At 58.2% G+C, this 46,260-nt stretch carries 36 protein-coding genes; 18 read left to right on the top strand and 18 right to left on the bottom strand.

Going from position 1 to position 46,260, the window contains the following annotated elements; genetic code table 11:
- Positions 1-127 precede the first annotated feature (127 nt).
- From xerD to L3J03_04260, 3 genes are all read right to left on the bottom strand, one after another.
- Positions 128-1,093, bottom strand: coding sequence for a site-specific tyrosine recombinase XerD (gene xerD, locus L3J03_04270; GenBank protein MCF6290195.1), 966 nt, complete (start codon positions 1,091-1,093; stop codon positions 128-130).
- 134 nt (positions 1,094-1,227) lie between these two features.
- The gene (gene rpsU, locus L3J03_04265; GenBank protein ID MCF6290194.1) at positions 1,228-1,419 is read right to left on the bottom strand and encodes a 30S ribosomal protein S21; all 192 of its coding nucleotides are present in this window, start codon (positions 1,417-1,419) and stop codon (positions 1,228-1,230) included.
- 587 nt (positions 1,420-2,006) lie between these two features.
- Positions 2,007-3,395: an FAD-binding protein gene (locus L3J03_04260; GenBank protein MCF6290193.1), complete on the bottom strand. Its 1,389-nt coding sequence runs from the start codon at positions 3,393-3,395 to the stop codon at positions 2,007-2,009.
- 205 nt (positions 3,396-3,600) lie between these two features.
- Here L3J03_04260 and L3J03_04255 point away from each other — a divergent pair, with 205 nt between their 5' ends.
- On the top strand, positions 3,601-4,545 hold the full coding sequence (locus L3J03_04255) for a D-alanine--D-alanine ligase (GenBank protein MCF6290192.1): 945 nt from the start codon (positions 3,601-3,603) through the stop codon (positions 4,543-4,545).
- A gap of 253 nt (positions 4,546-4,798) precedes the next feature.
- A complete protein-coding gene (locus L3J03_04250; protein MCF6290191.1) occupies positions 4,799-6,667 on the top strand; it encodes a tetratricopeptide repeat protein in 1,869 nt (622 codons plus the stop codon).
- 56 nt (positions 6,668-6,723) lie between these two features.
- Here the strand turns inward: L3J03_04250 and serS are convergent, their stop codons facing one another.
- The gene (gene serS / locus L3J03_04245; protein ID MCF6290190.1) at positions 6,724-7,989 is read right to left on the bottom strand and encodes a serine--tRNA ligase; all 1,266 of its coding nucleotides are present in this window, start codon (positions 7,987-7,989) and stop codon (positions 6,724-6,726) included.
- 337 nt (positions 7,990-8,326) lie between these two features.
- On the opposite strand from serS, the gene L3J03_04240 reads away from it, so the two are divergent.
- Positions 8,327-9,019: a twin-arginine translocase subunit TatC gene (locus L3J03_04240; GenBank protein ID MCF6290189.1), complete on the top strand. Its 693-nt coding sequence runs from the start codon at positions 8,327-8,329 to the stop codon at positions 9,017-9,019.
- Between the two features lie 153 nt (positions 9,020-9,172).
- Here the strand turns inward: L3J03_04240 and L3J03_04235 are convergent, their stop codons facing one another.
- Positions 9,173-9,592 carry a DUF523 domain-containing protein gene (locus L3J03_04235; GenBank protein ID MCF6290188.1) on the bottom strand — a complete coding sequence of 140 codons (420 nt, stop codon included), beginning with the start codon at positions 9,590-9,592 and terminating at the stop codon, positions 9,173-9,175.
- 405 nt (positions 9,593-9,997) lie between these two features.
- Between L3J03_04235 and L3J03_04230 the strand changes: the two genes are divergently transcribed.
- The 7 genes from L3J03_04230 to L3J03_04200 all read left to right on the top strand — a co-directional run bounded on the left by L3J03_04230 (position 9,998) and on the right by L3J03_04200 (position 16,521).
- Positions 9,998-10,300, top strand: a complete 303-nt coding sequence (locus tag L3J03_04230) for a septum formation initiator family protein (GenBank protein ID MCF6290187.1) — start codon at positions 9,998-10,000, stop codon at positions 10,298-10,300.
- Between the two features lie 164 nt (positions 10,301-10,464).
- Positions 10,465-11,247 (top strand): uracil-DNA glycosylase, encoded by a 783-nt coding sequence (locus L3J03_04225; protein ID MCF6290186.1) that lies wholly within the window; start codon positions 10,465-10,467, stop codon positions 11,245-11,247.
- Positions 11,248-11,372: 125 nt separating this feature from the next.
- On the top strand, positions 11,373-13,091 hold the full coding sequence (locus L3J03_04220) for an FG-GAP-like repeat-containing protein (protein MCF6290185.1): 1,719 nt from the start codon (positions 11,373-11,375) through the stop codon (positions 13,089-13,091).
- Between the two features lie 230 nt (positions 13,092-13,321).
- A complete protein-coding gene (locus L3J03_04215; protein MCF6290184.1) occupies positions 13,322-14,593 on the top strand; it encodes a hypothetical protein in 1,272 nt (423 codons plus the stop codon).
- A gap of 90 nt (positions 14,594-14,683) precedes the next feature.
- A complete protein-coding gene (locus L3J03_04210) occupies positions 14,684-15,592 on the top strand; it encodes a lysophospholipid acyltransferase family protein (GenBank protein MCF6290183.1) in 909 nt (302 codons plus the stop codon).
- 230 nt (positions 15,593-15,822) lie between these two features.
- Positions 15,823-16,122: an AbrB/MazE/SpoVT family DNA-binding domain-containing protein gene (locus L3J03_04205; GenBank protein MCF6290182.1), complete on the top strand. Its 300-nt coding sequence runs from the start codon at positions 15,823-15,825 to the stop codon at positions 16,120-16,122.
- A 3-nt stretch (positions 16,123-16,125) separates the two neighbouring features.
- On the top strand, positions 16,126-16,521 hold the full coding sequence (locus tag L3J03_04200) for a PIN domain-containing protein (protein MCF6290181.1): 396 nt from the start codon (positions 16,126-16,128) through the stop codon (positions 16,519-16,521).
- A 344-nt stretch (positions 16,522-16,865) separates the two neighbouring features.
- Here L3J03_04200 and L3J03_04195 read toward each other — a convergent pair whose 3' ends face one another.
- The 7 genes from L3J03_04195 to L3J03_04165 form a co-directional block, all read right to left on the bottom strand.
- Entirely contained in the window at positions 16,866-17,282 is a 417-nt protein-coding gene (locus tag L3J03_04195; protein ID MCF6290180.1) for a polymer-forming cytoskeletal protein, read from the bottom strand.
- Positions 17,283-17,349: 67 nt separating this feature from the next.
- Positions 17,350-18,255: a M23 family metallopeptidase gene (locus tag L3J03_04190; protein ID MCF6290179.1), complete on the bottom strand. Its 906-nt coding sequence runs from the start codon at positions 18,253-18,255 to the stop codon at positions 17,350-17,352.
- Between the two features lie 215 nt (positions 18,256-18,470).
- Positions 18,471-18,794 carry a ribosome assembly RNA-binding protein YhbY gene (gene yhbY / locus L3J03_04185; GenBank protein MCF6290178.1) on the bottom strand — a complete coding sequence of 108 codons (324 nt, stop codon included), beginning with the start codon at positions 18,792-18,794 and terminating at the stop codon, positions 18,471-18,473.
- A 215-nt stretch (positions 18,795-19,009) separates the two neighbouring features.
- On the bottom strand, positions 19,010-22,330 hold the full coding sequence (locus L3J03_04180; GenBank protein MCF6290177.1) for an efflux RND transporter permease subunit: 3,321 nt from the start codon (positions 22,328-22,330) through the stop codon (positions 19,010-19,012).
- A complete protein-coding gene (locus L3J03_04175; GenBank protein ID MCF6290176.1) occupies positions 22,327-23,460 on the bottom strand; it encodes an efflux RND transporter periplasmic adaptor subunit in 1,134 nt (377 codons plus the stop codon). The genes L3J03_04180 and L3J03_04175 overlap by 4 nt, the downstream gene beginning before the upstream one ends.
- Positions 23,461-23,988: 528 nt before the next feature.
- Positions 23,989-25,140, bottom strand: coding sequence for a TraB/GumN family protein (locus L3J03_04170; GenBank protein MCF6290175.1), 1,152 nt, complete (start codon positions 25,138-25,140; stop codon positions 23,989-23,991).
- Between the two features lie 315 nt (positions 25,141-25,455).
- Positions 25,456-27,165, bottom strand: a complete 1,710-nt coding sequence (locus L3J03_04165; GenBank protein MCF6290174.1) for a LysM peptidoglycan-binding domain-containing protein — start codon at positions 27,163-27,165, stop codon at positions 25,456-25,458.
- A 439-nt stretch (positions 27,166-27,604) separates the two neighbouring features.
- Between L3J03_04165 and L3J03_04160 the strand changes: the two genes are divergently transcribed.
- Together L3J03_04160 and L3J03_04155 are read left to right on the top strand one after the other, a co-directional pair.
- Complete coding sequence (locus L3J03_04160; GenBank protein ID MCF6290173.1) at positions 27,605-31,030, top strand: transglycosylase domain-containing protein; 3,426 nt, start codon at positions 27,605-27,607, stop codon at positions 31,028-31,030.
- The gene (locus tag L3J03_04155; GenBank protein ID MCF6290172.1) at positions 31,027-32,913 is read left to right on the top strand and encodes a hypothetical protein; all 1,887 of its coding nucleotides are present in this window, start codon (positions 31,027-31,029) and stop codon (positions 32,911-32,913) included. The genes L3J03_04160 and L3J03_04155 overlap by 4 nt, the downstream gene beginning before the upstream one ends.
- Positions 32,914-32,984: 71 nt before the next feature.
- On the opposite strand, the gene L3J03_04150 is transcribed toward L3J03_04155, so the two are convergent.
- Positions 32,985-33,542: a methylated-DNA--[protein]-cysteine S-methyltransferase gene (locus L3J03_04150; GenBank protein ID MCF6290171.1), complete on the bottom strand. Its 558-nt coding sequence runs from the start codon at positions 33,540-33,542 to the stop codon at positions 32,985-32,987.
- Positions 33,543-33,547: 5 nt separating this feature from the next.
- On the opposite strand from L3J03_04150, the gene tilS reads away from it, so the two are divergent.
- Positions 33,548-34,597, top strand: coding sequence for a tRNA lysidine(34) synthetase TilS (gene tilS / locus L3J03_04145; protein MCF6290170.1), 1,050 nt, complete (start codon positions 33,548-33,550; stop codon positions 34,595-34,597).
- An 8-nt stretch (positions 34,598-34,605) separates the two neighbouring features.
- Here tilS and fabL read toward each other — a convergent pair whose 3' ends face one another.
- Both fabL and L3J03_04135 read right to left on the bottom strand, forming a co-directional pair.
- The gene (gene fabL / locus L3J03_04140) at positions 34,606-35,358 is read right to left on the bottom strand and encodes an enoyl-[acyl-carrier-protein] reductase FabL (GenBank protein ID MCF6290169.1); all 753 of its coding nucleotides are present in this window, start codon (positions 35,356-35,358) and stop codon (positions 34,606-34,608) included.
- 344 nt (positions 35,359-35,702) lie between these two features.
- The gene (locus tag L3J03_04135; GenBank protein ID MCF6290168.1) at positions 35,703-36,644 is read right to left on the bottom strand and encodes a DUF362 domain-containing protein; all 942 of its coding nucleotides are present in this window, start codon (positions 36,642-36,644) and stop codon (positions 35,703-35,705) included.
- Between the two features lie 350 nt (positions 36,645-36,994).
- Between L3J03_04135 and L3J03_04130 the strand changes: the two genes are divergently transcribed.
- Positions 36,995-38,935, top strand: coding sequence for an aconitate hydratase (locus L3J03_04130; protein MCF6290167.1), 1,941 nt, complete (start codon positions 36,995-36,997; stop codon positions 38,933-38,935).
- A 211-nt stretch (positions 38,936-39,146) separates the two neighbouring features.
- On the top strand, positions 39,147-39,575 hold the full coding sequence (locus L3J03_04125) for a hypothetical protein (protein ID MCF6290166.1): 429 nt from the start codon (positions 39,147-39,149) through the stop codon (positions 39,573-39,575).
- 112 nt (positions 39,576-39,687) lie between these two features.
- Here L3J03_04125 and L3J03_04120 read toward each other — a convergent pair whose 3' ends face one another.
- The 3 genes from L3J03_04120 to L3J03_04110 form a co-directional block, all read right to left on the bottom strand.
- On the bottom strand, positions 39,688-40,284 hold the full coding sequence (locus tag L3J03_04120; GenBank protein ID MCF6290165.1) for a SagB/ThcOx family dehydrogenase: 597 nt from the start codon (positions 40,282-40,284) through the stop codon (positions 39,688-39,690).
- Between the two features lie 314 nt (positions 40,285-40,598).
- Complete coding sequence (locus tag L3J03_04115; protein ID MCF6290164.1) at positions 40,599-41,969, bottom strand: ATP-binding protein; 1,371 nt, start codon at positions 41,967-41,969, stop codon at positions 40,599-40,601.
- A gap of 61 nt (positions 41,970-42,030) precedes the next feature.
- Positions 42,031-42,873: a carbohydrate ABC transporter permease gene (locus tag L3J03_04110; protein MCF6290163.1), complete on the bottom strand. Its 843-nt coding sequence runs from the start codon at positions 42,871-42,873 to the stop codon at positions 42,031-42,033.
- A 336-nt stretch (positions 42,874-43,209) separates the two neighbouring features.
- On the opposite strand from L3J03_04110, the gene L3J03_04105 reads away from it, so the two are divergent.
- The 3 genes from L3J03_04105 to L3J03_04095 all read left to right on the top strand — a co-directional run.
- The gene (locus L3J03_04105; GenBank protein ID MCF6290162.1) at positions 43,210-43,779 is read left to right on the top strand and encodes a paraquat-inducible protein A; all 570 of its coding nucleotides are present in this window, start codon (positions 43,210-43,212) and stop codon (positions 43,777-43,779) included.
- Between the two features lie 43 nt (positions 43,780-43,822).
- Positions 43,823-45,031 carry a CRISPR-associated ring nuclease Csm6 gene (gene csm6, locus L3J03_04100; GenBank protein ID MCF6290161.1) on the top strand — a complete coding sequence of 403 codons (1,209 nt, stop codon included), beginning with the start codon at positions 43,823-43,825 and terminating at the stop codon, positions 45,029-45,031.
- Between the two features lie 328 nt (positions 45,032-45,359).
- Positions 45,360-46,260: ABC-ATPase domain-containing protein (locus L3J03_04095; GenBank protein ID MCF6290160.1), on the top strand; the 901-nt coding region annotated here is incomplete at its 3' end.

Here is a 46,260-nt window from a genome sequence, read left to right as displayed (position 1 = left end):
TCAGGGGTCAGGGGTCAGGGGTCAGGGGTCAGGGGTCAGAAAATATTATATTCCAGACAACGATCACCGCTCCATATCTTTTCTGCTTGCCCGCCGTAGCCATCAGGCGAAGGAGGGTCTTCCGGCTTCAGCCCCGGGGATGAAAACGCTGGTGAATACTCTTTAAACGGGTGGCGTGGACATGGGTATAGATCTGGGTGGTGGCGATGTCGGCATGGCCGAGCATCAACTGGACTGCCCGGAGATCGGCCCCATGTTCAAGCAGATGGGTGGCAAAGGAGTGACGGAGTACATGGGGACTGACCTTTTTGTTGATCCCGGCATGTTGCACGGCCGCATGGATTATCTGCCAGAATCGAAGCCGGGTCATGGCCGTACCCCGGCCGGTGACAAAGAGGAAATCGCTGGTCCGGGCCTTGAGAATGAGCGGCCGGGTCTGATCCAGGTAGTTCACCAGCCGCTCGTGGGCCTCCTCGCCAAAAGGCACCAGCCGCTCCTTGCTCCCCTTGCCCATTACCCTGAGATGTCCGGCATTGAGGTCCACCCCGGCCAGCGGCAATTTCACCAGTTCCGAGACCCGTAATCCGGTGGCGTAGAGCAGGTGGAGCATGGCATTGTTGCGGATTGACAGCGGTCCGCTGCCGTCGGCGGCCAGGAGCTGATTCACCTCGTCGACCGTCAGTACCGTGGGTAGAGCCCGGCCGATTTTCGGCAGATCGATCACCCCGGTGGGCAGTTCGCTGATAAGCCGTTCCGCGGCCAGGAAGCGAAAAAAGGCCCGGAGCATGGAGACTGACCGGGCGCTGCTCCGGGAGGAAATGCCCTGGCTTTTCCGCCAGGCGAGATAGTCACGGATTACCGCGGCGGTGATGTCCGGCAGGGAATTAATATTCCGGCCGGCAAGATAGCTGAAAAAAGATTTGAAATCGTATTGATAGGAGGTGATGGTATTGCGGGCCAGACGCCGCTCGGCGGCAAGATAATGGAGAAACAGGTCCTGATAAAATAATAACGGCCGGTCCGGACCGGCCGGTCCGTTTTTTATGCTCTTCTTTTTTTCCTCGCGGTTCGCTGCGGCCTGATCAATGCTCATCAGATATCCCGTTTGCCTGATCAAAAACGAGATGCTGAAACGGTGCCCTGGAAAACCAGGGTGGGACTCCGCGCCACGGACCAGACCGGAAGACACCGGCCAAGACTCAGCTCCTTAGGGTTCGCTCAACCCCCTTAGCGGGACTGACGAAATTTAAGCTTGCGGAGCTTCCGCTTGGCCTCGGCCTGCTTGCGCCGCCGTTTCTCGCTGGGCTTCTCGTAAAATTCCCGCCGTTTCAACTCCCGCTTGATCCCATCCATCTGCAGCTTTTTCTTCAACTGACGGATGGCGTATTCGATATCTCCCCTAACTTCAACTTCAATCATGATAACTCCGTTTTCTGGTCACTGAATTAATGATGGACGCGTAACAACCCGGATATTTTCGTTTTCCCCCCATCCGCGATCACCCGTGTAAAAAAAACCGCTGCCCATGGAATCGGACTCACCGGAAAAAAGATGAATATATAAAGGCAGGCGGGTTAGGTGTCAATGTTTTTTTGTGATGGTACCCGGTCCCGCGGCTGGATATTCTCACAAAAAAAACAAAACAGCTTTTACCGCGGAGGACGCAGAGGTACGCGGGGTAAAGTTATTTTTAAAAAGCCGTCCTCTGCGCTCCTCCGCGTTCTCTGCGGTTCGATATTTTCAGTAAAACCCAGAACAGCTGTTACCGCGGAGGACGCAGAGGTGCGCGGGGTAAAGTTATTTTTAAAAAGCCATCCTCTGCGCTCCTCCGCGTCCTCTGCGGTTGATCGTTTTTTTTCCATTCACTTCGAAATTCGCAGTATTTTTTTACCGCAGAGGGCGCAGAGGTGCGCAGAGTAAAGTTATTTTTAAAAAGCCATCTTCTGCGCTCCTCCGCGTCCTCTGCGGTTCGATCGTTTTTTTTCCATTCGTTTACTTTGAAATTCTCAGTCAATAAGAGAAGGGAATATTTTGCCCGGATTGAGGATATTGTGCGGATCAAATACCTGTTTGATCCGGCGCATCACCGCCAGGCTCACCGGATCAAGCTCCATGTCCACATAATCCGCCTTGGTCACCCCGACGCCGTGCTCGCCGGAAAGGGTGCCGCCAAGTTCCAGCACCCGGACGAACAACCTCTTTTTTGCGGTCCTGGCATGGCTGAGTTCATCGGAATTTTCGCGATCAAGCATGATGTTGACATGGATATTGCCGTCACCGGCATGGCCGAAGGTGAGGATGACCAGATCCAGTTCCGCGGCCAGGGTCTCGACAAAATCGACCAGATCGGCAATCCGGTTCCTGGGGACCACCACATCCTCGCTGATCTTATGGGGTTTGAGTTGGAACAGGGAAGGCGAAATGGCCCGCCGGGCCGCCCATAATGCATCGACCTCTCCGGCGGTCGCGGCCCGGCGGACAGCAAGCAGGTCCGGCCGGCTGTCCAGAAATTCCATCAGCCGCCGGCCTTGTCCGGCCACATCCTCTTTGTCGCCGTCCACCTCCACCAGGAGCAGGGCCCCGGTCCCGGCCGGCAGGGGTTCGGCCAGCATCGGCGCCACCGTCCTGATGGCGGTCCGGTCCATATATTCCAGGGTGCAGGGCAGGAAACCCTTTTGCAGAATAGTCGTCACCAGGGTGGTTGCCCGGAACAGGGTGGGGGCCAGAACCAGAAAGGTCTCCTTGGCGGCCGGCAGGCTAAGGAGCCGGACCATGATCCTGGTAACCACCCCCAGGGTGCCTTCGGAACCGACCAGCAACCGGGTAAGATCGTAGCCGACCACCCCCTTGGCGGTCCGCACCCCGGTCTCAAGAACCGTACCGTTGGGCAGGACCGCCTCCAGGCCGAGTACGTAATCCCGGGTCACCCCGTATTTCACCGCACTGGGCCCGCCGGCGCATTCGGCCACATTGCCGCCCATGGAACAGAAGTTGAGGCTGGCCGGATCAGGCGGGTAATAGAGCCCTTGCTTTTTTACCGCGTTCTGAAACTCGCCGGTGATCACCCCGGGCTCCACCGTTGCCACCCGGTTTTCAGGATCGATCTCCAGTATCCGGTTAAAACGGCTCATGGCCAGAACCAGACCGCCGGCCACTGCCAGGGAGCCGCCGCTCATCCCGGTGCCGGCGCCGCGCGGCACCACCGGAAAGCGCGCCTCGGAGGCCAACCGCATGATGGCGGCCACCTCAGCGGTTGTGCCGGGAAAGGCCACGGCAGCAGGCGGATACTCCAGGCCGGTGGAATCATAGGCATAGCAGACAATGTCCTCTGGTGCGAAGGTCAGATGCCGCTGGCCGACGATCGTTGCGAGTTTTTTCCTGATTCCCGATTCCATGGTCCACCCCGGTGCGGATCTCCGCATCCGGCCCCTTTTTTCCCTGGGCTCCAGCCCGGCAAATCACTTTACATTCTACAAGGAAAAACAGTATATACAGCTCAGTCTGTCGACACAAGCCCCTTGCGGTTTCACTACTCGGGTTTGAACGGTTTGAACGGTTTGAGCCGTTTGAACGTTGAACTATTATTTACAGGAAGCAAACGTGTCTTCGAAAAAGCTGCGCATCGCCCTGCTGGCCGGCGGCAAATCCGCTGAACGCGAGGTCTCCCTCAAGGGCGCGGCCGAGGTTGCCCGGGCCCTTGATCCGGACAAATACGAGGTCAGCCGCTACGATCCGGCCATGGACCTACAAAAACTGGCAGCCGAGGCCCCGGGCCTGGATGCGGCATTTATTCTCCTGCACGGCCTCTTTGGCGAGGACGGCACCATGCAGGGGTTCCTGGAGATGCTGGGGCTTCCCTTTCAGGGTTCCGGGGTGCTGGGCAGCGCTGTTGCCATGGACAAGAACCTGGCCAAGACCCTCTATCGCGGACACGGGCTGACCGTGCCGGACTGGGTCATGGTCTCCCGGCACACGCCCGTGGACCTGGGCCGGATCATCAAGCAACTCGGCCTGCCGCTGATCATCAAGCCCTCCCGCCAGGGCTCAAGCGTGGGCATGAGCATCGCCGGTTCGGACCGGGACCTGGCCGCGGGTATCGAGCAGGCCCTGGAGTTCGACTGCCGGGTAATGGTGGAACAATATATCCGCGGCCGGGAGATCACCGGCGCAATCCTGGGGAATAATGAACTGACCGCGCTGCCGATCGTGGAGATCATTCCGGATAAGAAATATGCCTTTTTCGATTACGAGGCCAAGTACCGGCCCGGCGCCACCCGGGAGATCTGCCCGGCCGAGCTGGACCCGGAAATGACCGGCCGGGCCCAGGAGTGCGCGCTGGTTGCCCACCGGGCCCTGCAGCTCGGGGGCTACAGCCGGACCGACATGATCATCAGCGATGACCAGGAAATTTTCATCCTGGAGACCAACACCATCCCCGGGATGACTCCCACCAGCCTGCTGCCCCAGGCCGCGGCCGCGGCCGGCCTTTCCTTCCCGGCCCTGCTGGACCGGTTGCTGGAGTTGGCGTTGGCAAATGACAAATAATGGTTAACTGTAAAAAGTGAAATGTGAAATGTAAAAAGTGAAAAAAAGCGTGGCACAGGGCTCAAGGCTCAAGGGATAATTTTGAGTTTTGAATTGCTTGCTCATTGCTCAGCACTCGTTGCTCATTGCTCAACACTCCCTTTTCACTTTTCCCTTTTCCCTTTTCACTTTTCACTGTTCACTGTTCACTTTTCACTTTTCACTGTTCACATTTCACTGTTCACATTTCACTGTTCACAACGGTATTTCAACAATGGGTCTTAGAAAACTGAAAAGAAAAAAGCTGGCAGCCAGACAGAAATCGCGGCCACGGTCCGCGCCCGCCGACAGACCGGTCACCGGTGCCGCGCTGTATCAGGAACTGGCCATGGCGGATCAGTATCTGCGGGCGGGCCAGGCCGAAAAAGCAGAGAAATTGTATAAGCTCGTCTTGAGCCGGGTTCCGGACAACGACCACGCTCTGCTCATGCTGGGGATGATCGCCCATGAGAAGGGGAATAACGACCGAGCCCGGGAGTTGATCGAGAGGGCGATAGAGATCAACCCGGATCAGCCGGTATACCACAGCAACCTGGGGATTGTCCTGCGGGACCTTGACAGGGACGAAGACGCGGTCGCCTGTTTTGACCGGGCCCTGGCGCTTGAGCCCGAATTCTACGAGGTGCTCAACAACAAGGCAAACGGTCTGCAGAAACTGGGGCGACTGGAAGAGGCGTTCGCCTGCCATCAAAAGGCCCTGGGCCTGCGGCCCGGCAGCCCGGAAACATATCTCAACCTCGGCACCCTGCTTATGGAACAGGGGAAAAACGCCGCGGCAATCGAACATTTCCACAAGGCGGTGCAACTCAAGCCGGACTACGCCTTTGCTCATAGGAATATGGGCCTGGCCTGTGAGGAAATCGGCAAGGCCGACCAGGCCATTGCCTGCTATCAAAAGGCATTGCAACTCATGCCGGACGATGCGTCGGTGTATATCTACCTGGGCAAACTCTATGCCCAGATCGGAAAACAGGAACAGGCTTTCAGCCATTATTCAAAGGCCCTGGAAGTACAACCGGATAACGGCGCCGCGATTTACAGTCTCGCCATGTCCAGAAGGTATGACTCCCCTGATCATGAAGATGCGGTCAGGGCGAGAAAGCTCCTCAAACGGAGTAATCTGCCGGAAAACGAAGCAGGGTCACTCCATTTTGCCCTGGGAAAAATCTACGATGACTGCGGTCTCTACCAGGAGGCCTTTGGACATTTCCGTCAGGGCAATCAGATTAAGCACTCCATATCTCCCTGGGACAAGGAGGAGTTCTACGACTCGATCGAGAAGACCATTTCCATCTTTACACCGGAACTGATTGAGCGGCTCAAGCCCCTTGGCTGTGATTCGGAGCTGCCGGTATTCATTATCGGCATGCCCCGTTCCGGCACCACCCTGGTGGAGCAGATCATAGCCAGCCATCCCCGGGCCCAAGGGGCCGGGGAATTAAGCAAGATCCAGCAAATAGCCGATAGCTGGTCAACCGGTCAGGAGGGAGACCTCGGATACCCTGAAAACATCGTCACCCTGGACCGTGAAGAGACCCAGGACGCAGCCCGGGGCTACCTTGAGTTCATCAGGGAAAAGGCCGGGGACACCCCGTTACGGATCACTGACAAGATGCCTTACAACTTCCTCCACCTGGGGCTGATAAACATCCTCTTCCCCAGGTCCCGGATAATCCATTGCCAGCGCCATCCCTTGGACTGCTGTTTGTCGATGTATTTCCAGAGTTTCCAGACGGGCAACCAGCACACCTACGACCTGACCAGCCTGGGCGAGTATTATTGCCAGTATGTCCGATTGATGGCGCACTGGCAGCGGGTGCTGTCGCTGGATATTTTTGAAATCCGGTATGAGGAGTTGATCAGGGCTCAGGAAGAAAAGACCCGGGAGATGCTCCAATTCCTTGGACTTGAATGGGACGAGCGCTGCCTGTCGTTTCACCGGACCCGCCGTTCCGTCGAGTCGGCCAGCATCTGGCAGGTGCGCGAGCCCCTCTACTCCCGCTCGGTAAACCGGTGGCGCAACTATGACGAGTTCCTTGCCCCGTTGAGAGAGGCCCTGGGGGAACTCGCGCCGGATTCATAAGTCGTAGCAGTTCAACGGGGTGCAACCAATCCGGTTAATCCTCCGCACCCGTATCCTTAAAACCGCTTCTCAAAATAGGGGGCCAGCACCTCGGGCAGGGTTATTGTGCCGTCGGCCTGCTGAAAGTTCTCGAGAATAGCGGCCAGGGTGCGGCCCACGGCCAGGCCGCTACCGTTCAGGGTGTGTACCAGGCGGCTCTTCTTTTTCCCTGCGGGCCGGTAGCGGATCCCGCCGCGGCGGGCCTGAAAATCGGTGAAACTGCTGCAGGAGGAGATCTCGCGATACTTGTTCTGGGCCGGCATCCAGACCTCGATATCATAGGTCCTGGTCGCGGAAAAACCGAGATCGCCGCTGCACAGGACCACCACCCGGTAGGGCAGCTTGAGTAGTTGCAGCACCTCCTCGGCATCGGCCAGCAGCCCTTCCAGTTCAGCGTCCGAGGTCTCGGGGGTGGTGAACTTGACCAACTCCACCTTGTCGAACTGGTGCTGCCGGATAAGGCCCCGGGTGTCCTTGCCGTAGGAGCCGGCCTCGGAGCGGAAACAGGGGGTATAGGCCACATATTTGCGGGGCAGGTCCGCTTCGGCCATGGTCTCGTCCCGGTGGATATTGGTCACCGGCACCTCGGCGGTGGGAATCAGGTAGAGGTCCCAGTCCCGGACCTTGAACAGATCCTCCTCGAACTTGGGCAACTGGCCGGTGGCGGTCATGGAGGCGGAGTTCACCAGAAAAGGGGGCAGCACCTCCTGGTAGCCGTGCTTCTGGGTGTGGAGATCGACCATGAAGTTGATCAGCGCCCGCTCCAGCCGGGCGGCAAGCCCCTTGAGCAGGGCGAACCGGGCCCCGGACAGCTTGGCGGCCCGCTCGAAATCAAGGATATCCAGGTCCACGCCGAGTTGCCAATGGGGTTTGGGGGTGAAGGTAAACCCGGGCACTTCTCCCCACTGCTTGATCTCCCGGTTGTCGGTATCATCCGCGCCAGGGGGCACGCTGTCGTGACAGAGGTTGGGAATCCCCATCACGATCTCCTGGAGCTGCTCCTCTATAACGGCCAACTCTTTTTCCAACTCCTTGATCCGACCGCCGACCTCCCGCATCTCCTTGATCGGTCCCAGGGCGTCTTGGCCCGCCTTTTTCATTTGGGCGATCTCCGCGGATACCGTGTTGCGCCGGTTCCGGAGCCCTTCCACCTCGGCAAGCAACCCCAGCCGCTTTTGATCAATTTCCTCGAATTGCTCGATGCGGGAACTGGTCATGCCCCGCAAGCCGATCTTTTCCTTTACCAGGGAAAGATTTTCCCGAATAAACCGCAACTCAAGCATGATGGACAATCCTTATCAAAAAATTACCAATAACGGACTCGCAGATAAGCGCAGAGAGCGCAGAGAACACAGAGCTTATTGTTTTTAAATAATATGTTTTCTTTGCGTCCTCTGCGTACTCTGCGGTAAACATAATAGTTTTTACGGATGCATCGCCAATGACTTTTGAACAAACCGCTCAGTGACAGAGAACTCCGCCGACGGATTCCGATGAGATGTACCCTTCCTTGCCGTTTTCGTCAACGGCGGAAAAGCGATTGACAACCGGATCACCCCATGGTTCTGTATCTTTTTTTGACATTTCGCCTTTCACCTTTCACATTTTACAGTAAAAACCGTGACCGTTGCCAGCCAACTCATCTCCACCCTGAGCGAACTCAGGAAGGCCATTCGTCTCCTGGGCCTGCTGATCATCCTCGGGACCATTGGCGTCTATTTCCTGTCACCGGCCCTGCTGGCGCTGATCCAGCAGCGGCTGGACCAGAAACTGGCCTTTTTTACCGTGGCCGAGCCCTTTCTCGCCCATGTCAAGCTCTCCCTGCTTACCACCCTGTTCGTGCTGATGCCGGCCATCCTCTACAGCATCTGGAAGGCGGCGGGCAAATCCTTTGCCCTGTCGACCAGCGCCCGCAACTGGTTCGTTCTATCCACCTGCCTGTTGTTCTATGCCGGGGCCGGGTTCTGTTATTTCATCACCCTGCCGCTGGGGATCAAATTTCTTCTGGGGTTCCAGACCGTGCAGCTGCAACCGCTGATCTCGGTCAGCAAGTTCGTCACCTTTGTCGCCATGTTCATTCTCGCCTTTGGTACCATCTTTGAGCTGCCCATCATTATGGTATTCAGCGCCAAGGTCGGGATCTGCCAACGCCGGACCTTTGAAAAATATCGCCGCTATGCAGTGCTGGTGATCAGCGTTGTCTCGGCCCTGCTCACCCCGACCCCGGATGTGATAAACATGTTGTTGATGGGCGGCCCGCTTTATCTGCTCTACGAACTGGGCATCCTGATCCTGCGGTTCACTAAAATATGATGAACTCGCAGGTAAGCGAATGAAATGAGACTCCGAAAAGCCTGAATTCACCGCAGAGAGCGCAGAGGACGCAGGGCTAATTATTTAAAACAATACAACTTTCTCTGCGGCCTCTGCGTACTCAGCGGTAAAAATTCAGTTGTTACGAAGCCATCAAAACTCCCGCACTTCAAAACCATGGGCCAGGAGCAGGGCCGCGGTTACCCCTGGCAGCGGAGAAACGCCGCAGGACGGGCTCCTGCTTTTAAGAAATACCGCGGCCACCGGCTGGGCCCGGGCAATGGCCAGGACCTGCTCGGCGCCAGCTATAAAAAAACCGGTTACATCCGTGCCCTGCCGGGTCACCACCCGGGCCCGGCCGGCCAGGACCTCCTCGCCGGTCCCGCCGATAATATCCGCAGCCGGCCGGGGAGTCGGCAGCCCGCCGAGTTGTTCAGGACAAACCGGGATCCAGATGTTGCTTCCAATCGCGCGTCGACACGCCGGGCTCGGCCTGGTCTGTCCATCATACCTGGTACGCAGGCCAACCATGCAGGCGCTGACCAGATAGATGAACGGGAACTCGTCAGCCATTTGCAGTTCATCCTTATTTTATGGTAGTTTTCATCCGAGCAAGAGACGGATCATAGTTGCTGATGCATCCGTAAAAACTATTATGTTTACCGCAGAGTACGCAGAGACCGCAGAGGAACTTTTATTATTTTAAATAATTGTCGGTCTCGCAACAACCTGCTCGACGGACGTGATTCGTCTTGTAACTTGTTGATTTAACTCAGTGGCAATTGAAGCGTTTGGGTTTTTTACAAGTTTATCATATTTAACTCTGTGACCTCTGCGCTCTCTGCGGTAAAATCAGACTTTTCGGAGTCTCACATGGTTCTCTTACCTACGAGACCATCACGGTTCAACGATTCAACGATTCAACGGTTCAACGATTCAACGGTTCAACGGTTCAACGGTTCAACGGAAAAAATACTCGTGTTTCCCTATTCGCCGACACAAAAAAAAATTCTGCTCATCTGCTCCATTCTGCTGGCCCTGCTGCTGGCCGGCTGGATTCTCTTTGCGCCGTCGCACAGCACCTTAACATATTATCATGCCCGGAAAAACCTGGCGGCGATCCAAAACGACAACGCCCGGCTTGAACGGGAAAACAAGGCGCTTGCGGAAGAAATCAACCGCATTGAAAACGACCCCGCCTATCTCGAAGAGGTGGGCCGTAAGCAGTTCGGCCTGCTTAAGAAGGACGAAGTTGTCTACGACTTCGGCAAGGATAAGTGATTTCCTAGGAGCCTTTGAGTAATAATAATCGAATAACGATCAAGGAATGACGAGTGACGAAGGGAAACAAAAATTCGTAATTCGGGACTCGACTGTTCGATATTCGATTGTTAAAAGGAGATGAATGTACAAGATGCCCCAATCGCCGAACCGTGTACTCGTCCATGCCCAGTAACCCCACAGACCTTCTCCGGGAAGTACGGCAACTGCTCGAGTATCATCGCTTTCTGGGAATCACCAGCTATCCCCGGACCGACAAGCTGGTTAATTTTCTGACCCCGAAAGATCCCGATCGGCCGGGCCGCGCAGCCCCCGCCGGACCCGCCCCGCCGACCCACGGTTCCCACGGTTCTCCGTCCCGGGCAAGGGCCAATGCCGCAACATCGCTTGCCGGGATCCGGGCGGAACTCAAGGACTGCCGGCGGTGTCGACTCCAGGAACATCGGAGCAATATCGTGTTCGGCGCGGGACAGCCCGGAGCCCTCCTTTTTCTGGTGGCTGATTCGCCGAGCCCGGAAGAGGACCGGACCGGCCTCCTGTTCAGCGGCGAACCCGGCGAACTGCTCGACAGGATGCTCAATGCCATTCAATTGACCCGGGACCAGGTATACCTCGCCTGCCTGGTCAAATGCGCATCGCCCGCCGCCGCCGGCGGTCCCGGGGCAGAGGAGATCAATACCTGCCGGCCCTTTCTCTGGCAGCAGATCGAGGCCGTTGCCCCTAGGATCGTCTGCCCTATGGGCCCGCTGGCGGCCCGGGCCCTGACCGGGTCGGACCAGCCGCTGATCAGGCAGCGGGGCCGCTTCCACCAGCTTCGTCTCCACCCGGACGCTGATCCGCTCCCGGTTATGCCGACCTTTCATCCCGGGTTTCTGCTCGTAAATCCCGAAATGAAAAGGGCAAGCTGGGAGGACCTGCAGATGATCAGGAGGAAACTGAAGGGATAAAAAAACCTTGCCCCTCCTTGACCGATCAGGGTAGAAGAGTGTGCATATGGGGTAAAGGCAATAATCGGATGTTCGTCATTCGATTATTGCAGTTCAATGCTGAATACGCATCTACAGGTACGTTAATGACAAACTTATCAACTTTCGGCAAACGTATTTTTTCCTGTTTTTTCATTCTGTTGCTCGTCGGGCTCATCGACGGACAGGACCGGTCAGCCGTTGCGGCCGAGCCAGGTGCCGCTTCGCCCGTAAAAATTTCCATCGCCCTGTTCCCCTTCAAGGTAAACGCGGCCAGGGACATGGGTTATCTGCAGAACGGTATCCGGGACATGCTCGCCACCCGGCTCTCCGCCAATGTCGGCGCCAGAATCGTCAGCAACGATCTGGTGACCGCGGCCCTGGGCCGCGGCAACATCTCCGACCCCGGAGCCGCATCAGTCGCGTCTCTCAAGGAACTGGGCCGCGGTCTGGGGGCCGATTACCTGGTGGCCGGCAGTCTCACCGCCCTGGGCAGCAGCATGAGTCTGGACGCCAGGATCATCCCAATGGCCGGCGATTCGGCCTTGCAGACCTTTTACGCCACCGCGCCCACTGAAAACGATGTGCTGCCGGCCATCAACCATATGGCCTGGGATATCAGTGAAAAGGTGTTCGGCAAGACCCGGCCCGGGGCCGTAGCCGGGGCCGCGGCCCCCTCTGAGCTTTCCTCGTTCCAAACCGCCCATCCGGACCGGGCCTTCATGTACCCATCTGCCGGCAACATGGGTTCCAACATCATCCGGCCCACGGGGATCACCGGCCGGGCCGGGTTCAGTAAAAGCCAGAACATCTCCATGAGAATCCAGGACATGGATGTGGGGGATGTGGACGGCGATTCGGTTGCGGATATCGTCATGGCCGACCAGGAACGGGTATACATCTATCACCGGATCAACAATAAGCTGAAGGAGATCGGCCGGGTCGCGATAAAGAGTAAAGAATATTCCATCCACGGGGTGAGCGTGGCTGACCTGAACAACAACGGCCGGGCCGAGATCTATGTCAGCGCTGCCGATGAAAAAAAACCGCGTTCATTCGGCCTGGAGTGGAACGGGCAAAAATTCGACTATATTTTTACCAAGGCGCCCTGGTATCTCCGCACCCTGCTCCTGGATAACGGCCGGACGATCCTGATCGGCCAGCGGGCCGGCCAGGGTTCCGCGCTCGAGCCGGGCATCTACGAGCTGCAGACCGGCGCAAAGCTGCAGATCGTCCGGAAACTCCGGCTCCCGGGCACAATCAACCTGTTTGACTTTGCCCTGGCCGACCTTAATGAAGACGGCCGGGCCGAAATCATCACCATTGATCAGAAGGACCGGCTGCGGGTGCTGGAACCGAACGGCAGGACGCTGTGGAAGAGCGACGAGTATTTCGGCGGCACCACCCGCTATATCGGTCAGGACCTGGAGGACAACGACACCCGGCCGGGTGGTTCCAACGAGCGCGTCTACCTTCCCAGCCGGATCATTGTCAGGGACATGAACCAGGACGGCCGGGTTGATGTTATTGTCAACCGAAATTCTGAAACCGCCACCCGGGCCTTCAGAAACCTGAAAAACTATCCCAGCGGCGAGATCTACTGCCTGACCTGGAACGGCATGGGGTTGAGCGAGTTATGGCGTACCAGGAAAATCAGCGGCTATATTGCCGATTATCAGCTCCTGGTTGACCCGGACAGTCCGGACAGATACGAGTTGTTTGTCGGCGCCGGCATCGGCAGCGGCTGGCTGGATTACCTGGCCAGCGGCAGGAGCACCATTCTGTTCTATCAACTGGATGTTGCGCCTGACGATAAAAAACCTTGACCTTTTTGCAAAACAGCGGTATTCAAACCACAATTTTCTTAATTCTATTTAAAGGACCCGGAACGCTTGGGGGAACAACGTTGCGGGGCCACCACCTGAGATAAAGGGGGTGATGGAATTAGGCAACCCCTCTGCATGTCGGCTGTTTCGATGCAGGGGAAAACGGCAGCGTGTTTGATGTGAAAAAAAACACGCAAAATTGAATCTTAGAAGTTCAAGGAGATGAAGAGATGAAAAAAGTATTAGCGACCGTAGCGGCCCTGGGCCTGATCGCGGGCGTGGCATCCACTGCCTCGGCCCTGGACCTGTCCGTAAAAGGTTATTACAAACTTGAGGGCAAGATGCTCAGCGATGCCTCCACCACCGCTGGCGGCGTGGCGTTTGTTACCAACAACAGCGAAGGCACCAACTCCTGGTGGCAGCATGACTTCCGGATCTATCCGACCCTGACCGTCAACGATCACATCAAGGTGATGGCCGATGTCCGGTTGGTCTCCACCTCCAATGGCGTTGCCAACACGGCGGGTATGTGGGGCAACAGCATGACCACCAACAACATCACCGCCAACAAGATCTACATGGAGTACATGTCGCCGATCGGCAAGATCCGCATGGGTACCACCCCGGCGGGCGCCTGGGGCAGCCCCTACCTGAACAACGCTGGCGCTGGTCACCGGCTGATGTGGTGGCCCAACTTCCTGGGCGATTCTCCGGTAAGCCTGCTGTTCTTCACCCAGAAGATGGTAGAGGCGGACGGCGGCGTGGCCGGTACCGGTGCAACGGTTGACCAGGATACGGACGCCTACTACGCCGGCATCGGCTACAAGGCTGATATGGGTAAATTCGACATGGCCTACTTTCACGTGCGTAACGGCGCAACCGGGCTCGACGGCCAGAATCTGTGGTTCAACGCCTCGGCAACCGTTGGCGCGGTAAATCTCCTTGGTGAACTGGCGCATTCCTTTGGCGATGCCACTGCCACCACCAGCATGGACACCTGGGCCGGCATGGCCCTGGTTTCCGGCCAGGTTGCCGACAACGTCACCGCCGGCGCGGTCTACTTCTTTGCCACTGGCGAGGATAGTGGCACCGATACCACCGCGGCCCTGGGCGGCAACGGCACCGGCTTTAACTGGCAGCCGCTGTACATCATCACCGGCCCTGACATGGGTGTGTTCAACGGCGACAGCGTCCGCACCCCCGCAGTATTGCAGGCAGCAGGTCTTCAGGCCTTTGGCGCTTTTGTCGACGTGGCTGTTACCCCGCAGTTGACCCTGCATGGCGCCATCGGTACTGGTAATGCTGATAACATGGACACCATGGCGGCCGGCCAGTCTGACGATTACGGCTGGGAATACAACGTGGGCGCTTCCTACAAGCTGCTCGACAACCTGACCTATGACCTGCACCTGGGCTACTGGGCCGTTGGCGACTTTGTCAAGGGCATGGGTACTCCCAATGATATCACCCTGGTCACCAACAGCCTGACCATGAAGTTCTAGACTGTGTACAACCTGCTGTAAGTACCAGCAAGGTAGTTTGGCAATCCCCTGCAGGGCAACCTGCGGGGGATTGTTTTTTGTCCATATCAAATGCCGATCTCAATTAAAAAAATTTCCCACCTGACCGAATACGCCCTGCTCAAGGGGTTCGGTGTTGTCCTCGGCCTGCTTCCCCATGGCCTGGTCTGTTTTCTCTTCAGGATTTTCACCCGCTTTGTCTATCACGTCCCGCGGATCCGGCGAAAGGTGGCAATGGCCAACCTGGCCCAGGCCTTCGGCACTGAGCTGGGGCCGCGGCAACTGGCAAGGATCTGCCGTGACTCCTACTTCCATATCGGCATGAACCTTGTCGAGCTGTTGCTCCTGCCCAGACTGAAATCACGGATCCGGGCAATGACCGAGTTTTCAGACATTGAGCAGGCCAAGAGGTATACCGAGCAGGGTCAAGGGCTGGTGGTGGTATCCGGCCACCTCGGCAGCTGGGAACTGGCGGCCGCGGCCCTGGCCTCCCACGGGGTCCCGGCCACGGTGGTCACGGCCCGGTTGTCCAATCCCTATGTGGACGCAATGGTGAACAGGAACCGCGCGGGCCTGGGGATTACGATAGTGAACAGCAGCGAGGACTCGCTTAAGCCGGTGGTCTATGCCATTAAAAGGGGGCATATCGTCGGCCTGGTCTCGGACCAGAATAGTGGTGAGCAAGGGGTATTCGTCGACTTTTTCGGCCGGGCCGCCTCAACCCCGCCGGGCGCGGCCCTGCTGGCCCTCAGGTTCAAGGCCCCGCTCTTTGTGGCGGCCCTGGTCCGCACCGGCCCGGGCCGTTTCCGCAGCATTATCCGGGAGGTGCCGGTGTATGATGAGGACACGGCCCAGTCGCTCACCCAGCGCTATACCACGATGCTGGAAAAGATCATCCGCGCCTATCCGGAACAGTATTTCTGGATGCATAAGCGCTGGAAGACCAGGCCGCCGGGGGAAAAAACAGTTCAAACCGTTTGAACAGTTTGAACCGTTTAAACGAGGGTGCAGAGTGCAGGGTGCAAAGGATAGTTTTGAGTTTTAAATGTTGAGTTTTGAATTGTCTGCTCATTGCTATCTCAGCACTCGTTGCGCATCGCAACACTCCCTATCCACTGTCATCACCAACCTTGACTTTCATGCATATCGGACTATTATGAAAGAATGACATTCTTACTTTCTGATATTTGGCAATGGCAAGAGGTGTAACAATGACAGATCAGGCAACGTGCAGCATCGGGAAACGGGGAACGGTTGTGATTCCGGCCCGAATCCGGAAACGACTGGGCCTTGAGGAAGGGGCGCTGGTTATTGCGGAAGAACGTGAGGGTGGCGTCCTCCTTCGTCCGGCGATGGCGGTGCCGCTGGAGATCTATTCTCCTGAGCGCAAGGCTGAATTCCTTCTTTCAAATGCCACGGATGAGACCGATTATGCGCAGGTAGTGGAAGAAGTGCGCAAGATGGGACTGAATCCCGAGAAAATACCGCATATCAAGCCGCCGGGGGCATGATCCGTGGACCGGCTTTTCCTGGACGCCAACATCCTCTTTTCCGCGGCCTACCGAGAAGGTGCCGGAGTTACCCGTCTATGGCAGTTAAATGATACCGAGCTTGTAACCTCGGCTTATGCCTTGGAAGAAGCACGCCGTAACCTGCCAGGCCGCGGGCAACGGAAACGGCTGTCAAGCCTGATCACCGAGGTTACGATCATCACCGTCCAGCCCCTGAATCACGACCTGCCGCCTGATATCTCCTTACCCGAAAAGGACAGACCGATTCTGCTGGCCGCAATCCATGCCCGGGCCACCCACCTGATAACAGGCGACGTACAACACTTTGGCAGGTATTATGACAAGATCGTGGAGGGGGTTGTGGTTCTGCCACCGGCAGCGTATCTGGCTGACCGGTGAAGAAATCGTTCAAACCGTTTGAGCTGTTTGAACGTAACCACTCACAGGGTAAGCCCCGCCGGACTCCGGGTTGCCTCCCGCCTGGTAAGCGCTTGCAGGGTGCCGGAGATGCAAGGCATCGGCCTGTGAGCTATACATCAGTATGCGAGGAGGCCGATAACGAAGCAGATTCGGTGCCCTGTGAGCGCTTACGTTTGAACGATGGTGCAGGGTGCAATGAGCAGTGAAGATTTTACAGGCCCCCCCACGGCAGCACAAAAAAAACCTTCCGTGCTTGTCTGTGTGGGTCCTGGCTGATCAACGCTTAAACGGTTTGAACGCTCAAACGGTTCAAACGAATTAATTCAGCCCTCGTTCCGGGCCTGGACCAGGCCTTCCACCAGACGCAGTTCCTGGGAATGGGGTTTGATCTCGCCGCTGAGCCGGGCCCCGGACTCCACGGCCAGGTCCTTGGCCTCCAGGCTGCCGTTGATGGCCGCGGTAGCCATGGCCTGAATCTTTTCAGCACGGACATTGCCGTCAATCCGGCCGTAACAGACCACGGTTTCGGCCTCAATATCCCCGCAGACACTGGCCGAGTCGCTGACTATCAGGTAGTCGCCCTTGATGTTGCCCTCAATCCGGCCGTCCAGCCGGGCCTTGCCCTTAAAGGTCAGGTCACCGGCAATCAGGGTCTCCTGGTCGAGAATAGTGGTAATGGCCCCGCTGTTGTTGGTACCGGAGCGGGCCTTGTCTTTCTTCTTTCCCCCGAACAATTTCATCCTGGACTCCCTTGATTTTTTTCGAGCACGAGCACGTCAAAAACGGGTCTTTGACCCGTATCCCATGTTAATTCAACCCACCGCCTTCAGACGGTGGTTGTTGATTCGCATCAAGATACCTGGCGATCCGCATGAACTTGGCCGGGTTCACCAGTTTGTCCTGAAAATGGACCTCATAGTGGACATGCGGGCCGGTGCTTCGGCCGCTGCTGCCGAGCAGGCCGATGACCTGGCCCCGGGAGACCTGCCGGCCCGATTTGACCAGGACCTTTTTCAGATGGCCGAACATGGTCCTGAACCCGTTGCCATGCTCAAGGATCACAAACCAGCCATAACCCTGGTCATAGCCGCTCCGAAAGACCTTGCCGTCGGCCGTGGCCTTGACCCCGGTCCCCCGGCGGCCGCGGATGTCCACCCCGTTGTGAAAGGCGGGCTTGTTGTTGAGCGGGTCCAGGCGGCGGCCGTACTTGGAGGTGACCACCCCGGGAACCGGTGCGCCCAGGGGGATATACTGGATGGTCTCCAGATACCGGTCAACCTTGAAGATCAGGTCCCCGGAACTGCTGCCGGACAGGGCGGTGAAGGGACCGCCGGCATTGCTCCGGCTTTCCTTTTCCCTGACATCCACCCCCACGGTGCTCAGGATCGACTCGATGAGCCGGCTCTTTTCATTCAACTCCCCCACCGCATTCTCCAGCAGAACCTCCTTCTCCCGCCGGAGGCCCGCGACCTGTTCCTCCAGATCGCTGGTCGTGACATGAGCCCCGGCAAGCGCTGTTTCCAGGTCCGCCATTGTTGCGCTGAGTTCAAGGTTGCGGGAATAGAGCCTGACCCCGAAAATGCTCATCACCGTAAGCAGGGTCAGGACCAGGCAGGCCAGCCCGGCCGCAAATTTCAGCCGCGGGACGGACAATGCCAAAGCCCGGGACCGGCCCGACTCGCCGGCAATGATAACATGCAGTTTTTTATTCATATCCCCTTCTCTTATCTGCAAAACAGAGGCTGGCCAACGGCCCTTCTTCTTTTATCCAGGCACTGCTTCTGAGGTGTTTCGAGCCTGCGACATCTCCTTATAACAATCGAATATCGAACAGTCGAGTCCTGAATTACGAATTTTTGTTTCCCTTCGTCACTCGTCATTCCTTGATCGCTATTCGATTATTATTACTCAACCCTTCAACCCGTTCCTTAAGGCAACACGATCCGCTCATCCTTTTCCCGGTCCGGGTTGGCGCGGTAAAGCAGAAAGGTCCTGCCCAGGACCTGAACCAGGGCGGCGCCGCTCTTTTCGGCCAGCAGTTCCGCTGCCTCCTTCCGCTCCAGTTCGCAGTTGTTGCCGACCTTGACCTTGATCAACTCATGGCGGGTGAGCACCGCCCGGGCCGCGGCCACCAGGGTGGCGGTGATCCCCTCCCGGCCGATGGTGACCTTGGGGGTGAGATGATGGCCGAGCCCGCGCAGGAACCGGACCTGCTTGCCGGTAAGGTTTTCTTGGATGGTATCGTTATTCACTATCATTCCTTGGGGTAAAGGGTTCTTGGTGCTTGGTTCTTGGTGCTTGGTGCTTGGTGCTTGGTGCGAGTCAGGGTGCAGGGTGCAGGGTGCAGGGTGCAGGGTGCAGGGTGCAGGGAATATTATATTCCGGGCCACGATCATCGCTCCATATCTTTTCTGCTTGCCCGCCGTAGCCATCAGGCGAAGGAGGGTCCTCCGTCCTCCGTCCTCCGTCATCCGTCCTCTGTCCCCTGTCCCCTGTCCCCTGATTCCCGAGCCAGCCATTCATAGGGCCGCCAGTAGAGCCGCTGCAGCCGGGCCGCGAAATTGTTCAGCCGTTGCCCGCCCTCGACAAACGAGGCATACAGGGTGGGGGTTACCACCAGGGTGAGAAAGGTGGCGATCATCAAACCGAAGATGACCACAATGGCCATGCTCCGCCACCACTGGCTGGACTCGCTCACCCAGGAGATGGTCCCCTGGTGAAAGTCAAAGGAGACCCCGGTCACCATGGGAATCAACCCCAGGATGGTGGTGATGGCGGTCAAGACCACCGGCCGCAGCCGGGTGGCGCCGGCAGCGACGACCGCCTCCCGGAGCGCCAGGCCCCGCTGACGCAGCTTGTTGGTATAGTCGATGAGCACGATTCCGTTATTGACCACCACCCCGGCCAGTGAAATGACCCCTACCCCGGTCATGATGATCCCGAACGGCGACTTGATAACGGTCAAGCCGAGAAAGACGCCGCCCAGGGAAAGAATCACCGAGGTCATGATGATAAAGGGCTGGGATATCGAGTTGAACTGGGTGACCAGGATAAGGAAAATAAGGAACAGGGCTATTATAAAAGCCTTGCTCAGAAAATCCTCGGACTCCTGCTGAAACTCCAGTTCGCCGGTAAAGGTGATCCGATAGCCGGGCGGCAGGGGGAACTCCCGCAAAAGCTCCTCAGCCATGGCCCGGGCCACCGGGCCCGGCACCTTGGTCTCATCCACATTGGCCTTGACCGTGACCACCCGCTCATGGTCAATGCGGACGATATCACCAATTGAGCCGGTATAGTCCACCGTGGCCAGGGTAGACAGCGGCACCAGTTTGCCGGAGGGGGTGGGCAGCAGCAGCTCCCGCAACACGTCGATGACCCGTCGCTCGCGGTCCGGGAGCTGGACCGTGATGTCATAGTCCTCGCCGCCCTCGCGAAAAGTGGAGACATCCTGGCCGTTATAAGCGGTCTTTAAGGCGGCGCCGATATTATCGGTGGTCAGGCCGAACAGGGCCGCCTTCTGCCGGTCCACCCGGATCCGCACCGTGGGGGTGCCTTCGACAAAATCGTCCTGGATGTCCTCGACAAAGGGCACATTACCGATGATCGCCCGGATCGACCTGGCCAGCCGGCCCAGGACCTGAAAATTAGCACCGGCGATCTCGATATTGATGGGCGCGCCGGTGGGCGGGCCCTCGGCCTGCTCGGCCACGGTGATCTTGCCGCCGGGGATATCCTTGACCCGTTGGCGGATCTCCTCCAGGGTCTCGGACGACGGGGTGATCCGGTCCTCAAGGTCGATGAACTGAATACCCACATGGTTGGGGGCATTGGCATCGAAACGACTCCCCGGACCGGAGGCGATCACCGCCTTGGCGTAGATATACTCCACGTTGTCCAGGTCGCTGGGCCCGGTAAAGGTGGCGCCGTCTTTCTTTTTATGTTCCTTGGGCAGATAGGCAACATCATAATCATGGTCGTGGCCGACGCCGATGACCGCCAGTTCCGTCTCCCGGACCAACCGGTCCACATAGTCGAGCCCGGCGCCCTCCGGGGTCTCGATGTTGACGTACATCGACTTGGGTTCGATGTTGGGAAAGAACTCAATCGGTTTTTCCAGGCCGATTGTCAGCTGCCAGACGAAAAACATCAACAGCAGGGTGGCGAACGAACTGGAGATAACCACCAGTCGATGGTTGAGCGCGCCCTTGAGCAGCCGGACGTAGAAGCGGAGAATCGGTCCGGTGATCGTTACCGGACTCTCGCCGGCCCGGGCGACCTCTTCTCCACTCAAACCGCCCTTGTTCTTGCCGTCGCCTCCCTTGACCCGCATGAAAAAGGCGGCCAGGGCCGGGTTGATCACCATGGCGACGAACAGGCTTGACGAGAGGGTGACGATCAGGGTAAGCGGCAGGTAGCCCATGAACTCCCCCATGATCCCGGGCCAGAACAGCATGGGCGAAAAGGCGGCCAGGGTGGTCAGGGTGGAGCCGATCACCGGATAGGCCACCTCTGAGGTGGCGCGCATGGCCGCCTGGATGCGCGGCACCCCCTGCTCCAGGTAACGGTAGATGTTTTCAACAATGACAATGGCGTTGTCCACCAGCATGCCCAGGGCCAGGGACAGTGAAAAAAGCACCACCATGTTCAGGGTGATGCCCAGGGCATAGAGAACCATGAACGACAACAGCATGGAAAAGGGGATCGCCATGCTGACCAGCACCGCGTTACGGATACCCAGGGCAAAGAAAAGGACAATTACCACCAGGACCAGGCCCGAGAGGATATTGTTCTCCAGATCCGCGACCATCCTGCGGATATCCTTGGCCTTGTCCATCAACTTGGTGATCTCGGTACCCTGGGGCCAGGTGGGCTCCAGCCGGTCGAGCAGATCGTCGACGGCATCGGCAATGGCGATGATATTCTCACCGGACCGTTTCTTGACCATGATGTTGACCGCCTCGCGGCCGTTCAACCGGGAGCGGCTGGTCTCCTCCTTGAATCCGTCCCTGACCCGGGCCACATCCTTGAGATAGACGGGCTGACCCTGGTGGGTGCCCACCACCAGGGTGTATATCTCATCCGGGCTCTTGAACTCGCCGGGCACCCGGATCTGGTAGCGGCCGTCGCCCAGCCGGACCACCCCGCCCGAGGTGTTGCGGTTCTCGCTGGTCACCACCTGCTGCAGGTTGAAGATCGGGATATTGTAGTAGGCCAGTTTCTCGGGAAATGCCTCTACCAGGATCTCGCGTTCCAGGCCGCCGGTGACCACCGCCTCCAGCACCCCGGGAATGGTATCGATCTCATCCTTGAGATCATCGGCGATCTCCTTGAGCCGGACGATCCCGCAGGTGCCGCTCAAGGAAAAAATCACGATCGGCCGTTCGGAAAAATTGACCTCAAACACCGAGGGGTCCTGCTCCAGATCGGCGGGCAGGTCGTTCTTGGCCTCGTCCACCCGGTCCCGCACCTTTTGCAGGGCATCGTCGATGTTAACATCGGTTTCAAACTCGATATTGATCGAGGAGAGCCCTTGGGCGCTGATCGAGCTGATCTTCTTCACCCCCTCCAGCCCCTTGAGCTTTTTTTCGATATGGATGGTGATCGAGGTCTCGATGTCCGCGGCCGAGACCCCCTTGTAGGTGGTGGAGACAAAGACGTTGGGGATGGTGATGTCCGGGTCGCTCTCCCGGGGCAGCGACTGGTAGCAGTAGGTCCCGATCACCAGGATGATCAGGGCCAGGACCATGACGCTGACCCGCTGGCGGACCGCGGTATCGGAGACGATCATCGGACAAGCTCCCGGGGATCGGTGACAACACGGACCACGTTCAACATCTGGCCGGTGTCCACCTCGCGATGGCCGACCACGATCACCCGGTCATTGACAACCAACCCCTCGCGCACCTGGATCTGCCAGCCGTCGAGGATGCCGAGCTTCACCTCCCGGGCCACGGCCTTGCCGCCGTCGTCCAGGTAGACATAGTTTTTATTGTCACGGGAGATCACCGCATAGAGCGGGATCGCAATTGCCCGGGGCAGGGACTGCTTGACCACCTCCACCCGGGCGAACATCCCGGGAAGAAGGGCGTTGTCCTGGTTGGCCACGGCCAATTCCAGCCGGTAGAGCTGGGCCATGGATTCAGGGGCCACGGCGAGAAAGTATTTTTGCGCCTGGAATTTTTTATTCACCGCGTCCACGGTGACCGCGAACCAATCGATTTTCCGCACCGCATCCACGTCGGACTCGGGAATGCCCAGCACCACCTTGACCCGGTCGATCTGCAGGATCCCGGCCACCGGATCGCCAACCGCCAGAAACCGGCCGACCTCGGCCGGCAGGGTGTTCACCACCCCGGAGATGGGAGCAATGATCGCGCAGCGCTCCAGTTGCAGGGCCGCGGTGGCCATTGCCGCGGCCAGGGTCTTGACCCGGGCCTCGACAGTGTCCAGTCTGGCCCGGGCAATAATCCCCTTGGCGAACAGACCACGGAGCCGGTCACGGTCAATGATTGCCAACCGGTAATCAGCCCTGATCGACTTGAGGCTGTTCTCATAATCGCGGCTGTCGATCCGGGCCAGCAGATCCCCTTTCCGTACCCGGTCGCCTTCATCCACCCGCACCTCTTGAATCATGCCGCCTACCTCGGCCAGCAGCGGCAGGTCCACCCAGGGTTCAATCATGGCCGGCAGGTTCAACCGTTCCCGGACCAGGCGCGGCACGATCTTCTGGACCACCACGTTCACCGGCGGCCGCTCCTTGCGGGCCATGGCCTTTTTCTCCGCTGCCAGCCGCTCGCCCTTGTTCTGCGCCATGATGAACAGGCCGGCAACAACCGCCAGCAGGACAAGCAGAAAAACAGTGGGCAGGGCGCCGTAGAGCCGGCGCGACCAGGTGGGCCTTTGGGAATGATCATTCATTTGGTTATTAACCTCGTAACAAATCGGCAGAAAAGGTGTCAGGAAATGTGTTGGGTATTCGTTGTTGGATAGCTGTAAAAACTTAACAACCACTGTCTAAAGACGGTGGGTTAACTTAACGACTGAAAGTCGGGATACGGGTCCAAGACCCGTTTTTGACGTGCTCGTGCTCGTGAACGTACTCGTACACGAACATAAGTGCCTTTGGCGAACGACAAGTCCATTTATCGAGCGACTCTCCTTGATAATCCATCCTGCTTGCTCGCAACATATTTATTTTTTTCTTGTCTCGGTCACGTTTACGAGCACGTTCACGAGCACGAGCACGAAGTAAAAAAACTCTTCCCTTCCAACCGGATTCCATTGGAAGTGATAAATCTACCCGCCTGAAGGCGGGGGCTTTAACCTTAACTGGGACCAGTAAAACGTGAAATGTTAAACATGAAAACCAACTGATTTCACAGGAAAACATTCTATCATCCAAGCACTGTTAACTTTTTACATTTCACCTTTCACAGTACTCATCCATCAGAACATATTGGAAAATATTCCATACCCGCCGATCCAGGTGCCGAGCATGCTGCCGAAACCGGGCAGGAGAAAGGCGAGAAACACCCTGAGCAACTTGTTGTGCCACCAGCCGCGCAGGGTAACCATGTCCGCGGCCACGGTTTCAAACTCCCGCACCTGGGGCGGCCGCATCATCACCTGAATGAACGCGGTAACATACCCGGCGCCGATCACCGGGGTCAGGCTGGTAAGGGGCGCGGCAACAAAGGCGCCGGCCACGGTAAAGGGATGGGCCAGCGCCACAAGCGCGCCAAGGGCCGAGGGGATCCCGTTGGCCAGAATCCAGAAGAGGAGGTTCTCGCCGGCCACGGCCCCTCCCTTGCTCCAGCCGATAAAGAACAGCGCGCTGATAATGGTGGCGGGAATCGCCCAGCCGATGACCTTCCAGTACCCGGTAACCGGCGGGATCGTGTTCAGCCCGGCCAGTTCCGCCCGGTGGTCCGCAACGATCCGTTGTCGAATCCCGGCCACATGGCCGGCCCCGACCACCGCCACCAGCCGCCGGCCCGGCGCGGCCTTGATCTTTTCGGCCAGAAATATATCGCGCTCGTCGATGAGCACCCTCTTCAGATCAGGCATCACCGCGCCCAGTTCATTGAGCAGTTCCGAGAGCGCGTCCTGCTGCCGGAGTTGGGCCAGCTTGTCCTCGCTGATCTCCTCCCTGTCAAAGAGGCCGGCAACCAGGCTGGCCAGGAGATATCCCTTTTTCCAGAACGAGGTGGCGTGCCAGGCCCGCCGGAGAGTGACCCGGACATCACGGTCGCAGAGGGACACCGGGATTCCGAGTTCCTCGGCCCGGCGTACCGCCGCCACCATCTCGGCCCCGGGTATCACCCCGAGCCGCCCCCCCAGTTTCTTCTGATAGGCGGCCAGGACCAGGTTGACCAGCAGGGTGCTCAACTGTTTTTTTCTGATGATCGTCTTCAGGTCCTGGGCCGCGAAACGACTCTTTTCCGCCAGGGCGCGAAAGCGCTGTTGGTCAAGTTCCACGCAGACGCAGTCCGGCTCCTCGGCCGCGATCACCTCGCTGACCAGATCAACCGATTCCCGGGAGATATGGGCCGTACCGACCAGGATAATTTCCCGTTCGTCCAGAAAAACGCGGTGCACATCAGTATCAGCCGATATCCGGCGCTTTTGAGAATGTTCATTATCGGTATTCATGCTTTTGTTACATAATCATCTCAAGGGCCAACAGCAAGTCGCTCGTCACGTTTAATTCGTCGAAACCGTTACAAGTCGAAGAGAAAGGGCCAGGAGACCCTGACCGGTACGAAAGGGAAACAATCATGGAGAATAAACCATCCCAGAAGTTGCAGGTGATCACAGGTGGTGCAGATTCGTGCAGGCGCTCTTGTTCGCTATAGCCAGCTATGCGGACAAGAGCGATCGTGCGAATATGCGGTGCCGGTGATCACCTGCATGCTAGGCGCCCTTGTCCAGCTTGAGCAGGAGACGGTTGCCGGGATGGATCAGGTCCTGTTTCAGGTTGTTCCACTGCTTGATGTCCATTGGCGACAACCGGTAGCGTTGGGCGATCCTCCAGAGGGAATCGCCCGGCCGGACCCGGTAGTAGAAGTCCTGGTGGGTTACAGCGGTCTTCCTGCCCGTACTGACGATGGTCCTGACCCGGGCGCCGGTTTTACCCCGCGGCTTCGGCTGCCGGGCCGCGGCATGTTCGGCAGCGGCGGTGTCATTGCCGTCCCGCACATAGAGGGCAAGCTGTTGCCCGGCCCGGATCCGGCCGATATCCTTGAGGTCGTTCCAGGCGGCGATCAGGTGGGCGGGCACATTGTACTTCTGCGAGATTGAGGAAACCGTTTCCCCGGGCCGGATCCTGTGAAGCACAAAATCGCCGCCCGCGGCCGAAGTAAGGGCATAGCCCGCGGCAACGCGGCCCTCGGGCAGCAGGACATAGCTGGTTGTCCGAAAGGGAACCCGCAGCCGCTGACCGATCTGGAGACGGGCCCCGGGCAGATTATTGGCCTTTAAAATAATGGTTTTGCCCAGACCATACCGCTTGCAGATGGTGTCAAGGGACTCGCCTTTCCGAACCACGTGGGTCTTGTAATTGGTGGAGACCGTGGCATGGACCCGGGGCAGGTTCCGGGCCACCAACTCCTTCTTGCCCTTGGGCACCCTGAGCGCATAGGCCGGGTTGTCCGGCGGAGTAAAGGGCTTGCGTAATTCCCGGTTCAGTCGCTGCAAATGTTTCTCACTGGTTCCGGCGGCCAGCGAAACCGCTTTTAACGCGGTCCAGCGGGGCACCTCCACCGTGTCATACTCCAGGGGCGGATCGTAGCGGATATCGGCAAACCCGTATTTTTCCGGCTGCTTGGCGATCATGATCGCGGCGATCAATTTAGGGACGTAGAGCTTGGTCTCCGGGCGGAGATAACGCCCCTCGGCCAGCTTCCAGAAGTCCCTGCTCTTATACTTCCTGATCGCCCGGCGGATCTTGCCCTCGCCGGCATTATAGCCGGCAACCGCCAGGTACCAGGAACCGAACTCCTGATAAAGCTCGGCAAGATAGGCTGCGGCCGCGGCCGTGGCCTTGACCGGATTTCTCCGTTCATCGACATAGTTGTTGACCTCCAGCCCGTAATGGCGGCCCGTTCCCTTCATGAACTGCCACATGCCCATGGCCCGGGCCCGGGAGTATGCAGCCTCGTTGAAGCCGCTCTCGATCATCGCCAGGTAGGCCAGATCCAGGGGCAGACCCGCCTCCTTGAAGGTCTCCTCGATCATCGGCAGATAGCGCGATGAGCGGGCCAGCCAGCGGGCAAAAGTTGGGCGGTGGCGATTCTGGAAGAAATCGAGGTAATACTCGACCTGGCGGTTTACAGTGACCGGAAAATCATAGGTGATCTCGGCGGTGACGCTCTCCGCGGCCGGCTGCCCCTGCTCCCATCTGCCCAGCTTCTGCAGTTCGTCGATCTCCTGGGGGATGGTCTCCTCCGGCTCCGGGAGCGCGGCTGACTCCAGATCAGGACCCGGCCGGGGGGCTTCCACCGGATCATCGGCCACCGGGGCCGGGAGTGGGACCATGCCGGTTGATTCATCCCCCACCGAGGCACAGCCCCCCAGCAGGGCAAGCAGGCAGAGCAGAGACAAGGAATATGAAAAAGTGCGCAATGAAGCCACCATGCGGTTCATTTAACCGGCCGGAACGCCGGTAATGTGATCAAGAGGCAAGAAACACGCGGTAAACAGGTATCATCCCGGAGTCGTTTTTGGCAAGCGTTCACCGGGGACAAAAACAGCAAACAAACTGCGCAGTTATTACCATGGATGCTGTCGCGAATGCAATAAAAAAGCAGGGAAACCGCTTCGGCCGGACCGGGTCATACCGCTGGGTCGAGAGTTGTCGTCCAAATCATCACGGGAACAAATCCCTTTTATTTTCTTCGGTTACCTGGTATGGGGTCGGTCAGGAATAACAATGTAAAATGGGCCTTGATTTCTGACCGACACGGGAATACCATTTCAGATTCAACTCCCTTGAAAAAAAACAATTATCCGCGCAAGGCGCTTCGCCCCATGGGGTTATCCCCGGAAACGCCGCGAACCAGCCATGTTCAAGAAATTTTTTCTCATCCTCTTCCTGGGCTGCATCGTATCGGCAATACTGGCCGTAGCCGCCGGAGGATGGGCCTATTACCACTATGTTGTCACCAACCCCGGCGAGGAGATCAAGCAGCACAATATTGAAAAAATACTGGCCATGGAAAGCCCGGTATACTATCGGGACGGGCAGACCAAGATCGGCGTCTTTTTTGAGGACGCCCATCGGCAATACCTCACCTACCAGCAGATCCCCGGGGATTTCATCAACGCCATCATCGCGGCCGAAGACAACACCTTTTTTACCCATTACGGGATCAATCCCGTTGGCATCGCCCGGGCGATGATCAGCAACATCAAGGCCGGCCGCGTGGTCCAGGGCGGGAGTACCATCACCCAGCAGACCGCCAAGAACCTCTTTAAACGCAAGGACCGGTCGCTTAGATCCAAGCTCAAGGAGCTGCTCTACGCCCTCCGCCTTGAATACCATTATCCCAAGGAAAAAATCCTCGAGTTCTACATCAACCAGTTCTATGTCAGCGGTAACGGCCACGGTCTGGGCGTGGCGGCCCGTTATTATTTCGACAAACCGGCCCGGGAGTTGACCCTGCTGGAATGCGCCTTTATCGCCGGCAGCGTCAAGCGGCCCAATGCCTACAACCCCTTTATCAAGAAAAGCGAGAAGGAGGCGGCCCGGGCGCGGGACCTGGCCGGGCAGCGGGCCGATTATGTGCTCGGCCAGATGTACAGGCTGGGGATGGTCGATACCCAGCGCTACCGGGAAACCCTGACCCGGGAGATCAACTTCAAGCGGGGCCGGATGTTTTTTGCCCTCAACACCCTGATGGACCTGGTCAAGGATGCGCTGGGCGCGCCGGAAGTGGAGGAGGCCCTCTCCCTGCACGGAATCGACAACATATCCACTTCCGGAATCAGGGTCTTTACCACGGTGGACAAAAATCTGCAGGACAAGGGCTGTTATTCCCTGCGCAAACAGTTGTCGCGGCTGGATGTCCGCTTGCGGGGATACGATCCCGAGGCGCTCCGCCGGCAATATCCGGACCTGGACAAAACCGGCCCCCGGGATCTCCGCACCGGGGAGTTTCTGTTCGGCGAGATTATTGCCATTGACCAGGCCGCGCCAATGGTGCGGGTCTCTTTCAAAAAAGGGCACAAGGTCGTATCCTCCGGCCGGATCGATAAAGCCGGCCTGAAAACGCTGGTCAGCGACCTGGCAAAATGGCGGAAGAATCGCTGGACGGAATCCAGTCCCAGGGACCTGATCGATTTTGTCGGCCGGCTCAAGATCGGCGACCCGGTCTTTGTCAGTATCCGGGAAAAGGATCCTTTGGCCAACGAGATCCTGCTTGACCTGGAAAAATATCCCGAGATCCAGGGGGGATTGCTGGTACTGCAGAACGGCCGCATCCGGGCGATGGTCGGCGGCATGGAGAACCGCTTTTATAACCGGGCGATCGCGGCCCAGCGGCCCATGGGCTCGGCGATCAAACCCCTGGTATACGGCGCGGCCCTGCAGCTTGCCTGGAACAACACCGACCTGTTGAATAACGAACGGAACCTGTTCCTCTACCAGAACCAGGCCTATTTCCCCCGCCCCGATCACAACAGCCCGCACAACAAGGTGTCCATGAGCTGGGCCGGGGTGAAGTCGGAGAACCTGGCCACGATCTGGCTGCTGCACCATCTCTGCGACCGCCTGACCCCGGCCCAGCTCCGGGAGGTGACCGACCGGCTCGACCTGAACCGGCGGCAGGACGAGTCCTATGGCAACTATATGCGGCGGCTTCGGGACCAACAGGGCATTCTGGTGGACCGCAAGGCCCTGCTTCGGGCCGCCTTCCACCTGGCAGTGTCCGCCCTGGAGCCGGATCTGATCTTTGCCGGCAATATCGATGAGTTGGAGCAACTCCGCAAGCTCCACTTCGGCATCAACTTTGAGAACTATTACCGGGAAATTGAAACACTGCGGGAAGCGGATTATGAAGAACTCAGCCCGAACCGGAAACTCCGGGTGGACAAGGAGATCGAGCTGCGCCGCCGGCTGCTCGACCGGAATTATCTCCGCCTCCGGCAACTGCTGAACGAGCTGCGGCGACTGGCCGCCGGGGAGACCGGCGTCATCGCGGCGCCGGATATTCCGGTGGGCCCGGGAATTATGCTCAAATCAAATATCCGGATGCAGAGGGACACCCTGGAAGAAACCGAGCCGGTGCCCCTTGGCCGCTTGTACCGCGACTGGACCAGCGGCGCGCTTCTCTATGCCTCCTCCCGGCCCACGGACGGTTTCTGGGAGCAACTCGACCGTTCCGCGGCCAGTTCCCTGCTCATGGCCCTGGCGGAAAAGGACCCGGAACTCTTCCGGGAATCGGTCCGCCTCGAAGGCGGATTCTCCATCGCCACCCTGGAGACCCTGACCGAATACCTGCTCAAGGAATACAACCGGTTGAGCGCTCTGCCCGCCTATAGCTTCGAGGTGCTGCGGACCGTCCCTGATTTCCGGATCCTGGCCGGGCTCCGTTACCTGGTCGCCCTGAGCCGGGAGCTGGGGATCCGGAGCAGGCTGGATCCGGTTTTATCTTTTCCCCTGGGATCTAATGTGATAACACTCTTTGAGGTCGCCAGGATCTATGAGGGGCTCGGCACCGGCAAGGCAAGCGGATTTGCCGATGAGAACGCCCCCGGCAGCCTGGCGATCATCGACCGGATTGAAGACAGCGACGGCAGCCTCATCTTTCGGCCCGAACGGGTGAACAAACGGGTCTTTGATCCCAAAACCACCCTGGCCGTGGACAGTATTCTCAGGAACGTGGTCCGCTTTGGAACCGGCCGGTTCGCCGATGCCAACGTCCGGCTGCACAGTATTGAGGCGGAGGTGGAGGCCCAGTTGGCCCAACTCGATCTCCATGTGCCGGTTCTCGGTAAAACCGGCACGGCCAACGAGTTCACCAATGCCGCCTTTGTCGGCCTGGTCCCCAACGTGGCGGCCGATGCCAGCGGCATGACCCTGGCCAATGGATACGTCATTGCCGCCTATGTGGGATTTGACGACAATTCACCGATGGAACGGACAAACACCCATATCACCGGTGCCAGCGGGGCCCTGCCGATATGGACCGGGATGGCCAACGCCATCCTGCTTGAGATGAATGTTGGCGAGAAATTCGACCTGATCGACATGCTGTTTACCGCATCCGCCTCGGCCCGGCCGACCATCCCGCTGCTCGAGCCCGATCTGGGCCAGATCGAGGTAAGGGTGAATCGCGCTGACGGCGTTTTCCAGCCCGCAACCCCCTTGCCGGGAGAAACCATGGCAGCCGGTGATGCCACGATCACTACCTTTGGCAGAATTACGGCCAATGGTGAACTGGAACCGGAGCGACATTTTCGCCCCTATTGGAACTCGATGACGCCATGACCAAGAGGATATTTTTTATTACTCCGCTCCTGCTCCTGGCGGGCGCCGGCCTGTTGCTCTCCGGCTGCGGCACCCCCAGGGTAGCTGTTCCCGAAAAAACCCGGAAGGCGCCGGTGGTTCGTCCGGCCCCCCGGCCGGTGGCCAAACAACCCCGGCCAACGGTCCATGCACCGGCCCGGGCCGAGAAGACCCGGCCCGAAAAGACCAAGACCGTGGAGCCCGCAATCAAGGTGCCCCTTGCCGGGGAAGTTCTCCGGCCGCCTTCCCGGGAAAAGATCCGCTTCAGCCAGGCGGATCTCCGCTTTGTCGAGCAGCGCCTGGCAACCTACGAAAAAAAGTTCCGTCAATGGCTGGAGACCAGGGCTGGCGAGGCCGGCCTGGACCGGGACATGGTCGGTCCGCTCCAGTGGCAGGGGTGCAGCGGTGAATTCGAGCGTATCCTGGCCGGTTACCAACGGATGCGGGAAAGAATTATTGCCGTCCGGAACGCTGTTCCCTGGGACGACAATGTTCAAGAAAGCGAGATGAGCGATATCCTGCAACAGGATATCGCATTCATGGAAGGCCGGTGCGGCCCCTTTCCCGGCGCCGGGCCGGATGAACCCGCGGCCCGGCACCTGCGGACCGCGGCCATTTCCTGGAAGATGGCGGCCCAATCGGCCGAGGCCCTGATCGCCGCCTATGTAAACCAGGGCAATGATATCGAGGCCATTGCCGCATTCCAGAGTCTTGGCCGGAAGTTTCCCGGACATCTGCCGGAGGCGGTCACCCGCCAGCAGTACGGCCTGGCACTGCTCCGCACCGGCCAACGCCAGGCGGCCACCGCGGTCTTCTCCAGGCTGGCCGCCGAAGCGGTCAACACTGACCTGAAGCAGATACCCTGGCAGCGCCAGCACAGCCTGGCCGACCTGCTCCTGGCCGCGGGCGACCTTACCGGGGCCCAATCACTCTACCAGCAACTCGCCCGGGCCCATGCCGGTCTGGCCGTGGAACATAAACGGTTGCAGGTCCAGGTGGATGCCCTCCGGGCATTACGGGTGGACCGGAGCGAGGAGACCAACGCCTACCTCACCCTGTTCCGCGGGGTGACCCTGTTTTCCGGCAGACAGGGCGGCCCGGCCCTGATAAAACAGGCGGACCGGTTCGACCGGACCCTGCCCGGCACGCCTCTGGCCGCCAGCGCCCGATACCTTCGGCAGACGGTGGAGGAACGACTCACCGCCTGGGCCGGCTCCCGGCTCCAGCGGGTGAACACCCTGATGAAACAGGGGAATGAACAACAGGCCAAATCGGTTCTCCTGGAACTGGCCGGCGCTGATCTGTTGCCAGCGGTCCAGGAACGGGTGGAAACCATGCTCACCGGAATCAATGCCGGACCCGGGGTCGGTGGTGAGCCGGTGGTCATTATTCCGCCCGGCCCCACGGCTGAACAGGAACCACTCTCCCTCCTGACCGGGGATGAGGTGGCCCTGCAGGAACAATCCCTGGCCATGCAGTGGGAGGCGGCCAACAGATCCCTTGAGATGCGCCGTTACGACGAGGCGATCAAGGGTTTTACCGCCCTGTTGCCCACTGATTACGGGGCCATGGCCGGAATCAAGATTAAGACGGTGGCCAAACAGGTGGCCGCTGAAAACCGGAAACAGGCCGCCATCCTGTTCGCCAAGGCGACAAGGACCACCAGTCCCGATCGAAAAAAAGAACTCCTGCTGTCGTCCCGCCGGCTGCTGGCAGATATTATCGAGAAATATCCCCAGGCCGGGATCATGGACAAGGTGCGCCGCAACCTGGAGAACCTGGACCGGTATATCCGGCGCTACGATCCCACCCTTTTAGAGGGTAAATATCCGAGCCCGGAGGGCCCGGCCCTGGACGCCCCTTGAAGGGGCCGGTTTGCTGTCGATTCTCTACAAAATACGAGTGACGAACAATCGAACATTCGATTGCTCGTAATTCAATTCCGGGCCGCCTCAAGTTGCAACAGCCTCTGCTTGACGGTCGCGCCGCCGGCAAAACCTCCCGGACCCCGGGCCCCGACCACCCGATGGCAGGGAACGATCAAGGCCAGGGGGTTGGCGGCGCAGGCCCGGGCCACGGCCCGGGCATATCCCGGGCCGCCCAGTTCAACGGCCAGTTCACCGTATGTACGGGTCATCCCCGGGCTGATCCCGGAGATGCGCTGCCAGACCCGCTGTTGAAAAGGGGTGCCGGCCGCAAGCAGCAGGGAGCAGACCGGATAGGCGACCCCCGGGCTCCTGCCCTGGAGATAGCGGCTGACCGCTGAAGCAATCTCCCGGCCAAGACCACGATCCGTTGCAAACCTGGCGTTGGCACAACGGCGGCTGATTCGTTCACAGGCCCGGACATGGGCGGCCCGGGAAAAGGTAAGCCCGGCAATTCCCGTATCAGCGGCAATGACATAAAAGGCGAGCCACTCCACCCGGCAGGCGGCCGTATGAAAGAGAGGTGAACAGACCTTCGCCCTGCCGCGGATCGCACCGATCATGGTCATCCCCCATGCATCCCCTGGAAAAAAAAGTAAAAAAAATACTCGGGCGGCAACAGCTGCTCGTCCCGGGCGACCGGGTGCTGGTCGCGGTCTCGGCCGGTCCTGATTCCATGGCCCTGCTGCACCTGCTCGCCCGACTGGCCGGGCCGGGCGATTTTTCAATAATCGCCGCCTATGTCAACCACGGATTGAGGCCCGTTGAGGCGGCCCAAGAGGAGGAACTGGTCGGCAGGCGGGCCGCGGTACTCGATATCCCCTGGGTCATCGGCCGGGTGGCGGTCCGCGAGCATGCCGAGAACAAGGGCCTCTCCCTGGAACATGCGGCCCGGGACCTTCGTTACGCCTTTCTGGACAAAACCGCGGCCCGGGAGCAGGCCGACAAGATCGGCCTGGCCCATACCGCCGACGACCAGGCCGAGGAACTCCTGATCCGCCTCATCCGCGGCACCGGCCGGGCCGGGCTGGCCGGGATGAAGACCATCAGGGCCGGCAGGTACATCCGTCCCCTGCTCGCCATTCCCAAGGATGAACTCCTCCGCTATCTGCACGACCGGGAGATCCCCTGGCTCAGGGACAGTTCCAACCAGGACCGGTCCCTGCTCAGGAACCGGGTCCGGCAGGAACTGCTCCCCTTTCTTGCCCAACGTTTCAACCCGAACATCCGGGAGACCCTGTTGCGCACCGCGACCATCCTCCAGGATGAGGAAGCGTTGCTCGCCGAACTGTGCGCTACAGCGGCGGCCGGGATATTCTCCCAGTCAACGGACCGGCAAGCAAGCGAAAAAGACTCAGCCCCCCCGCCCCTGACCTTAAACCTCGACCGGCTGCGGCAACAGCCCCGGGCCCTGCAGCGCCGGCTGCTGGAAACAGCCTGCTGGCTGATGGATACCCGCCCGGATTTCCGCGTCATCGCCCAACTGCTGGAATTAATCGATACCAGACGGCCGGCCGCCGGCCTGCACCTTGCCAACGGGCTGCGGGCCCGAAGGGAGGGGAACATACTGCTGTTCTCCTTCCCGCGGGGGCAGGGCCGGTTGCGCGGCGATCTGGGTGGCTGACACCCGGGCTAACCGCGGATCGAATAACCGCCGTCCACCACAATGGTCTGCCCCTGGATCATGGCGGAAAGGTCGCTGCAGAGAAACAGGGCCACATCAGCCACATCCTCCGGGGTGGTGAGCCGGCCCAGCGGGGTCCGGGCCAGGGCGGTGTCCAGGATCTCCTTGCGGTTGGGAAATTTTTTCAATGCCGCGGTATCCACGGCCCCGGCGCTGATGGTATTGACATTGATGCCGCGGGGTCCGAGTTCCACGGCCAGGTGGCGCACCAGTGATTCCAGGGCCGCCTTGGAGGCGCCGACCGCGGTATAGTTTTCAATGGCGCGCACCGCCCCCAGGCTGGACACCGCCATTATCCGCCCGTTGCGGGGCATCAACGGCACCGCGAAACGGGCCAGGGTCAGCAGGGCCCGGGCATTGATGTCCATGGCCCAGTTCCAGTGCCGGGAACTCAGTTCCAGTGCCGGTTTCAACACCCCGGAGGCGGCATTGCTGACCAGGAAATCCAGCACGGGAAACTGCTCGCTGATCCTGGCAAACATTGACTGGACATCATCGTCCTTGGCCACGTTGGCCTTGATCACCAGGCACTTCACTCCGTGCGCCTCAACCGCCCGGGCGCACTCCTCGGCATCCCGCCGATGGCGCACGTAGTTGACCACCACGTGCACCCCGCTCTGGGCAAATCTGACCGCAATCGCCTTGCCGATCCCCCTGGATCCCCCGGTGATCAGGGCCACCTTTCCCTGCAGCTTGAACATGTCCTGTTCTCCTCGTGTTGCTCGTTATATATGAAAATCAAATAAGGTTTCAGGTTTCAGAAAAAAATAACATCTCCGAACGACTGAAAGTCGGGATACGGGTCCAAGACCCGTTTTTGACGTGCTCGTGCTCGTGAACGTACTCGTACACGAAGTAAAAAACTCTTCCCTTCCAACCGGATTCCATTGGAAGTGATAAATCTACCCGCCTGAAGGCGGGGGCTTTAACCTTAACCGGGACCAGTGGCGAACAATCGAATGACGAACTCCAGGCCGTTCGATTATTCGTCATTCGACGCCCCCCAAACTTACCGGAAGCCCCGGGGAAGTTCAACCGAAAGCGGTCAACGGCCGGGCCGCATGAATGCAAGCAGCCGCCGGGCCCCGCCGGCCAGGATCCGGAACGGTTCAAACCGGAGCGGCCGGAGTTGTTCCGGCAGGTCGAAATCATCCACCCGCGGCCCATCCGGGTCCAGCAGGGGATAGCTGAGTGTTGCCAATCGGCAGCCGGCCAGGCCGCGCCGGACCGCCTCCACCTGCAAGGGAGCCTTGCCCGGATCAATACCCAGTATCGCCCCCAGCGCCGTATCCAGGGCCACCGGGTTGGTTGAGCCGCTGATCAGCCCCAGGGGATAGGCCCTGCCGGCCATGGGGCCGTTGCCCTGCATGGCGATGATCCCGTCGGCCAGGGTTATCCCGTTGGGAAGGTGGTCGAGCAGGTCGAGGATCAACCCGGAAAACCGGCCCGGGCACCCGCCGAAGCGCATGTGCCACAACGATTTCCGCGCCCCGACCACCACACCGAAATAATTTTTCACCGCCAGGGTCACCAGTACCTGGCAATGGGCCTTGACCTTGGGCAGGTTGATCAGCAGATCGCAGTCCAGGGCCCGGGCGGCAAGTCCCACCGACACCCCACCCCTTAGAACCACCTGTCTCTTCTTGCGGAAATTGACCAGTCGCACCGGCAGCCCGGCCACCGCCTTGGTGATCCCGCAGGCCTTCATCACCTGCCGGGCGGAGCCGAAGGCCGGCGAATCACCGATCATCACCCGGGCTCCATGATCGATGAACCACTCGGCCACCGCGGCCACGAATTGCGGATGGGTGCATGCCAGGGAGGTCTTCGGCCGGGCGCTGACCAGATTCGGTTTGAGCAGGACCCGGCTGCCGGGGCCGGGAGTAAAGGAGAGGGCGTTGCAGATCCGGTCGACCTCCTGCTTCAGGTCCCGGCGGCAATAGACGGCGCAACGCCGGAGGGCAACCGACTGTGAACTGAGATGCATTGAAATCGATCCGCTGGCTTTGGTCTCACCGGGTCCCGGCCCGGGGAACCGTACAACCCCTCCGGAACAATGGTTTGGCAAACGGACACTAATCTAGGCGAATCAGCGCCATTAAGCAAAAGAAAACCGGCTCTGCTCCCGGGAACCCGGGCAATCCGGGCCCGGTTTCCGGCGCAAAGAAATGTGCATGGAGGTTGATCTGTGGTATATAATTCCGGCCTGGTGTCCGGCCCTGACGGGTTGCGGCCCGTGGGCAAATGCACTGATATGCCGGTTCCGGGCCCTGCCCGGGCCGGTTCAGGATTAAGAGCATCGCTGCCGCGATTACGAAAAAAGGAGTTGTTCGGATTATGGGAAAGACAGTTACGGAAAAGATTCTGGCCGCGCATCTTGTTGAGGGACGCCTGGAAAAGGGAGAAGAGATCGGGATCCGCATCGACCAGACCCTGACCCAGGATGCCACCGGCACCATGGCCTACCTGGAGTTCGAGGCCATTGGTCTTCCGCGGGTAAAGACCGAACTTTCGGTCTGTTACGTTGATCATAACCTGGTGCAGTCGGATTTTCGCAATGCCGATGACCACCGTTTTCTGCAATCAGTGGCCCGCCGGTACGGCCTTTATTTCTCGCCGCCCGGCAACGGGATCTCGCACCAGGTCCATGTGGAGCGTTTCGGCATGCCCGGCAAAACCCTGCTGGGCTCGGACAGCCATACCCCCACCGGCGGCGGCCTGGGGATGCTGGCCATGGGCGCCGGCGGTCTGGATGTGGCCATGGCCATGGCCGGCCGGCCTTTTTATCTGGTGATGCCCAGGGTCTACGGGGTCAGGCTGACCGGCCGGCTGCCCCAGTGGGTATCGGCCCGGGACGTGCTCCTCGAACTCTTGCGGCAGTTGTCGGTCAAGGGCGGGGTCGGTTATGTCATGGAGTACTTCGGACCCGGGGTCAAGGAGCTGTCGGTCACCGACCGGGCATCGATCACCAATTTCGGCGCTGAACTGGGGGCCACCACCTCGGTATTTCCCGCGGATGAAAATACGAGAATATTTCTGCAGAGCCAGGGCCGCGGTGATCAGTGGCAGGAACTGGCGGCTGATGCGGATGCGGTGTACGATCAGGTGATCGAGATCGACATGTCCGCCCTGGAACCGCTCATTGCCTGCCCCTCTTCGCCGGATAACGTGGTCCCGGTCCGGGAAGTGGCCGGCCGGCCGGTGAACCAGGTCCTGGTCGGCTCCTGTTCCAACTCCTCGCTCCGCGATCTGCTGCTGGTGGCCAAGGTGCTGGAACAGGAGACAATCAGCCCCGAGGTCAGCTTTGAGATCAACCCGGGCAGCCGGCAGGTCCTGGAGAATCTTACCGCCCTGGGCGATATGCTGAGCCTGATCAAGGCCGGCGCCCGGGTCCACCAGGCCGGTTGCCTCGGCTGCATCGGCATGGGCCAGGCCCCGGCCACCGGCACCATCTCGCTCAGGACCTTTCCCCGTAACTTCCCGGGCCGGAGCGGCACCCGGAACGATCAGGTGTACCTTTGCAGCCCGGAGGTGGCGGTGGCCGCGGCGATCAAGGGCCGGATCACCGATCCCCGCGAGTTGGCCAACTACCCGCGGATCACCCTGCCGGAGCGCTACCTGCCCGGTGACCAGCGGATCGAGCCGCCGCTGGCCAAGGCCAAGGCCGAGACAATCGAGATCGTCCGCGGCCCGAATATCGCCCCTTTCCCGGAGATGGACGCCCCGGCCGAGACCTGGCATGGCCGGGTACTGCTCAAGCTGGGCGACAACATCACCACCGACCATATCATGCCGGCCGGCGCCAAGATCCTGCCCTTGCGCAGCAATATCCCGGCGATCAGCGAATATGTGTTTAATTCCGTTGATCCGGAGCTGGTGGCCCGGGCCAAAACGGTCCGCGACCAGGGCGAGGTCGGGGTGGTGGTCGGCGGTGAGAACTACGGCCAGGGCTCTTCCCGGGAACATGCCGCACTGGCCCCCCGCTTTTTGGGCATCCGGGTGAAACTGGTCAAGAGTTTTGCCCGGATCCACAAGGCGAATCTGGTCAATTTCGGTATCCTGCCCCTTACCTTTGTTGACCCCGGCGACCATGACGCCATCACCCAGGGGGAGGAGGTGGTGATCAGGGAACTGCGCTCTTCCCTGGCTGCCGGGGCTGAAACCATTACCGTGGAGGTGGGTGGCCGGCCGGTCCGGGCACGGCTGGAGGTGTCGGCCCGGCACCGGGAGATCCTGCTGGCCGGCAGCCTCCTGAACTGGGCCGCCGCGACCGGGTAAAAGGAGAAGCAACAAGGTCCGCGTCCCTCATCCGGCCGATGGGGGGGGCGGAAATCCGGCAAGGGCTGAAAGTAAACATTCAGTAAACGTAACCGTTCACCAGGGGTTACAAATTTACGGAAACCACCGGCCTGTAAGCGTTTACCAGTGCCACGGATTCGTGCAAGCAGGCCGGCGAATCTATAGTATGCCTATGTGAGCCGGCCTGATCGTGCGAAGATGGGGTGCTGGTGAACGCTTACAAAAATACATCCAGCAGCAATGGCAGGGACTCGGGGTGTCCCTGCCCCGGGAGGTGGTCGGTTTCCAGGTGGACTACTGCCAACAGGTGGAGATAGAAGATGGCGGGAGCATCGATGATCGGGAACTGATCGAAATGTCGGACCGGGTCGAAAGTCTGTCCGAAGAATTTGGCGACTCGCACCAGGCCTTTAACCAGAACTATTTTGCCGACCTCAGTTTTCTGATAAGCGGACTGATGTTCGGAATAAACGGCGCGGTGCAGAAAAAATTCACCGTGGTCCGTGACCTGGTCACTCGAAAGGATCGGTCCGAACTTGACCGGACCCTGAACGAACTGCCCGATAGAGGTGGTCCCCAAAATTCGGACAGTGTATTAAGGTGGACAGCCACACACTGACGAAGGAGGAACACCCATGAGCAAGACCAAACGTAAACGGTACTCAGCCGAGTTCAAGGCCAAGGTCGCCCTGGATGCGATCAAGGGCGAAAAGACCATTTCTGGATGGGCACTATTTGACCCTGCCCACCGGGATGATGTACAGGGGGTCCTCCCCTTCCGAAAGGCCCAAGAGGGCGGAGACCCTGTCATCATAATATGCGCCGATGATGACCGCGCCCAGCCCCAGGGCGGTTGCCTGCAGACAGACGTTCTGGGCCGCATGGCCGGCCTCGATAAAGATATACCGGATGCCCCGCCGGCCATACTTCCGGGTGGTTCGCTGGGGCACGGCAGTGAAAACCAGGGCAATGGCGCCGTCACGGACAGCGTCCTGGCCCAGGGCGGCCCCGGCCAACCGGCCGCGCAGATCCCCCTCCCTGGCCAGAACCAGTTCATGCTGCTTGGGCCGGTAATGATAAATCCCGGCCGCCAGCTTCTCAATATTGCCGGCAAAGACATACAGCTCCAGGGGATACAGGGCACCGGCCGAGGGCGCGGTCCGGCCGCCCCGGTCAACGGTTATCCCCTGGGCCGCCCAGAGCAGCTGCGAGACCTCGGCCAGGCTGAGCGATTCTCCGGTGTAGTCGCGGACCGATCGTCTCCGGGCCAGACTTTCTTCCAGAGAGATCTTGCTGTATTGTCGAGGTTCAGGCAAGCGAATATTCATTGATTTTCCCTCTGGAACCGGCAGAAGCGGGCGCCTCCTTATCAGCGGAGCAGGGGCTCACTCCGACCGGAAAGGGCGGGAAGAACAGGATGATCTGGTTCTTTCTGAATAGAATCATGGATAGATGCGCTCTGTTCATACCTCCCCCTTTTTGTCGGTTTCGCAGGCAAACAACGTGAGACTCCAAAAAGCCGCGGCCTGTCTGGCTGTCAATGGTCTGACGTTTTGTTGCAAGACCATCATCGGACGTTGGCTGGGATCTGTTTTCCTTTATTTCTGCACCTGACTCCCGCAAAAAGACCGGTTCAGGCTGATCAGCCTAAGCGCAACAGGGCCAGGGGGAGCGGTTCGGCAGGCCGACCGGCTATTTCCCCCCGGGTTCTCGATCGTGTCAGAATGCGGCTGTTGGGATAGAGGGCCACCTGTTTCAAATCCTTGGGCCGGAGCTGTCCGGTCCATTTCACCTCCACCGGCCAGAATCGGCCCTGATCGACATAGGCAATATCCACCTCCCCTTTTGCCTTTATATAATAGGTCGGATAATGCCGCCGGAACAGGGTGACAACACAGGACTCGACCAGCTTGCCGTTCCAGTCCCGGTCCGCGAGCAGAGGCACGATCTGCTCCGTATAGGGGTCTTTTACCGGGTACAGCCAAGCCCGCAGGGCATGAAAGATAAAGGGATCGGCAAAAACCACCTTGCGGGCCTTTTTGGGAGCCGCAGTTAATTTATCCTCCCTCAGGGCGGATTGGACAAAAGCGGCATCCATGGAAACCAGGAGAGCGACATAGTCCGCCACTGTCTGGGGATGGTCTATCGACAGATCGTCCACCAGGCTGTGCCAGGTGATCTGGCTCGTATATCTCTTGATGACAACGCCGACCAGTTCGCGCAGATAATGCTCCTGTTTCCCTCTTTTCAAAAAATCCCCCCGGATCCAGTCGCTGTAGGTCATCAAGGTGGCCGGCAGGATTCGCTTGTGTCCGGCCAGGTCGTTGATCGCCGTCAGGAAACCGCCATGGACAAGGTAATTGTCAAATTCCGCAAAGAGAACCTCCAGCACCTCGCTAGCCTGGTCATCGGCCCGCAGCAGAGCATGGAGTTCCTCCGCGGAAAAGAGGTTTTTCAACCTGACCGTCTCATAAAAACTCAGGGGATAGAGATGAAAATCCACCTGGTCGGCCGTCCCTCTTCGGCCGGGAAACCGCATCCGGGCATCCCGGATAATAACCAGGTCCGACCCGGTGAGCACCAGCACGGTATTTTCAAGCAGTCCGGCATCGGCTAAATATTTGACCGCCTTGTCCCAGTCGCGGACATAGGTGACCTCGTCCAGAATCACATAGAGGGGTGATTCTGCTTCCATTTCCGCCAGAATATCCGAACAGAGCCGGACCAGGGAATGATGATCATCAATGAGTTCCCCGGTCAAATAGACTATGGACCGCGGCCTGACGTTCTGCCGCAGGAGTTCGTTCATCCACTGTTTCAGAAGCGTGGTCTTGCCGATCTGCCGGCCGCCGCTGACCGTGTAGATCCCGGGTTGTCCGCAGGGAAGAGTGTCCAGCAACGCGGACCGGTGCACCAACGGCTGCTTCAGCAATTGTTTCAGGTTCGGGTCATTCCGGGAAAACGCCCCAGCATCTTCCCAGTGGCTGTTATGCGGCAGGAAACGGATGTCCATACGAGCAAATCTAACCGATCATCCAAATATAATCAACGACCATTGAACAAATTTGTTCAATCTACCCCTTGCCGCCGGTGCCGGTGGCAGCCACTCCCTGGACGAACCAGCGCTGCCAGATCAGGAAGACGACCAGGATCGGCGCCACCATCATCACTCCGAAGGCCATGATATCGCCCCACAGCTTGACCTGGTTCTCAAAGGCGGCCAGGGCCACGGGCAGGGGCCGGTAGGTCTCGCCGGTGGTGACCATCAGCGGCCAGAGATAGCTGCCCCAGCGCATGAGAAAGGTAAGGATCGCCACAGTGGCAAAGACCGGCTTGGCCATGGGCACGATGATGTAGAAAAAAATGCGCCAGGGACCGGCCCCGTCCATCCGCGCCGCCTCTTCCAACTCCCGGGGCAGGGAGAGAAAAAAATTGTAGAACAGGTAGATGGAAAAGGCGTCGGCAATAAAGGGCACGATCTGCACCTGGAAGCTGTCCCGCCAGCCGAGCAGACTCATCTGGAAAAAAAGCGGCACCGCAATGGTCTCAAAGGGAAGAATCAACAGGGCCAGGACCAAGGTCAGCATCGCCTTGCGGCCCGGCCAGTTGAGCCGGGCCAGGGCATAGCCGGCCAGGGAATTCACCAGCAGCCCGCCGGCCATGATCGAGGAGGTGATGAAGAGCGAATTAAAGAGAATCCGGGGAAAACGGACCCGGTTGAACACATCGTAATAGTTGGTCAAGGAGGCATCAATGGGCATAAAGGCCCGCCAGGAAATCCCCTGGGCCAGGACCTGGTCATCGGGCTTCAGACTGCTTACCAGCATGTAGGCAACCGGGGCGAGATAGATGAGGGCCAGCACGGTCAGGAACAGGTAGCAGGCCGCAACGCCCAGTTTTTGTCTGTTGACACCCATCGACTACCTGTTCCTCCCGGATTTATTTGCAAGGCTTACACAAAGAGTCAGTAAAAGAGCCAGAACAATAAAAGCCCCAAAAATGCCGGGCGCCCCCCCCAAATACCTAGTACTCGACATCCTCGTGAAACGTCCTCTGGGTAAGCGTTCCAGCAAAAACTACTAGGGTAAACCTAGTAGTTTTCTGGGTAAAACCTACCATTCTGTTTTGTTGACGTCCTTGGTTAGGTCCATTAAATAATTATTGTTGTGCTTGAAGATTATCTCGATTCATTATCCAACAGCAACTTTATAATTACATCCCCTTTGTTACATCGTGGTGCCGTGAAACTCAACGTGAACAACCGTCTCATCCTAATATCTTTCAACATCATTTCTGCGGCGTGCCTCGTTGCGGCGTTTTGCTATCCTTTCATGTACAGTGAATTCAGCCTGGAACTGCCGGACTGGTTGCCCGACTTTCTTGCTGCCAGGACCCAGGAGTGGATAATCCAGAAAGGAAATATCCCCACCGGCCCGCATTACCTTTTTGAAATTATCCGCAATCTGTTCCTGGCCCGCGAATTCCTGGTGGGAATCGCCATCGCTCTCTTCTCCATCGGCTTTCCCTTCATCAAGATCGGGCTGGTTTTCTTCCTGACTCTTTTCGGGCACAAGCTGGAAGCAACCTTCAGGCATCGCCTCCTCACCACCTTGAATTCGGTCAGCAAATGGTCCATGGCCGACGTCTTCATCGTCGGCATGCTGATCGTCTTCATGAAGGCGGAGGGCTTCCACTTTCGGTTTACCGCCGACGCGGGACTTTATTTCTATGCGGCGGCGGCAGTTGTGTCAGCGATATCGTTTCATCTGTTAATGCACCTTCCTCCGGATAGGCAAGCATGTAAACAAACCACTAACTTTTGAGCGAAAAAATTAGGTAAGAAGCAAGTTGTTCAGGGAGAATAAAATGAAAAGGATCCTGCTGGCTGTATCCGGCTTGAGCCCGGCCGTAATTACCGAGACCATCTATGCTCTTTTTATGGAAAAGAAGCCGGTAGATGAGCTTCACGTTATCACGACCGGAGGCGGCAAGGGTAAACTCCTCGAAACAGTTCTTTCACCCTATGAGGGAAAGCTACAGGCTCTTATTGACGAATATGAAATGCCGCCGATAGACTATAACCCGCAAACCAATCTCCATGTTCTGAAAGACGCCAATGGAAAAGAAATAAATGATATCCTAACACCCGACGACAACGAAATCCTGTTGACCAAGTGCCTGCAACTTACCCATGAAATGACCACCAGAAAAGATACGACCGTATATTTCCTGGTGGCAGGAGGTCGAAAAACCATGACCAGCTGCCTCGCTCTGGCAGCACAGTTCTATGGTAGACCCCGGGACCGAATCTATCATGTCCTTATTGCTCCCTCTGAAGTGGAGAGAGCCAAATCCACCAAAACGAACAGATCTTTCTGGTACCCACCCAAGGAGAAACAGAAGTACTCCTACACCGATTTTACTGACGGGAAGGTGAGAACAATAAACAGCAAGGACATCCAGGTTAACCTCATCAATCTGCCGTACGTGCCGGCAAGATATTTTCTGTCGGAGCAACTCATGGATGAGGTCAAGCAACCGGCCGATCTGCTGGCCGGACTGATAAGGGATGAAAAACCGGCACTGACCATCTCATTATCAGAGAGAAAACTGATCTTTGGATCAATGCTCGAAGCGGAATTGACTCACCCGACTTGGTTGGCCTTGTATACTTTTTTTGCAGTCAAAAAGCAGGAATGCATCCTTGATGAATCGTGCGATAATTGCGAGAAAAAAATTTGCTTTCTCGACTTCAATGAGATCTCCTCATCGGACAGCGATATCCAGAGTATCCGCCAAATGATTCTCAAAAAGTTTGAAGAAATCCCGGACGAGTTTCCCTCCGTCTACAAATCTTTCAAAAAAGAAGCATCATTTAATCCCGCTAAACACAAAATAAACGAAATCATCCTCAACGCGTTCGGGCAGTCCATTGCACCGGCACTCCAGATCTCCGACGCGCCCATACCTCTTTCCGCCAGAACAGGGAAGAGGACAAAGAAATTCGGCATACTGTTGGACCGTGAGCGAATAACTATTGAGTGGAAGGCAGATAAGGAGGTAGGGACAGAATAGTTCCTGCAATATTGCAGGACAAGATTTCGTGGAAATCATCAGATATGATTACACATCGAAAGAATGACAGCCATTATCTGACACCCAACACTCGAAGCTAATTACGGCAAACCGTGATCCATCGACTAGGATACAGTTATGAGTAATCAAGCTATAAGACGATGCGCTTTATTCGTGGATTTTGACAACATGTATTTAGAACTGAAGGATGACTCGGTTGAAGCGGTGGGACGTTTTGCCACCCAACCCTCATAATAGCTTCACTAGGTGGAACAAGGTATGAAAATCGAAGATCATACAGCTTGTCCAGAAAATCAACGATCAATTCTTGTTCGCCATTGTTTTTGCGGATGGACTCGAAAAGTCTTTCGATCTGAGGCAGCAGAGCAAGACAGGAGATGTACCTGACAAACAAGATCATCTCGACGAGTCCTGTCAACTTCTTCTGAGTCATTTCGATTTAGATAAAATAAATTTGCCGGTGTTTACACATAACACCTGCATACATTACAATTCTGGTGTGTTCAGCAACCAAGGAGAGAACATCTTGAAAGCACTACTTAAAATCCTAGAAGACCTGCATAGAGCACCATTCGGTAAAATAAAAGGAAAACTGCGGCTAGGCATAGATTTCAGCTTTGATGATTTTACGCTTCGATTTGAACGTATTCAGGGGAGTCCTGGTGCAGATCCCGCTTCTATCATTCGCATTGCTGTTGGAAAAAGTGTGGCCGGTTTCCATGATGCTTTGATATCGTCACCGGCCCGCCGACTTGCCCTTTCAGATTTCCTAATTCGCAGATTCAGGGAAGGCATAATTCTTTTTGCTCAGCAGAACAGAGGTAAAGACGGCAGTGGTTCTTTCCGTACTATAGAACTTAGTCAATCTGTTTTGCAGAGGGGGGCGGTTGAGATTTCCGGCAATGAAGTCGCTTTGCGGTTTGTTTTTAGTTTTCCTTCTATGCAGGGCAGGGGTGGGGGACAATTGAGTTTTCCGCAGGCCAGGATCATGTTGGAGGAGGAATTGCCGAGGATCGCCAGGAATGCTCTCTTGCTCAACAATTATGATGACTCCACCCAAAAGGCTCTGGAAAAACATATTGAGTGTGTTGAGATTTGGGCTGTCATTCAGCAGGAATTGAAAGCCCAGGGGCTTGTCGCTTTCATTGCAGACGGGGCTATTCTGCCTAGGCGCAGTGGCGATGACGACAGGCCAAGGGCACATGGCT

Source organism: Desulfobacterales bacterium, from assembly GCA_021647905.1.
GTDB lineage: Bacteria > Desulfobacterota > Desulfobulbia > Desulfobulbales > BM004 > JAKITW01.
This window is presented reverse-complemented; position numbering and strand designations above follow the sequence as displayed.

What these genes read in the sequence shown, in the direction of transcription:
- xerD (MCF6290195.1), bottom strand. Translation starts at nt 1,093, where the DNA reads ATGAGCATTGATCAGGCCGCAGCGAACCGCGAGGAAAAAAAGAAGAGC.
- rpsU (MCF6290194.1), bottom strand. Translation starts at nt 1,419, where the DNA reads ATGATTGAAGTTGAAGTTAGGGGAGATATCGAATACGCCATCCGTCAG.
- L3J03_04260 (MCF6290193.1), bottom strand. Translation starts at nt 3,395, where the DNA reads ATGGAATCGGGAATCAGGAAAAAACTCGCAACGATCGTCGGCCAGCGG.
- L3J03_04250 (MCF6290191.1), top strand. Translation starts at nt 4,799, where the DNA reads ATGGGTCTTAGAAAACTGAAAAGAAAAAAGCTGGCAGCCAGACAGAAA.
- serS (MCF6290190.1), bottom strand. Translation starts at nt 7,989, where the DNA reads ATGCTTGAGTTGCGGTTTATTCGGGAAAATCTTTCCCTGGTAAAGGAA.
- L3J03_04235 (MCF6290188.1), bottom strand. Translation starts at nt 9,592, where the DNA reads ATGGCTGACGAGTTCCCGTTCATCTATCTGGTCAGCGCCTGCATGGTT.
- L3J03_04225 (MCF6290186.1), top strand. Translation starts at nt 10,465, where the DNA reads ATGCCCAGTAACCCCACAGACCTTCTCCGGGAAGTACGGCAACTGCTC.
- L3J03_04220 (MCF6290185.1), top strand. Translation starts at nt 11,373, where the DNA reads ATGACAAACTTATCAACTTTCGGCAAACGTATTTTTTCCTGTTTTTTC.
- L3J03_04215 (MCF6290184.1), top strand. Translation starts at nt 13,322, where the DNA reads ATGAAAAAAGTATTAGCGACCGTAGCGGCCCTGGGCCTGATCGCGGGC.
- L3J03_04210 (MCF6290183.1), top strand. Translation starts at nt 14,684, where the DNA reads ATGCCGATCTCAATTAAAAAAATTTCCCACCTGACCGAATACGCCCTG.
- L3J03_04205 (MCF6290182.1), top strand. Translation starts at nt 15,823, where the DNA reads ATGACAGATCAGGCAACGTGCAGCATCGGGAAACGGGGAACGGTTGTG.
- L3J03_04195 (MCF6290180.1), bottom strand. Translation starts at nt 17,282, where the DNA reads ATGAAATTGTTCGGGGGAAAGAAGAAAGACAAGGCCCGCTCCGGTACC.
- L3J03_04190 (MCF6290179.1), bottom strand. Translation starts at nt 18,255, where the DNA reads ATGAATAAAAAACTGCATGTTATCATTGCCGGCGAGTCGGGCCGGTCC.
- L3J03_04180 (MCF6290177.1), bottom strand. Translation starts at nt 22,330, where the DNA reads ATGATCGTCTCCGATACCGCGGTCCGCCAGCGGGTCAGCGTCATGGTC.
- L3J03_04175 (MCF6290176.1), bottom strand. Translation starts at nt 23,460, where the DNA reads ATGAATGATCATTCCCAAAGGCCCACCTGGTCGCGCCGGCTCTACGGC.
- L3J03_04160 (MCF6290173.1), top strand. Translation starts at nt 27,605, where the DNA reads ATGTTCAAGAAATTTTTTCTCATCCTCTTCCTGGGCTGCATCGTATCG.
- L3J03_04155 (MCF6290172.1), top strand. Translation starts at nt 31,027, where the DNA reads ATGACCAAGAGGATATTTTTTATTACTCCGCTCCTGCTCCTGGCGGGC.
- L3J03_04150 (MCF6290171.1), bottom strand. Translation starts at nt 33,542, where the DNA reads ATGACCATGATCGGTGCGATCCGCGGCAGGGCGAAGGTCTGTTCACCT.
- tilS (MCF6290170.1), top strand. Translation starts at nt 33,548, where the DNA reads ATGCATCCCCTGGAAAAAAAAGTAAAAAAAATACTCGGGCGGCAACAG.
- fabL (MCF6290169.1), bottom strand. Translation starts at nt 35,358, where the DNA reads ATGTTCAAGCTGCAGGGAAAGGTGGCCCTGATCACCGGGGGATCCAGG.
- L3J03_04135 (MCF6290168.1), bottom strand. Translation starts at nt 36,644, where the DNA reads ATGCATCTCAGTTCACAGTCGGTTGCCCTCCGGCGTTGCGCCGTCTAT.
- L3J03_04130 (MCF6290167.1), top strand. Translation starts at nt 36,995, where the DNA reads ATGGGAAAGACAGTTACGGAAAAGATTCTGGCCGCGCATCTTGTTGAG.
- L3J03_04120 (MCF6290165.1), bottom strand. Translation starts at nt 40,284, where the DNA reads ATGAATATTCGCTTGCCTGAACCTCGACAATACAGCAAGATCTCTCTG.
- L3J03_04115 (MCF6290164.1), bottom strand. Translation starts at nt 41,969, where the DNA reads ATGGACATCCGTTTCCTGCCGCATAACAGCCACTGGGAAGATGCTGGG.
- L3J03_04110 (MCF6290163.1), bottom strand. Translation starts at nt 42,873, where the DNA reads ATGGGTGTCAACAGACAAAAACTGGGCGTTGCGGCCTGCTACCTGTTC.
- csm6 (MCF6290161.1), top strand. Translation starts at nt 43,823, where the DNA reads ATGAAAAGGATCCTGCTGGCTGTATCCGGCTTGAGCCCGGCCGTAATT.